Origin of the sequence: Microbulbifer epialgicus, from assembly GCF_041447265.1 — a bacterium.
Taxonomy (GTDB): Bacteria; Pseudomonadota; Gammaproteobacteria; order Pseudomonadales; family Cellvibrionaceae; genus Microbulbifer; species Microbulbifer epialgicus.
In genome coordinates, this window is sequence record NZ_JBGMEK010000022.1 from 1 (window position 1) to 57,671 (window position 57,671).

The 57,671-nt window shown below is 50.2% G+C and carries 47 protein-coding genes (1 of these 47 running past the window's edge); 24 read left to right on the top strand and 23 right to left on the bottom strand.

From position 1 onward, the window contains the following. Positions 1 to 306: transposase (locus ACCI49_RS11355; RefSeq protein WP_371839078.1), on the bottom strand; the 306-nt coding region annotated here is incomplete at its 3' end. A 249-nt stretch (positions 307 to 555) separates the two neighbouring features. Between ACCI49_RS11355 and ACCI49_RS11360 the strand changes: the two genes are divergently transcribed. Next, the gene (locus ACCI49_RS11360; protein WP_371839079.1) at positions 556 to 2,406 is read left to right on the top strand and encodes an SLC13 family permease; all 1,851 of its coding nucleotides are present in this window, start codon (positions 556 to 558) and stop codon (positions 2,404 to 2,406) included. Positions 2,407 to 2,429: 23 nt separating this feature from the next. On the opposite strand, the gene ACCI49_RS11365 is transcribed toward ACCI49_RS11360, so the two are convergent. Next, on the bottom strand, positions 2,430 to 2,876 hold the full coding sequence (locus ACCI49_RS11365; RefSeq protein ID WP_371839080.1) for a CBS domain-containing protein: 447 nt from the start codon (positions 2,874 to 2,876) through the stop codon (positions 2,430 to 2,432). Between the two features lie 546 nt (positions 2,877 to 3,422). Here ACCI49_RS11365 and ACCI49_RS11370 point away from each other — a divergent pair. Both ACCI49_RS11370 and ACCI49_RS11375 read left to right on the top strand, forming a co-directional pair. Beyond that, complete coding sequence (locus ACCI49_RS11370; RefSeq protein ID WP_371839081.1) at positions 3,423 to 3,899, top strand: hypothetical protein; 477 nt, start codon at positions 3,423 to 3,425, stop codon at positions 3,897 to 3,899. A gap of 186 nt (positions 3,900 to 4,085) precedes the next feature. Continuing rightward, positions 4,086 to 4,670, top strand: coding sequence for a SixA phosphatase family protein (locus tag ACCI49_RS11375; RefSeq protein WP_371839082.1), 585 nt, complete (start codon positions 4,086 to 4,088; stop codon positions 4,668 to 4,670). Between the two features lie 4 nt (positions 4,671 to 4,674). Here the strand turns inward: ACCI49_RS11375 and cobB are convergent, their stop codons facing one another. The 3 genes from cobB to selD all read right to left on the bottom strand — a co-directional run bounded on the left by cobB (position 4,675) and on the right by selD (position 9,255). Beyond that, positions 4,675 to 5,379, bottom strand: a complete 705-nt coding sequence (gene cobB, locus ACCI49_RS11380) for a Sir2 family NAD+-dependent deacetylase (RefSeq protein ID WP_371839083.1) — start codon at positions 5,377 to 5,379, stop codon at positions 4,675 to 4,677. 155 nt (positions 5,380 to 5,534) lie between these two features. Then, positions 5,535 to 6,842, bottom strand: a complete 1,308-nt coding sequence (locus tag ACCI49_RS11385) for an NAD(P)/FAD-dependent oxidoreductase (RefSeq protein ID WP_371839084.1) — start codon at positions 6,840 to 6,842, stop codon at positions 5,535 to 5,537. Between the two features lie 127 nt (positions 6,843 to 6,969). Further along, positions 6,970 to 9,255: a selenide, water dikinase SelD gene (gene selD / locus ACCI49_RS11390; protein ID WP_371839085.1), complete on the bottom strand. Its 2,286-nt coding sequence runs from the start codon at positions 9,253 to 9,255 to the stop codon at positions 6,970 to 6,972. A 330-nt stretch (positions 9,256 to 9,585) separates the two neighbouring features. Between selD and ACCI49_RS11395 the strand changes: the two genes are divergently transcribed. Next, the gene (locus ACCI49_RS11395) at positions 9,586 to 14,700 is read left to right on the top strand and encodes a DUF748 domain-containing protein (protein ID WP_371839086.1); all 5,115 of its coding nucleotides are present in this window, start codon (positions 9,586 to 9,588) and stop codon (positions 14,698 to 14,700) included. Between the two features lie 16 nt (positions 14,701 to 14,716). Here ACCI49_RS11395 and ACCI49_RS11400 read toward each other — a convergent pair whose 3' ends face one another. Further along, positions 14,717 to 15,250 carry a carboxymuconolactone decarboxylase family protein gene (locus ACCI49_RS11400; protein WP_371839087.1) on the bottom strand — a complete coding sequence of 178 codons (534 nt, stop codon included), beginning with the start codon at positions 15,248 to 15,250 and terminating at the stop codon, positions 14,717 to 14,719. A 232-nt stretch (positions 15,251 to 15,482) separates the two neighbouring features. Between ACCI49_RS11400 and ACCI49_RS11405 the strand changes: the two genes are divergently transcribed. Both ACCI49_RS11405 and ACCI49_RS11410 read left to right on the top strand, forming a co-directional pair. Beyond that, the gene (locus tag ACCI49_RS11405; protein ID WP_371839088.1) at positions 15,483 to 15,848 is read left to right on the top strand and encodes a hypothetical protein; all 366 of its coding nucleotides are present in this window, start codon (positions 15,483 to 15,485) and stop codon (positions 15,846 to 15,848) included. Between the two features lie 235 nt (positions 15,849 to 16,083). Then, positions 16,084 to 16,392 carry a hypothetical protein gene (locus tag ACCI49_RS11410; RefSeq protein WP_371839089.1) on the top strand — a complete coding sequence of 103 codons (309 nt, stop codon included), beginning with the start codon at positions 16,084 to 16,086 and terminating at the stop codon, positions 16,390 to 16,392. A gap of 123 nt (positions 16,393 to 16,515) precedes the next feature. Here ACCI49_RS11410 and ACCI49_RS11415 read toward each other — a convergent pair whose 3' ends face one another. Beyond that, positions 16,516 to 17,322, bottom strand: a complete 807-nt coding sequence (locus ACCI49_RS11415; RefSeq protein ID WP_371839090.1) for an ABC transporter permease — start codon at positions 17,320 to 17,322, stop codon at positions 16,516 to 16,518. Next, on the bottom strand, positions 17,319 to 17,924 hold the full coding sequence (locus ACCI49_RS11420) for an ABC transporter ATP-binding protein (protein WP_371839091.1): 606 nt from the start codon (positions 17,922 to 17,924) through the stop codon (positions 17,319 to 17,321). Before ACCI49_RS11420 ends, ACCI49_RS11415 begins: the two co-directional genes overlap by 4 nt. Before the next feature lie 680 nt (positions 17,925 to 18,604). Between ACCI49_RS11420 and ACCI49_RS11425 the strand changes: the two genes are divergently transcribed. The 5 genes from ACCI49_RS11425 (at position 18,605) to ACCI49_RS11445 (ending at position 24,202) form a co-directional block, all read left to right on the top strand. Next, positions 18,605 to 19,093 (top strand): hypothetical protein, encoded by a 489-nt coding sequence (locus ACCI49_RS11425; protein ID WP_371839092.1) that lies wholly within the window; start codon positions 18,605 to 18,607, stop codon positions 19,091 to 19,093. Further along, a complete protein-coding gene (locus ACCI49_RS11430) occupies positions 19,027 to 19,980 on the top strand; it encodes a hypothetical protein (RefSeq protein WP_371839093.1) in 954 nt (317 codons plus the stop codon). Before ACCI49_RS11425 ends, ACCI49_RS11430 begins: the two co-directional genes overlap by 67 nt. A 302-nt stretch (positions 19,981 to 20,282) precedes the next feature. Beyond that, a complete protein-coding gene (gene parC / locus ACCI49_RS11435) occupies positions 20,283 to 22,532 on the top strand; it encodes a DNA topoisomerase IV subunit A (RefSeq protein ID WP_371839094.1) in 2,250 nt (749 codons plus the stop codon). Between the two features lie 136 nt (positions 22,533 to 22,668). Next, positions 22,669 to 23,130, top strand: a complete 462-nt coding sequence (locus ACCI49_RS11440; protein WP_371839096.1) for a MarR family winged helix-turn-helix transcriptional regulator — start codon at positions 22,669 to 22,671, stop codon at positions 23,128 to 23,130. Continuing rightward, positions 23,123 to 24,202, top strand: coding sequence for an HlyD family secretion protein (locus ACCI49_RS11445; RefSeq protein ID WP_371839097.1), 1,080 nt, complete (start codon positions 23,123 to 23,125; stop codon positions 24,200 to 24,202). The genes ACCI49_RS11440 and ACCI49_RS11445 overlap by 8 nt, the downstream gene beginning before the upstream one ends. Positions 24,203 to 24,529: 327 nt before the next feature. Here the strand turns inward: ACCI49_RS11445 and ACCI49_RS11450 are convergent, their stop codons facing one another. From ACCI49_RS11450 to ACCI49_RS11460, 3 genes are all read right to left on the bottom strand, one after another. Further along, complete coding sequence (locus ACCI49_RS11450; protein WP_371839099.1) at positions 24,530 to 24,949, bottom strand: DUF2147 domain-containing protein; 420 nt, start codon at positions 24,947 to 24,949, stop codon at positions 24,530 to 24,532. Between the two features lie 141 nt (positions 24,950 to 25,090). Continuing rightward, positions 25,091 to 26,557: a protein adenylyltransferase SelO gene (locus ACCI49_RS11455; protein WP_371839100.1), complete on the bottom strand. Its 1,467-nt coding sequence runs from the start codon at positions 26,555 to 26,557 to the stop codon at positions 25,091 to 25,093. A gap of 67 nt (positions 26,558 to 26,624) precedes the next feature. After that, entirely contained in the window at positions 26,625 to 28,097 is a 1,473-nt protein-coding gene (locus ACCI49_RS11460; protein ID WP_371839101.1) for a Ppx/GppA phosphatase family protein, read from the bottom strand. A gap of 257 nt (positions 28,098 to 28,354) precedes the next feature. On the opposite strand from ACCI49_RS11460, the gene ppk1 (ACCI49_RS11465) reads away from it, so the two are divergent. Both ppk1 (ACCI49_RS11465) and ppk1 (ACCI49_RS11470) read left to right on the top strand, forming a co-directional pair. Beyond that, positions 28,355 to 30,418, top strand: coding sequence for a polyphosphate kinase 1 (gene ppk1 / locus ACCI49_RS11465; RefSeq protein WP_371839102.1), 2,064 nt, complete (start codon positions 28,355 to 28,357; stop codon positions 30,416 to 30,418). A 109-nt stretch (positions 30,419 to 30,527) separates the two neighbouring features. Continuing rightward, entirely contained in the window at positions 30,528 to 32,576 is a 2,049-nt protein-coding gene (ppk1, locus tag ACCI49_RS11470; protein ID WP_371839103.1) for a polyphosphate kinase 1, read from the top strand. Between the two features lie 7 nt (positions 32,577 to 32,583). Here the strand turns inward: ppk1 (ACCI49_RS11470) and ACCI49_RS11475 are convergent, their stop codons facing one another. Continuing rightward, entirely contained in the window at positions 32,584 to 33,084 is a 501-nt protein-coding gene (locus tag ACCI49_RS11475) for a hypothetical protein (RefSeq protein WP_371839104.1), read from the bottom strand. Between the two features lie 56 nt (positions 33,085 to 33,140). Beyond that, complete coding sequence (gene aceK / locus ACCI49_RS11480) at positions 33,141 to 34,895, bottom strand: bifunctional isocitrate dehydrogenase kinase/phosphatase (RefSeq protein ID WP_371839105.1); 1,755 nt, start codon at positions 34,893 to 34,895, stop codon at positions 33,141 to 33,143. A gap of 166 nt (positions 34,896 to 35,061) precedes the next feature. Between aceK and ACCI49_RS11485 the strand changes: the two genes are divergently transcribed. Both ACCI49_RS11485 and ACCI49_RS11490 read left to right on the top strand, forming a co-directional pair. After that, on the top strand, positions 35,062 to 35,670 hold the full coding sequence (locus ACCI49_RS11485; protein WP_371839106.1) for a MarC family protein: 609 nt from the start codon (positions 35,062 to 35,064) through the stop codon (positions 35,668 to 35,670). Between the two features lie 369 nt (positions 35,671 to 36,039). Next, entirely contained in the window at positions 36,040 to 36,468 is a 429-nt protein-coding gene (locus ACCI49_RS11490) for a hypothetical protein (RefSeq protein WP_371839139.1), read from the top strand. 270 nt (positions 36,469 to 36,738) lie between these two features. Here ACCI49_RS11490 and ACCI49_RS11495 read toward each other — a convergent pair whose 3' ends face one another. Next, positions 36,739 to 37,266, bottom strand: coding sequence for an enoyl-CoA hydratase/isomerase family protein (locus tag ACCI49_RS11495; protein ID WP_371839107.1), 528 nt, complete (start codon positions 37,264 to 37,266; stop codon positions 36,739 to 36,741). 497 nt (positions 37,267 to 37,763) lie between these two features. Between ACCI49_RS11495 and ACCI49_RS11500 the strand changes: the two genes are divergently transcribed. Next, positions 37,764 to 39,533 carry a sensor domain-containing diguanylate cyclase gene (locus ACCI49_RS11500; RefSeq protein ID WP_371839108.1) on the top strand — a complete coding sequence of 590 codons (1,770 nt, stop codon included), beginning with the start codon at positions 37,764 to 37,766 and terminating at the stop codon, positions 39,531 to 39,533. A 1-nt stretch (position 39,534) separates the two neighbouring features. On the opposite strand, the gene pstS (ACCI49_RS11505) is transcribed toward ACCI49_RS11500, so the two are convergent. The 3 genes from pstS (ACCI49_RS11505) to ACCI49_RS11515 all read right to left on the bottom strand — a co-directional run bounded on the left by pstS (ACCI49_RS11505) (position 39,535) and on the right by ACCI49_RS11515 (position 43,926). Continuing rightward, positions 39,535 to 40,620: a phosphate ABC transporter substrate-binding protein PstS gene (gene pstS, locus ACCI49_RS11505; protein WP_371839109.1), complete on the bottom strand. Its 1,086-nt coding sequence runs from the start codon at positions 40,618 to 40,620 to the stop codon at positions 39,535 to 39,537. A 170-nt stretch (positions 40,621 to 40,790) separates the two neighbouring features. After that, positions 40,791 to 41,921 carry a phosphate ABC transporter substrate-binding protein PstS gene (gene pstS, locus ACCI49_RS11510; RefSeq protein ID WP_371839110.1) on the bottom strand — a complete coding sequence of 377 codons (1,131 nt, stop codon included), beginning with the start codon at positions 41,919 to 41,921 and terminating at the stop codon, positions 40,791 to 40,793. 76 nt (positions 41,922 to 41,997) lie between these two features. Further along, on the bottom strand, positions 41,998 to 43,926 hold the full coding sequence (locus ACCI49_RS11515; RefSeq protein ID WP_371839111.1) for a PhoX family protein: 1,929 nt from the start codon (positions 43,924 to 43,926) through the stop codon (positions 41,998 to 42,000). Positions 43,927 to 44,601: 675 nt separating this feature from the next. Between ACCI49_RS11515 and ACCI49_RS11520 the strand changes: the two genes are divergently transcribed. The 3 genes from ACCI49_RS11520 to ACCI49_RS11530 all read left to right on the top strand — a co-directional run bounded on the left by ACCI49_RS11520 (position 44,602) and on the right by ACCI49_RS11530 (position 45,511). Then, positions 44,602 to 44,868, top strand: a complete 267-nt coding sequence (locus ACCI49_RS11520) for a hypothetical protein (protein ID WP_371839112.1) — start codon at positions 44,602 to 44,604, stop codon at positions 44,866 to 44,868. A gap of 155 nt (positions 44,869 to 45,023) precedes the next feature. Then, positions 45,024 to 45,230: a hypothetical protein gene (locus ACCI49_RS11525; RefSeq protein ID WP_371839113.1), complete on the top strand. Its 207-nt coding sequence runs from the start codon at positions 45,024 to 45,026 to the stop codon at positions 45,228 to 45,230. 53 nt (positions 45,231 to 45,283) lie between these two features. After that, on the top strand, positions 45,284 to 45,511 hold the full coding sequence (locus ACCI49_RS11530; RefSeq protein ID WP_371839114.1) for a hypothetical protein: 228 nt from the start codon (positions 45,284 to 45,286) through the stop codon (positions 45,509 to 45,511). A 116-nt stretch (positions 45,512 to 45,627) separates the two neighbouring features. On the opposite strand, the gene ACCI49_RS11535 is transcribed toward ACCI49_RS11530, so the two are convergent. Together ACCI49_RS11535 and ACCI49_RS11540 are read right to left on the bottom strand one after the other, a co-directional pair. Beyond that, a complete protein-coding gene (locus ACCI49_RS11535) occupies positions 45,628 to 46,293 on the bottom strand; it encodes a replication protein P (RefSeq protein WP_371839115.1) in 666 nt (221 codons plus the stop codon). Next, positions 46,205 to 47,524: a DnaT-like ssDNA-binding domain-containing protein gene (locus ACCI49_RS11540; protein WP_371839116.1), complete on the bottom strand. Its 1,320-nt coding sequence runs from the start codon at positions 47,522 to 47,524 to the stop codon at positions 46,205 to 46,207. The genes ACCI49_RS11535 and ACCI49_RS11540 overlap by 89 nt, the downstream gene beginning before the upstream one ends. 192 nt (positions 47,525 to 47,716) lie before the next feature. On the opposite strand from ACCI49_RS11540, the gene ACCI49_RS11545 reads away from it, so the two are divergent. The 4 genes from ACCI49_RS11545 to gbpA all read left to right on the top strand — a co-directional run bounded on the left by ACCI49_RS11545 (position 47,717) and on the right by gbpA (position 53,411). Further along, a complete protein-coding gene (locus ACCI49_RS11545) occupies positions 47,717 to 49,960 on the top strand; it encodes a heavy metal translocating P-type ATPase (protein WP_371839117.1) in 2,244 nt (747 codons plus the stop codon). Next, positions 49,960 to 50,328, top strand: coding sequence for a cupredoxin domain-containing protein (locus ACCI49_RS11550; RefSeq protein ID WP_371839118.1), 369 nt, complete (start codon positions 49,960 to 49,962; stop codon positions 50,326 to 50,328). Before ACCI49_RS11545 ends, ACCI49_RS11550 begins: the two co-directional genes overlap by 1 nt. A gap of 112 nt (positions 50,329 to 50,440) precedes the next feature. Further along, entirely contained in the window at positions 50,441 to 51,271 is an 831-nt protein-coding gene (locus ACCI49_RS11555) for a DUF417 family protein (RefSeq protein ID WP_371839119.1), read from the top strand. Positions 51,272 to 51,905: 634 nt separating this feature from the next. Then, positions 51,906 to 53,411, top strand: coding sequence for an N-acetylglucosamine-binding protein GbpA (gene gbpA, locus ACCI49_RS11560; protein ID WP_371839120.1), 1,506 nt, complete (start codon positions 51,906 to 51,908; stop codon positions 53,409 to 53,411). Positions 53,412 to 54,188: 777 nt separating this feature from the next. Here the strand turns inward: gbpA and ACCI49_RS11565 are convergent. Next, a complete protein-coding gene (locus ACCI49_RS11565; RefSeq protein WP_371839121.1) occupies positions 54,189 to 54,800 on the bottom strand; it encodes a TetR/AcrR family transcriptional regulator C-terminal domain-containing protein in 612 nt (203 codons plus the stop codon). Between the two features lie 176 nt (positions 54,801 to 54,976). On the opposite strand from ACCI49_RS11565, the gene ACCI49_RS11570 reads away from it, so the two are divergent. Further along, positions 54,977 to 56,014, top strand: coding sequence for an MBL fold metallo-hydrolase (locus ACCI49_RS11570; RefSeq protein ID WP_371839122.1), 1,038 nt, complete (start codon positions 54,977 to 54,979; stop codon positions 56,012 to 56,014). Between the two features lie 348 nt (positions 56,015 to 56,362). Here the strand turns inward: ACCI49_RS11570 and ACCI49_RS11575 are convergent, their stop codons facing one another. The 3 genes from ACCI49_RS11575 to ACCI49_RS11585 all read right to left on the bottom strand — a co-directional run. Then, the gene (locus ACCI49_RS11575; protein WP_371839138.1) at positions 56,363 to 56,596 is read right to left on the bottom strand and encodes a copper resistance protein B; all 234 of its coding nucleotides are present in this window, start codon (positions 56,594 to 56,596) and stop codon (positions 56,363 to 56,365) included. Positions 56,597 to 56,828: 232 nt separating this feature from the next. After that, positions 56,829 to 57,326 carry a DUF411 domain-containing protein gene (locus ACCI49_RS11580; protein ID WP_371839123.1) on the bottom strand — a complete coding sequence of 166 codons (498 nt, stop codon included), beginning with the start codon at positions 57,324 to 57,326 and terminating at the stop codon, positions 56,829 to 56,831. Positions 57,327 to 57,442: 116 nt separating this feature from the next. Then, positions 57,443 to 57,671 carry the 3' portion of a hypothetical protein gene (locus ACCI49_RS11585; RefSeq protein ID WP_371839124.1) on the bottom strand. It continues 122 nt past the right edge of the window, so only the last 229 of its 351 coding nucleotides appear in the window; its start codon lies off the right edge, out of view; the stop codon is at positions 57,443 to 57,445.

The window sequence follows — 57,671 nt, forward strand, 5'->3', positions numbered from 1 at the left end:
GCGCTCCAGTTCGTCGGTAAGCTGGGTCTGATGCTTCTTGACGACTTGTGGCTCGAAGGTGCCGGCGCGGTCCCGCGGCGTCTGCAGCTCGAAACTGCCAGCGGGACTTTTCATGGTTTTCGACGTGGTGCCATTCTTGCGGTTGGGGCTGTCCTCGCTGGCGAGGTGCTCCTCCAGCTCCGCCTTCATGGCAGCTTCGGTGAGTTGTTTGATTAGAGGAGTCAGGATGCCGTCTTTGCCACTAAGGTCCTTGCCTTCACGTAGTGCCTTGACAGCGGCTTCCATGTCGAAAGTTGGTTTGGTCATGGGTCATCTCTTTTTTGTTAATGGTAAAGAAATGACACAGAATTCTGAACACTACCACTATTTATAGCGAAGTACTTCTAATATTGGCCGGCGGCTGTTTCTACCGGGGCGGAAGCCAAGTTGTTCTCCTCTCGATATACGCTTCAAAGATATCCCATACGCGCTTGCCCTACCTTTTTCCTTGTGTACTCTGAATAAGGTCATTACAGAAGATACTTTGCGAATGTCGCGCACAGGACACCTCTATTCATGACTCTCGACCAGTTGCTGATCCTAGTCATCCTCGCGGTGACCATTGCGCTGTTTATATGGGGTCCCTGGCGACACGATATGGTGGCATTGGCATCCTTGCTTACCTGTGTATTTACCGGACTGATTCCTCCCGAGAATGCCTTTAGCGGTTTTGGTCATCCGGCGGTAGTCACTGTTGCCTGTGTGTTGATCCTGAGTCGCGGCCTGCAGAATACCGGCGCGATGGATGCCTTGGCTCAGCGTGTAGTGCCGCGTAGCGGCAATATCACCTTGGCCATGCTATTACTTACTGGCCTTGGCGCATTTCTATCGGGTTTTATGAACAATGTGGGTGCATTGGCACTATTGATGCCGGTGGCTGCTGATATGGCAGAAAAGCAAAACCTGCCACCCGGTAAGATTTTGATGCCACTCTCTTTCGCTACCATTCTCGGTGGTATGACCACCCTGATTGGCACACCACCAAATCTGGTGGTATCCGGTTTTCGTGCCAGTGCCGGCGCTGGTAGTTATGGCATGTTTGACTTTACTCCTGTTGGGCTGGCAGTGACCCTGGTGGGGCTGCTGTTTATCGGCTTGATTGGTTGGCGCCTGGTACCCGGACGCGGCCAGACGGGTGCTGCCAGTTTCGATACAGGCACATATCTGACAGAAGCGGTTGTGGGAGAGAAGAGTGCTGCTGCCGGCAAAAGCTTGCGTGAGATTGGTAAATTACTCAGTACTGAGGATGCTCAGGTTGTGGGGATTGTGCATAACGATGCCCGCGTATCTCCAGCCACGCCCTGGCATCGGGCACATATTGGCGACATCCTGGTTATCGAGGCCGAACCGGAATCCCTTGCTGCCAGCCTGTCCAGCCTCGGTTTGAAGATGGTGGGAGAGCCTGAAGGAGAGAGGAAGAAGAAAGGCAAGCGAGATAACCTGGATAACCCTGCAACAGCAAAGAGTAAGGAGAAAGGAGCGGACAAAGAGAGGAACCCTCCTGATCGCGAGGAAGTGCAACTGCGAGAGTTGGTTGTGATGCCCAATTCCATTCTGGTTGGGCGCTCTATCCGGTTTTCACATTTGTCGGCCCGCTATCAGATTCACCTGCTTGCGCTGTCTCGTCGCGGGCGGCGGTCCGTGCGCAGGCTGCGCTCGACCCCACTGTTAGCTGGGGATGCCCTATTGATGATGGGAGCTGATGACAACTTGAACAGTTTTGCCCGTGATCAGGGCTGTGTTCCTTTGGCCCAGCGGCATATCAGTATGCCCAATAAGGAAAAGTCGGCGATCGCATTGATTGGCATGGCTTTGGCTGTGTGCGGTGCTGCGTTTGGGTTGATTCCCGCGGCTATCTCATTTGCGGCCTGTGTATTGGCTTTTATGGCATTGAAAGTGGTGCCACTCCGCAATATCTACGAGGCCCTGGATGGTTCGGTGATAGTGTTGCTGGGCACACTGATCGCTGTGGCAGATGTAATAGAGACCACTGGCGCCGCGGATTTGGTGGCGCAGGTACTATTGGATAACCTGGCTCAGGGAAGTGCGCTTGTGGCGTTGGCGTTGATCCTGATTATTACTATGACATTGTCAGATTTTATGAACAATGTAGCCACCGCAGCAGTGATGTGCTCCATTGCTTTTAGCACCGCCGAGCAATTGGCGGTAAACCCGGACAGTTTCTTGATGGCGGTGGCAATCGGTGCATCCTGTGCCTTTCTGACACCGGTTGGGCACCAGAACAATACCTTGATTCTTGGGCCTGGCGGGTTCGATTTTGGTGATTACTGGCGTATGGGATTGCCCCTGGAGATACTGGTAATCATGGTGAGTATCCCCGTGCTGTTATGGGTCTGGCCCCTCTAAAAGAGGTGTCTTTTGCGGATGCATCAGGCGATGGAATCGTCTACCGGCTGGGCCAGTTCCGCCATAAAGTTACTGCAGAAGCGCAATATGTCGGTCACAGTGACTATGCCTACCAGTTCCCCCTCGCGCATCACTAGGACAGAGCCAATACCTGTGTCGGCCATGGCTAGCAGGATCTTGTCCAGAGGGTCGTGGATATCTGCGATAAAGGGGCGGCGTGCGCACAGGTCGTGTACATAGAGCTGCTGCTCCTCCAGTCGATGCCCCGGGGCGTTGGCACGTTCGATATCCCCCCGGGAGATAACCGTTTCCAGTTCACCCCCGCGTGTCACCGGAAGATGGCGTACAGAGTGTTCCTCCATTACCGCCAGGGCTTCCTCAACGGTGGCATCGATATCGATATGGTAGGGAAAGGGCGTCATCAGTGCCGCCAGGGTGGGCATATGATGGATATTGTGGGGATTGGACATAGCTGGCAATAAGTATCCAATGGTTTTTGGCAATGAACTCCATAGCAATGACCAATATGGTAATTTGCAATTGGTGACTGCAGGTACAATATAGCCAATACGCACGCAGATGAATATCCCTTTGTTGAGGGTAATATCCCCGCCTTTGTTACTTTTTAGTAGCGATATAGACGAAGATTCATATTATATTCAATTGACAGGGTGTAAACAGTTGATATTTGCCGGCGAAAGCTTATTATTCGCGACCTTATCCGAGAAATGTAATCAGTCATTCGGAGATGTTACCGGATTTGGCTGTACTCGGTTGGTTTTTAATAATGTATTTGCCGAATATATCTTGCGTTGGAGTCTACCTGCGTAGCGGTATCTACTTTTGATTTCGGCCAAGTCGTAATATGCCGAATATAACAGTACTTAGCCGCCCCCAATCGGCTAATGCTGTCGACTACAAATTTTTATATTTTGAATACCCGGGATACGACCCTGTGTCGGTTACCGCCACAGTGTTACCTCTGTATTTTTAATAACGTCGTTGAGGTTTATTGAATGTTTCAGGAATACGAACAACTTGAACAACAAATCGCCGAGCACCAGGCGAGAATCGAAGAGCTGCAGGAGCAAATGGCCCAGGCAGAACGCAAAAAGGATGGCGTAATCGCTTTCGATAAGGCGCTGGTTAATCTGGCCGCCGAATATCAGATGGAAGAAGAGGAGTTCTTCGTCGCTCGTGGTCAGCAGGTTGTCGAGTGGCTGATTTCCCAGCTGAATGACGAAGACGCTCCAGACTACGTCCAGACTCTTAAGTCTCGCGTTGCCCGTCATCTGAAGAGGGAAGGGGATTCTCCCCGTCGTGGTCGTCGCGCTGCTACCGTGAGTAAATCTGCGGAACCCAAGCTGGAAACCGGCCACTACCGCAACCCTTACACTGGCGCCACAGTAGAAAAGAAAAAACGCAACCCTAAAGCGCTGAGCCAGTGGATTGATGAGTATGGACTGGATACTGTAAAAGAGTGGAAAATTTAAACTCCTTTTGATCGCCAGTTCGGTGCCGGTTATTCCGGCACCAGATATTTTCCCGCTTCTCCCTCTATTTAGTTTTATTATTTACTGAGCGCATATTCCTGTGTTGTATCGCATACAGGTCAGGTTTACTTGCTCTACCATCTTCTCATAGCGCGATGTCGATTATTTGACAGGGAGTATCTATCCGTGTTTTCCCATAGTAGCGCCCGTATAGCCGGTTTCCTAATTGCATTGCTTGGGATCAGCGCCTGGGCTGATAGTGAAACCACAGCCTCTGAAAGTCAGGTGATTTACTTAGTACGTCACGCGGAAAAGCAGGGTGGTGCAGGGGGTGGTTTGGACCCGCAGCTGAGCCAGGAGGGGCAGCTGCGTGCCAAGCAGCTGGCCCATGTACTCGGCCAAGTTGGCATTGAGGCTGTGTATAGCACTGATTATGCGCGCACCAAAGAAACCGCGACACCTCTGGCCGAGCAACTGAATTTACCGGTACAAACTTATAATCCGCACAAGCTCAAGGAGTTTGCGCAGCAGCTTCATGAAGCAAGTCAGCGCGTACTGGTAGTCGGGCACAGCAATACCACGCCAAAGTTGGTAGCGCTGCTCGGCGGTGATCAGGGTAAGCCGATCAGGGAATCGGATGAATACGACCGCCTGTATATTTTGATTCGCGATCGTGGCGAAGTGACCACTTTATTGCAGCGTTATGGCGCCGACAGCAGGGTAAAAAAAGCTGGGGATTCTGGTCGGGGAAAAGCTATTCATAAAAACTGATTATTCACCCTAACAGTTCCTGCACATAACCGCTGACGACTTCTGAAGCGGGTCCAAAGCGGTGTTCGGCAAAGGCGTCGCCGACACTGCTAGGCTCCAGGTTCAGTTCCACACTATGGGCGCCGGCTTGGTTGGCGCATTCCACAAATCCCGCCGCTGGATAGACATTACCGGAGGTGCCGATGCTGATAAACATGGCGCACTGGCTCAGGGCTTCGTAGATGGTGTCCATTTGCAGGGGCATTTCTCCAAACCAGACCACATGAGGGCGCAAGGTGCCGGCCAGATTACAGCAGTGGCAACGGTCGTTTACCTCCAAGTTAGAATCGATAGAAAACAGCTGGCCACTGGCACTACAGCGCGCTTTCAATAGTTCACCATGCATATGAATCAGCTTGTGGCTGCCGGCGCGTTCATGCAGATCATCAATATTTTGCGTCACCAGCAAAAAGTCTCCGGAGAATTCCCGCTCCAGTGTTGCTAGCGCTCTGTGGGCCGCGTTGGGAATGATGTCTCCCGAAAGTAACTGCCTGCGCCGTTCGTTGTAAAAACGCTGTACCAATTGTGGGTTGTGCACAAAAGCTTCGGGTGTGGCCACCTCCTCAATGCGGTGGTTTTCCCATAGGCCATCGGCACCGCGAAAGGTGCGAATACCGGACTCTGCCGAGATTCCGGCACCGGTCAGTACCACGATACTTTTATATTGCATAGTTACCCAGCTTGACTCGCCAGTGGGCCCTTAATTAAAAGCTCCCTGAATGAGTTGAGAATTTTAGGGGCAATCACCTATAGGTAAAATGCCATTTTATACTCTGGAGGGCACCTCCCTGTGCCGCTCTTGCAGATCGTCCTGGCATCTCTCAATCAGTGCAGTTTAAGCCGGGGACTTATGGCGCGATTGGCCCTGCCGACCAGATATAGCAGCATTGCCTTGGGCCAGCCGTGGACAGCCACCATATGCATGAAGTAGAGGGAGCGGTATGCAATGCCGGCAATACGTCCCTCAATGGTGAGACTGCCCTTTACCAGGGTGCCCATCAGGCTGCCTACCGCAGTGTATTTACTCAGGGACACCAAAGAGCCGCGGTCACGGTAATGGAAGTGATACAGAGACTTGTCTTCTATCAGAGCAATCAAGTTATTCGCTGAAAGAGTGGCCATTTGTTGCGCCGCCTGGGCGCGTGGCGGCACTCGTTGCTCTTGGCTGTCGATACAACTGGCGCAGTCTCCTAAAGCAAAAATATGGGGGTCGCTCTGAGTTTGCAGAGTGGTTGTTACTTCTATCTGGTTTAGGTGATTGGTGGTGAGTCCATCCAGCGTAGAGAGAAAATCCGGGGCCTTTACCCCGGCAGCCCATACGCGAATATTGGCGGGAATTTCTTCGCCGCTACCGGTTGTGAGTCCCGTGGCAGTAGCGCTGGCAATAGGGCAATCGGTAAGCACCCGCACTCCCATTTTGCGCAGTTCACGTTCGGCGTTATTACCGAGCCGTGCTGGCAGTGCCGGTAACAGGTGTGGGCCTGCTTCAATCACTGTAATTTCGATAGCGTCAGATCGAATACGGCCATAATTCCCCATAAATTGACCGGCACCGACTAACTCTGCGGAAAGCTCCACGCCTGTGGCACCGCCACCAACAATGGCAACCTGCATCTTTTTTTCAACTTGGGTTTCAAGGCGCAAGAAGTGGTTGAGTAATTGCTGGTGGAACTTTTGTGCCTGTTCACTGCTATCAAGGAAGACACAGTGTTCACGTATTCCGGGGGTGCGGAAGTCGTTACTCTGGCTGCCTATAGCGAGCACCAAGTAGTCGTACTCCAATTCGCGCGATGGCACTAACTCGTTGTCATTATCATCCAATACGGCGCCGAGTTGCAGTATGCGGCGTTTGCGGTCGATGGATTGCAGTGGGCCCAACTGGAATTCGTAGCCGTTGGCACGCGCGTGAACCTGGTAGTTGAGCGCATCCATGTTGGCGTCGAGTGCTCCCGCCGCGACTTGGTGGAGAAGCGGTTTCCAAATACTGGTGCGATTTTTATCGACCAGAGTGACTTGAACTGAGGGAGATTGACGTCGTTGCCGCAGTCCGCGGGTGAAGCTGAAATAGTGCCCGAGACGCGTTGCCAATTGCAAGCCGCTGGCGCCACCGCCGACAATCACAATTTTTTTCATGGTGAGTGGTCTTCCTGTCGATTGCTAAAAGCCGACTCCCCACTCTGTGAAGACCTAGTTGCCGGAATTCTTGAGTACCGACATTTATTTTGACGTCAGTATCCCCCGCATTGATGGTGATGGCAATTTAAATCTGGCTCTGTGCCATCTCACTGTCGCGACTTATCAGTTGACGCCAGTCCCCCTCCCGGCATAGTTGAACACAGGATTTTGATGTATCTGTTTGGGTAATAGTGCCAATAATCGCGGCTTGACTATAACCGCTTTGCAATAATGCACGCACACAGGCCTCTGCGCGTTCCTCAGGCACTGCGGCGAGTAGTCCTCCACTGGTCTGTGGATCCGTGAGCAGTGCCCATTGTGGTAGGGACTGCCACTCTCGAGGGTTTTCCACTGAGGCGTAAGCGTTGGCGTTCTGAGGGTGCAGGCTGGAAAGCCAGCCTCGCTCGATGCATTTGACGGCTCCCGGGATTAACGGCAACTGCTCGGCGATCAGGGTGGCACCAAGTCTGTCGGCATCAAGCATTTCCAGGAGGTGCCCGAGCAGACCAAAACCTGTGATATCTGTGAGGGCGTGGGCGCCATGTAGTGCGAATACATCTGCCGCATTGGCGTTGCTGAGCAGCATGCTATCCAAGGCCTTCTGTAGCCAGCGGCCCTCGGCCTCACCCATGCCCTCAGCCGCGAGTATGGTCCCTACACCGAGGGGCTTGCTCAGGATTAAGCAGTCACCCACGCGGGCGCCACTTTTTTCCAACAGTTGCTCGTGCTCGGCTAGGCCATTCACGGTGAGCCCCAGCTGCATTTCCGAACCCTCGGAGGTGTGTCCCCCGGATAGTGCACAGCTGTGGCGGTTGAGTTCGTGAATGGCTCCAGCCAGCAGTTGCTCCAAATCGCGTTGGGTGAGCTCCGCTGCTGCGGTGGGCAGGGTTGCCAATATTTGTGCACTCACCGGGCGGGCGTGCATGGCAAACAAGTCAGAGAGTGCGTGCAGGGCGGCGATTCGTCCGAACAGCCATGGATCGGCCACTGGAGAGCGTAGTTGGTCCGAACTCTGTACCAGTAACTGGGGCGCGGGCAGGTTTATCACAGCGGCATCGTCGCCCACTCCGCGCAGCAGATACTCTGATTTTTGTTCAGGCAGCTTATGCAGGGCGCGGCGTAATACCTCTGCACCTACCTTCGCACCACAGCCATTGCAACGCATACCTGATAGTGAGATACCGTCGCGCTGAGTCAATATATCACGGGGCTGAGCTTTGGACATTTCCCCCATGGTTATCGGCAAGTCACTGAAGCGCTGCATAAAGGTGCGATCGATATGATCCTTCCAGCGCCAAAACAGATTTCCCACCAAAGCAGTGCCATTGCGTACTGCGATGGCCCGCTTGCTACCGCAAGAGAGCAGGCTGAGAAAGCTCTTTTGTGGATGGTAACTTCTCAGGGGGTGTCCGCTAAGGGATGCGCGCAGGTTGTGGAAAAGGATTGGTCCCTGGCGCACGGCGTATACACCGGCTTTCGGCAGTGACTCTGTGGAAAAACTGGCGACATCGCCTGTAGCGAAGATCTCCTGCCGACCTTGAGCGCGCAGCTTCCGGTCTACTAGCACAAAACCCTTTTCATCCAGTGCCAGGCGTGAATCTGCCAGCCAGGGTGGTGCGCAGGCATTCGTAGTGAGGAGTACCTGATCGAGCTCCAGCAAGTTGCCGTGTTTGTTATGTACGCCCTGCTCAGTGATTTCTGCAACAGGCCAGTTGCGGTGTAGCTGCACACCGAGCCTGTCCAGTTCGCGCTCTACCAGCTTGCGGGCGAGCAGCGGATAACCCTGGGGTATCTGGTCGGCGGCGTGAATTAAATGTACCTGCACACGCCCGGAATAAATTTGCTCTTCCAACGCATGGGCCATAGCCATGGCCAGTTCACAACCTCCGGCACCACCGCCGACGATACCTAGTTTGAGCGGAGCGCGGGTTTGTTGCACATGTTTCTGCAGTTTCTGCCAGAAACGGTAAAAGTGGCCGATAGGTTTGACTGGAACAGCTAATTCGGATCCTGGCAACTCCCGCGCTGGGGTTGCGCCGACATCCAGTGACAGCAGATCGTACTCCAGCGGAGGGCGCCCCAGTAGTGAAACCTTGCGCGTATCGGGGTCGATATGATGGGCGCAGGCCTGTATAAAGCGCGCTCCAGCTGCGCGACATAGGCGAGTTAAATCGATATGGGTGTCTTCCAGCGAATAGTGGCCCGCTACCATGCCCGGCAGCATACCCGAATAGGCCGTTTGCACTTGCGGGGAAACCAGGGTCAGGCGCGCGCCAGGCAGGGGATTCATGGCCCACATTTGTAGCACAATAGCGTGGGCGTGGCCGCCGCCGATCAGAACAATATCCTGGTAATTAGGGTGCTCCTGCATGTTCTCTCACTGATCACTTGATGGAATGGTCGCTGTGACAATATTAATCTTCGTTAGCCAAAATCTTCCGCCGCGCAAATTCACCTCTGGATAAATAGTAGACAGCGTGGATTGGGGTGAGTCCTATAGCACGACGCCAAGCGCCATTATTGCGAATTGTGGCGCCAGGGTAAAAAAATATATAGGGACTGGTCTTTACTTTATGGGCTTGGCTGTCGTTGCAGCTTGCGCATTATTTATTTTGCGGCGCCATTATTCACAATGCCACCAGAGCCTGCCCGTCATAGAGCCCAATTTAGCCATTTTCTGTGGTGGCTAATCGGCGGGTTTTTGCTATTGGAGGCTTTTTCTCTCGTTGCCTCGGGCTTTGTACGTGACAAAACTGATCAGTGGCTGGCAGAGCGGGGGTTGGATTTTCATGCCGACTACTTTCGGGTGTCTCTGCTGGACTTGCGTGTGGTTATCGTGGGTGCGCGCGCATTTAATCGTGAAGGACGGGGCTTTTCCGCACGCGAAGTGATGCTCGATTACAGTTGGTGGCAACTGCTACGCAGGCGTGCACAAATACCGCGCGCGATGGTAAGCGGCGCCTATATGGATTTGCAATCCACCCCTGGCGAGAGGCACAGAGATTGGGAAGTCGGTGGCTGGGATCTTGGGCAGGGCGAGCGTAAGGATCGCGATTTCCACCTGGGGATTGATTGGGCGCGGATACGAGATAGCGAACTCTGTTATCGCCACCGCCCTATCTGGCAGACCGCAACCTGTGCCTATGTTGGCGACGTACAGGCACAGAATTTTCTTCTGGGGTTATGGCGCAAGGGTGATGTACCCCTCAAGGTGAATATTGCCGCCGCAGAAATTCAATTGCAGGAATTGTTGGCGGGGGGAAAAAACTCAGAGAAATACAATACGACTCTCGCGCGTTTCCACTTGAATGCAGGAGATTTTCACTGGCCCAGCCTGCGTACCGGGGCAGAGTCATTTCAGGCGGAATTTTTTTCCAGTTGTCCGCCTCAGCGGTGGGCCGATGCCATTCACGGATTGCAGATTCTTATCGGGCATTGTGCGGCTGCGCGTCGTCTCCATGCTAAGGGAGATCTGAAGTTTGGCTTTGGCCATGCCGGACTGGCGCAGTGGCACAGTGCTAGTGGTGAAGGAGTATTATTGCGACGTAGCGATCAACGTTGGCAGGATTGGCGTGCGGAAACCATCGCAATTCGCGACTTTGATTTTATCCGCCCGATCAAGCGAATACAGTGGCATCGCGCAGGTGCTACGGTATTCGACTGGTGTCCCAGACATCTGCGTGATGCCAATCACCACTTTTGTGTTCGTGCCACCACCCTGAAACTTCCCGGCCCCACCACTTTCGACTGGAGCCAGCGCCTCAAGATCACTACCGGGTCGAGCCGCGCACATCAGTTGCGTTATTTGGATGTGGCACAACCACATCGACAGCCTTTGACAGCGCAACAGGCGACGCTCGGTCCCCTTGAATTTGATATCACGACACGGATTCTGTCGGTGGGCAGTCTGGCGGTTGGGACCGCCAATGGCTGTGTTCCCGGTGATATGTGGCAGAAGCCGGATCACTGCGTGCGTCTGACAGGTTTGCGTGGTAAAGAAGAAGTCTCCCTGCGCTTTGGTTCTTCAAGGCTGAATATTCCCTGGGGCATTGCTACTGGGTCATTGAACCTTGAGCAGATGCGGCTTGCGGGGCTTGGGGAGGAAGCGTTGCAATTACGAAAATTGAAGTGGGCCAATGTTAATACCCTAGGCTCCGGTACACCACTTTCCATCCAGGACGTCTTCCTGCAGTCGCTTTCCGGTTGCCTGTCTCGTGGGTTGCTGCCCGCTGGATGGCAGCCACTATGTGCGCAGCTGAATAACCTTGAAGGGCGCGGCAATTTTGCCTGGCAGCGAGGCGATAATGGTTATGCCATTTTCGGCAAACTGGGGGTACAGCGACTGATGCTGGGAGAATCAAGTCGGGACAACAAGAAGCTCTTGTTGCAAAAATTAAAAATGGGGGAGGGCTATTTCCGACGAAAACCGGTTGAAGATCCCTGGGCTAGTAGCGTCCTGTCAGCGCATAAGGAAAGGGGGCAGGAAGATTACGGCAAAGAGAAGGGGCGCCTGGAGGACCGTGACTCTGCGGAGGGGCAACAGGGCATGGTAGCCACAATTAATGCCCCTAATTTCAAGTTGCAGAGCAGCACCCTGATGCGCCTGGATGGCTGCCTGCCGCAAAGTTGGGCGAGATTGATTTATCAATCGTCCTCAACGCCACAGGAAATGCCAGCTTGCTTTGACCTGTCCAACCTGCAGCAGGAGCGTCCGCTTGTAATTGCTTGGCAGGGAGGGTTGGATTTCGCCACCGCAGAGCTTTCCATTGGCCGTGCTTCGGCAAAAACCGCACAGGAAAGATCACTATTGGAGCTGAACAGCCTGAATATACCTCTCGCAAGAATACGACATGTACACGCTACCGAATTCCGTACCTATATTGCTTTGCCCAATAGCACACTCAACCGCCTGCATGCCTGTTTGCCAAATACTGAGCAGATGTCTCGTATAAAACTTCAGTGTGTAGATCTGCAAAATTTACAGCTCGGAGGGTATTTTAATCTGGAAGCGAGCCGTGAGCACATGTCGGCCAACCTGGACGACTCTGCTGCTGACAAGGTGCAGTTACTTGGGGCAGGTGATTCTCCATTGGTGGATATACAGGGACTTTCTATACCAGTACTGGAGTTCCGCTGGTCTCAAAGAGATGTCGACGCATCCTCGGTAAAAATGCAAGACTTATCAGCGGAGACATTCTACGCCTGCTTGCCCCAGGGAGGTGATCCGTTCCAAAAATTGCCACGCTGTATCTATAGTCGGGATTTACACTCTGTCGGCGCGAGTGGCTTATCTATTGGGGAAACGGAGTTTACAACTTCTGTGTCCCCGGAGCCATTATGGCAGTTTGCAAATCTCTCTATTGAGCGAATCTCCTTTTCCGCTAGTACGCTCGATCTTTACCACTTGTCTATCGACAATATTCTTGTCTGCGGTTTGAACCGCCTGTTACCACCAGAGGAGGGCCGGATACTGCTGGCAGATTGTATTGAAACTCCTCAGGTAGATTTCAGAGGAAAACCCATTCGAATTGGTTTGAATGGAAGGACGCCTCGTCTGAGTTTGGGTCCGGTACAAACTATGCCTATCGCTTTCTGGCAGAAAGGTAATGACTACTTACAGGCAGGGTTACAGCAAATGAGCTGGCAGCGCCTGAACTGGAATGGGGACGACGAATTTTCTGTTAAGAATTTACGAGTGGAAAACACACGGGTCTGCTTGCCGAACTCAGGCAAAAATGTCACTGTACGGCTACTTGAGAGAGCAAAGCCTGGGGATACACGGCGTTGTTATGGGCTTGACCAGTTATTTATGCCTGGAGCACAGAAAATCTCTCTGGCTAAGCCATTTGCCCTTGAAGGCTCTGTGGAATTAACAGGGCTGTCAATAGTCCGGAAAAATGTTGCTCCTATTAGAATTCCCAGTTTCCAGCTGAATAATATATCCCTGAAGGGCAACTCGCTGATGCAAGTGGGTGAAGTCAGCGGCTGCCTGCCAGCTGGATTGCTAAAAGATCAAGGTATATCGCCTTGCTACCAACTAGGTCAACTCAGCCTGGATAAAGTGACCAGCTTTGAGGCGCCACATGGGCGAGTAGTACAAATTAATAATCTAAGCATCGTGAATATACAAATGCATGAAGCTGGATTTCCACAATCCTTGCCGATCCCGCTATTAAAGACTGCAAGCTTGAATTTACAGGAGATGCATTTTGGAGCGGGCTTTGTAGAGGTAAAGAAATTACACTTGCTGAATATCGCCAGCTGTATACCCAGTGGTTATTTCGATAAAGGTAATCATTGTTTCAAGCTTGGAGAGCTTGACCTGAGTGGAGATTTTACTGGTGGTCATGGTTTGATGCTTTCGTCTTTGAGGGCAAAAAAAATTGACTTACTATCTCCTCGAGGAGAGTTGCTGGTAGAGGGAGAAAGCATTTCCATTTCTCAGTTTTCTATAAGTGAAAGGGAATGGCGTTTTAATTGGGGGGAAGCGGTACACTTTCATTTTTTTAATAGAGACCAGAGTGCTATAGAATACGATCGTCACAGTACTATAGGAGATTTTAGGCTGCTGCATATAGAAGAGCTAAGTTTTAATCGGCGGAGAGATTTACTGGATATCAACTTTATCGACTTCTTGAGGCCGCGATTTATCCTGGTGCGAAATCAACAAGGTAAATTTCCTCTAGCGCAGGAAATTGCCAAGTTGCAGGGGCTTGGAAAGCAAGATCGGATTCGCTTAAAGAGTAAAAGTGGCCCTCCATTTTACTATCACATCAGAGATATTTACTTGCGTCACGGTACCTTTACCTGGGTGGATTACCAGGATGAGTTTCGGGCGCGTTTACCGGTGCGAGATATCAATCTGAATCTCAGTGATATCAGTAATTTGGGTGAGCATCCGCCTGCTGTGATCGTGGCAAGTGGAAGGCCCGGCGGGTTTGGTGAAATTCAGCTGGGGGGAAGCATTGATTACCTGGGCGGACGCCGGTGGAATGCCGACTTAACCGGCTACCTGGAGAACGTAAATCTGATCCCAGCGACACCTTATATGGCCAAACTCCTTGGTTACAAAATCCTACAGGGACAGATGGATGCGGTTTTGAATATCCAAGTGTATGAAAACCAGTTAAATGCTTTTGCAGATGTAAAACTGGAGAAAATAAAAGTTCGTCGTGTGCGCAAAGATGATCAGCTTCCAGTAAAATCCAGAATTATCCCCCTGAATTTGGCTCTGTGGTTGCTAAAAGATGGCCAGGGCAATGTAAAATTTGAAATGCCAGTAACGGGTAATATTCATGATCCCAAATTTTCCCTGGCATTTGTTTTCAGTGAGCTGCTACAAAAAGCAATTATGGACGCGCTTCTCAGCTATTTAACACCCTATGGTATTTATCTGTTGGCGAAGTTAGCCTGGGGCCGTTTTAGGGCCAAAACCTTTGACTCCATTGAATTTGCACCAGGAAGTTCTGAATTAGATTATGTGGCCTTGGGACAGCTACAGCAAATGGTCACCGCACTGCATAAGCACCCGGATGCCCGGCCCGGCGTTTGTGGTATAGCGAATGCCAGGGACTGGAATGCGATGTACCCTAGCTCCACAGTGGGTCTGCGTGGCAGCCGTCGCCTGCTTGCAGATTTCTACCGTCAGCCACCGGTTATGTTGCGAGAGGAATTTGAAAAGCTCGCTCAAGAGCGCAGTAGGAAAGTGGAGCGGTATTTGATCGATGCCGGTATCCCTGCGGCAGAATTGATTCCCTGTGCTCCGGATTATAATGGGCGAGACTTCGGCCAGCCTAGGGTTGAGTTTTCTAACTAATATGAGTTACCCATTTCTACTGTCTTTCCTGGTAATAGCCATTCTGTGCTAAAAATTGACCAGCCTCTACATTACCTTGGTGGGAAAGTGGTTCGATTCCGGCGGCGGATACCAAGCAGTTAATTAGAGAAAAACAGGATACGACAAAGATAACATCTAAAGCGGTCTGCTCTTTCCACCCGCCAACAACAAAACTCTCAATATCGTTTCTTGAAATTGAATGAGCATTGAGAGTAACCTTTTTTGCCAGGCTAAAAATAACTTGCAGCTTTTTTGGAAACTGACTAATTACACCTGATAGTGCCGCCTCTATTAAATCATCCGCCTCTCCGTATGCGCGTGCTACTTCTGCATGGGACAAATAACAGTATCGACATCGATTGATAGATGAGATAAAAACGGCAATTAACTCCCGTTCTCCAGGAGACAGTTCAGAGGGGCCCCTCATCGCAGATTCAAAAGTTCTCAGGATGGATGGTCCAGAGTCATGCAAGTGACCGAATATTTCCTGAGGAGAGGCCTCTGGTCTTAGGAAGGAAAAGTTACTCATATAGCAAGATTTGACTAAGTGTGATTTATCAAAACATTGATAACGATAAGAAGTGATTAATCGGTCAGGTAGGGATTTTCCTGTTTTATATTTAAGATATCGTAATCTTGAAGAAAACTTGTGATTACGACATAGTTAGATCGTAGTTCATACTCACCATTTTCAGGTGGCTTTTTAGCTCAGACGGGCTTGGCTTTCATCAATTTGGGGTACAGATATTCACGGAGTAAACATGAGAACAATAATATTTCTTTCACTGATATTCTCTGGTGCAGTATTTGCGGAGGACCAAAATCAACCCCTTAAGACTATGTCCACTTGTTTGATTATGAATAAATGGGGTTCTTGGGGCATGTGGGAGTTTGAGGTTTATGCCCTGGCCAGGGAGCGGATTTTGATAGGGGATAAGGAGAATCATTTCCTTGTGACCGCCAATGAACCGGGCTATCGTCATGTGATATCCGATGAGATTTTTGCGACTTATCCACAGGCAGTCACTTTGCAAGATCTAGGACGTCATTGTAAAGAGAACTGCCCCGTAAACCATACCAAACGGATAAATTGGTTTAAGCGACGCTGCAAGGGCTATGAAGCTTAGATGGGTGTTAGTGGAGAGCGTATGGCTAGAGTTTATATGAAGATGGTGATGTTACCATTGAAGCGTAATTGAGGTTACTATAAGCACTTCTAAAAGTGCCGTCCTAGTAAGGGGGCACTGGCTTGGCCGCAAAGTTACTGCTCGTATACTCTCAAGGAGTTTACTGAACAAAGTAACAGTTTGCTGATGCTAAGTAGCTTTATAATCAAGTGGTAACAAGGAGCGGCAGGTCGCCATGACAGAAACACAAATCGTAGAAATTTTTCTGGCCAATCAATGGTGGTCTATCATAGCGCTGGTAGTGTGTGTGATCGGCGTTACTCTATGCTGGTTTGGAGGACTTATGGCCGCTCTCACGGCCCTGGGGAATAAGCGCTGGATCTGGGGGGTAGTGACAATATTTCTCGGCCCGATTACCGGCATTCCCTATGCGTTGCGTTACAAAGAGGCAGAATATGCGCGCTCTCTGATGCTGCGGGGTGTTTGGGTATTAATAGTTGGCCTTATTATTGCTGCACTGATTTTATTTTTAGGCCGTCCGTAAAAAAATTAGCGATGGCCTTGAAAGCGCTGGCTGTAGGCCGGCGTTATTCAGATAGCTATTCTATTATTGCGTCTTTATGAACCATTAATATTCTCGGTTTCAGGTTGGATAGATCCTTTTAAATCAGGGAGATTTACTTTCCAGCAGCCTATCAACACATAACCGTTCACGCTGATCAAACAATTGTTTTGAACACTGTGCAACAGCCAAGAAAGTGCCAAATCCCGTGCCCGCAGTAATCGTAAACATAATTAAAATCTGATATTTAACCGCGACTGTAGGGGATGTCCCTGCAAGTATTTGTCCTGTCATCATACCAGGTAGAAATACAATCCCAGCTGCGGCCATCGAATTGATCGTTGGCATTAAACCCGCGCGCATTGCATCCCGACGAAATTCGATACTGGCTTGTCGCCAGGTTTCGCCGAGCATCAAGCGGTTTTCAATAATATCCCGCGAACGCCGCATGCTTTCCGTCAGGCGGTCAAGGCCCAGGGCAACGCCGGTCATGGTATTTCCTAGGAGCATTCCCAGTAGCGGGATAGAGTATTGAGGCTGGTACCAGGGTTGTGGGCCAATTAGCACCACCAGGCTCAATATTGTGATACTAAACGCGGAAACCAGCATGGATAAAGTGCCGATCGCAAAACTCCAGCCACCGCGTAGACGATATTTTTGTCGGGATACCACTTGCTGCCCAGCAAACAACAGCATTGCCAGGGCCAGTAGGCTAACCCAGAGCAGTGTGCCAACTGCGAACAGGGTTTCCAGTACAAGCCCTACCAGCGTTAGCTGAATAGTTGTACGCATGGCGGCAATAATTAGCGACTTGCTCAGTTGTAACCGGGCAATATGGGTGCAGACAGCCAGGGCCAACACCAGCCCCGCCGCCAATGATAATTGCCACCAGGATAGGTCGATCACACTCATAGATGGATCTCTTGTTCTTCCAATTGGCTGTCAACAATGGCTAGGTGCAGGTGTGCAACCCGTTGAATTTGCATGTAGCTGTGAGCTACCCAAATAGTTGGGAGCTGATACTTTTTAATAAGCCCGGTCAACCACAGCTCTACCATTTGAGTGGAATCGGCATCTAAATTGGCCGTAGGTTCGTCCAGAAGAAGTACCTGAGGTTTGTAGGACACTGCTCGAATAAGGGCTAACCGCTGCTTTTCCCCGGAGGAGAGCCGATTTACCTGCCACCTTGCTGCGTCTTCAGGAAAGCCGAGTGCTTTAAGGGCAGCGGGCATAGGTGTAAGGAAGTGCTCACCGACAGTATCTTCCCACCAGGCACTCTGCGCAGGAATCATCATTACTTGGCGTCGCCACTTATGTGCTGGATAAGTGCCTTGGGGTTTATTACCCAAGAATATATCACCTGTGTGAGATTCCAGGTCCGCTATGGCTCTAAGTAAGCGGCTTTTACCTGAGCCAGATGGACCGGATATGCAGGTAATCCGGCCTGATTGCAGGGTAAAATTCGTTTTCCTCAAGGTGCCTATGGAAAGATCTTTGATTTTGAGAGCTGGCATGAATGGCCCTGCATTTATAAAGTGCCGTTAATTATCCTCGGAACGGTTAGCTACGTGAAGTGCACGTAATTCTAGCGAAAATTTATTATCGTTACGTAGAGAGTTAATCGTTGGTATCCACTTGGTTCTATCGTTCATAGCATACTGCTGGGTCAGAAGGAAAGAATACACTGCACTCGAGACTCGCTGTGAATACATCCCTGTAAGCTCGTAATCGGCATCCATGCCTCTTACGGTCCCGAGCACAATGTATTCTTTTCCTCCCTCTTTTTAGTATTAATTTAAGAAACTATATTTTTTACATGTTACAAGATGGCGAGATGAGGTGTGATTCATTCCAGGTGCCGATTTTTATTTTTACCATATTTCAAAGTCTCTACTGGTAGGTGGTTTCTAAATTTCTGTGTATGGAAATATAAATGTTAAAATGTAGAGAGTATTCAAACCGTTTTAGGCCTAAGTCTTCAGCGACTCGATGATCGTCTGCAAACAATCGAGTTGGAAGTGGAGAGTTTAGCACTGGATGCTGGCGTTACTGATGGTTTTGAGCAAATTGTTCTGGACAATCGCTCGCAAAAGAACTCACTTGACCAACAGATTAATCGCATTCGCCAGAAGTAAGAAGCATTTAATTCCCGTAAATTTTATTCGAGTTTCTAACTACAGCTGCACAGGATTATATGAATGGCAGCTGGGATGCTATTGATGAACTCTCTGGTCGTTTGGCTGCAATTAACAGCAGCATTGATGAGCTGGGTGACTTCATCCAGCTGGATGCTGTGAATATTGTAATTGTAGCTGAACACCGCGCGTACCTATACGACAGCAGTAGTAAAATTTTAGAGGCAGGCAGTCGTCATCGTCTGGAAAGCTTATGGCTTGAAGTAAGTGCCCTTATTTTGGAGCTAGCCCAGGGTGAAGCGGCACTGGTGCAGGAAGCTAGACGCCAGCTTATTATTTTGAACCAGGCTAATCACTTGCTCGCTGTTGCAACCAGTGATACTCCTGCTGTGGCTCAGCGTTATTTTGCAGATCTGATTTATTCACGTCGAATCATGGGGTCGGCCCTGAGGGCGAGCAATTTCTTCGGTTTGGCGAAAAAATGGCTTTCTATACAGTTGAGGCTTTGGAATACAAATGGCAAAGCCCTTTTGTTATCCGTGAATTGAACATCAGTAAAGAGTCTGTATTCCATCTGCGCAATGCTGGGGATATGTGGGTCCTTTACGGAAAAATGATGGATTTTGATTGGCCTGGTGTAGCCACTTCTCATCAAGGGACTGATATCTTTTCAATCAAGGAAGACGTATTCGGATACAAGGATAATATTTACGGCATTAAACAAACCTACTTGCACCCAGATCCTAATCAACAAAATGGCCCCCGCTTAAGTGCCCAGGAAGCCCTCCAAGAGAAATTGAAATTACTGGCAAGGACTTTCGGCTATGAAACCTGGTTAACGATTGAGTTTAGTACGGTTAAGGAGACAGTTAGAAGCGATCTCTTTACTGGGCCGATTATTAGTGAAGCGGGCGGACCGAGCTGTATAGCCGCTGGTGGTGCCTACGGTGATAAGATTGAAACAGTAGGACTTAATATCCCTATCCTCTACAGCACCAGTGGCGAAGTTCAAACCCCGGCTTATCTTACCTATGGCGGTGCCAGTGTTGTGCGGGATTCTCTCCCGGGCAATGAAATCATCACTGATGAAGGCACTGCTGGGGTTGAGGGAGAGTTTAACACTTATAGCGCGTTGTTCTGGGATGCTGCGGGACTTTCCCAGCTGGCCGCTGTCAGCAATAGTTATCGCGTGCCTATGAGTGCAGCTTTGGATTTATTTGGTACGGGTCAAGGTTCTATAAATTCGGTTACCCAGAGTTTCAAAGAACGCAGCGTTGCCGCAACAGGTTGGCGTTTGTCTTTCTTATTGGAGGATTACCTGGGGCCGGTAGTGGATGTTGAAGCAATTAGGGATGTGGAGCTGATTTTTGGGCATCGCTTTAAGTCCAGCAATTACTCCACTTGTACTGGCGGTGGCCCCTCTGGCCCTCTGTAAAAATTGTATTGTTTGAGTTAATACAAGGATACGAAAAGGGATTGCGCAATTGCCGCAATCTCTTTTTTACTTAAATCGCTGGGCTCCCAACAGAGAATCGGGGCCAGCAAAGAGCCTTTCACTAACTTATATCAATAAGTGGAACAGCTGAGAAGTGTCATTTTGCACTGATCTAAAGCACCCTAACTGTGCAGTGTGCACCAATCACCTTTGTCAGATAGCGCTTCATTATCAGCTCCCTTTGAACCTCCCGCCCCAGTCCGCCATAATCCGCTCCTTCCGAATCGAATAACGAGTGCTGTATGACCGACACCTCTGTCTATGAGGCCACAGAGCGCCTGCCGTTAAAGGAGTACACCGAAAAGGCGTACCTGGATTACTCCATGTATGTGATCCTGGATCGCGCCCTGCCGAATATCGGTGACGGCCTGAAGCCGGTGCAGCGGCGTATCGTCTACGCCATGAGCGAGCTGGGCCTGAAGAATACTGCCAAGTACAAGAAGTCCGCGCGCACCGTCGGTGATGTGATCGGTAAATATCACCCCCATGGGGACAGCGCCGTGTATGAGGCGATGGTATTGATGGCACAGCCATTCAGCTATCGCTACCCGCTGATTGATGGCCAGGGTAACTGGGGCTCGCCGGATGATCCCAAGTCTTTCGCTGCCATGCGTTACACCGAGTCGCGCATGGGTAAATATTCGGAAGTACTACTGTCGGAACTGGGCCAGGGCACTGTCGATTGGCAGCCGAACTTTGACGGCACCATGGATGAACCCTGCGTACTGCCGGCGCGGGTGCCCAATATCCTTTTGAACGGTACCACCGGTATTGCGGTGGGAATGGCCACGGATATTCCGCCGCACAATTTGTGCGAAGTGGTTAACGCCACAGTGGCCCTGCTGGAGAACCCCAAGGCCACTGTGGAAGACCTGTGTGAACATATCCTCGGCCCGGATATGCCCACGGAAGCAGAGATTATTACACCGCGGGAGGATATCCGTAAGATCTATACCACTGGCCGTGGCTCTATCAAAATGCGTGCCCTGTGGGGTAAAGAAGACGGTGATATCGTGATTACCGCACTGCCACATCAGGTGAGTGGCGCCAAGGTACTGGAGCAGATTGCCCAGCAAATGCAGGCCAAGAAGCTGCCGATGATTGCCGATCTGCGCGATGAATCGGATCACGAAAACCCCACGCGCTTGGTAGTTGTGCCCAAATCCAACCGGGTTGAAGTGGAGGCGGTGATGAATCACCTGTTCGCCACTACCGACCTGGAGCGTAATTATCGCGTCAATATGAATATGATCGGTATCGATGGCCGCCCCCAGGTGAAGGCCCTCGATAAGATCCTGCGGGAGTGGCTGACGTTCCGCGCCACCACCACCCGCCGCCGTTTGCAGTTCCAGCTGGATAAAGTAGAGAAACGCCTTCACTTACTTGCTGGCCAGTTGATCGCTTTTCTCAATATTGATGAAGTGATTGAGATTATCCGCACCAGCGACGAGCCCAAGCAGGAGCTGATGGAGAGCTTTGAACTCACTGAGGTGCAGGCGGATTATATTCTCGATACCAAGTTGCGCCAGTTGGCGCGCCTGGAAGAGATGAAGATTCGTAGTGAGTTGGAAGAAAAGGAGAAGGAGCGCGACACCCTTACCAAGATTCTTGGGAGTGAGCGTCGCCTCAAGACCCTGATCAAAAAAGAGCTGCTGGCCGCCGCCAAGGAATTTGGTGATGAGCGCCGCTCTCCGATTGTGGCCCGCGAGGAAGCCAAGGCCTTTAGCGAATCCGAGCTGCTGTCTTCCGACCCCATTACCGTGGTGGTATCGCAGAAAGGCTGGATACGTTCGGCCAAGGGGCATGAGATCGACCCCGCCGCACTTAGCTTTAAGGCCGGCGATGGCCTTGGACTTTTTGCGCGGGGTAAGAGTAACCAGCCCGCCCTGTTAATGGATAGCACCGGTCGCAGCTACTCGATTCCCACTCATACACTGCCTTCGGCGCGGGGGCAGGGCGAGCCGCTCAGTGGTCGTATTAATCCGCCCTCCGGTGCCACTTTTGAAGGGTTGCTGATGGGCCCGGATGACCAGCGCATACTGTTGGCTTCTGATGCGGGTTATGGCTTTATCGCCAAGCTCTCGGATTTACAGTCCCGTAACAAGGCGGGTAAAGCAATGTTGAACCTGCCCAAGGGAGCCCAGGTATTATCGCCTCAGGTGCTGGAAAATCCCGAGGAGGCGTTGTTGGCGGCCGTAACTTCGGAAGGGCGCATGCTGGTGTTCCCGGTTACTGAATTGCCGGAACTGTCCAAGGGCAAGGGCAACAAGATCATCAATATTACCTCAGCACGCGCTGCCAGCCGCGAGGAGGTGGTGGTGGGTATTGCGGTACTTGAGGGCAAGAACCAATTGGTTGTCCACGCCGGCAAGCGTCATACCAAGATCAAGATCTCGGAAATGGAACACTACCGTGGAGAGCGTGGTCGCCGCGGAAACAAGCTGCCACGAGGCTTCCAAAAGGTCGACCGGATTGAAATTCTGGAAAAATAAACCGTAATTCGAGGCTATGGCAAAAGGCGGTCACTGCGACCGCCTTTTTATCTTGTGGCTTTCTGCATTGATCAGTGGCGCATTGATGAAATAATAAGCAGGCTTATAATAAGTGCCCTCAAAAAGGGGGGGACCCATGTCAGGGAAAGGTATGCAGGGTGATGCTGGAACCGAGATGAGCCTGGAGCTGCACAGCGTGGCACGTCTGCTGAGGCGTAATTTTGACCGCCGCGCCAGGGACCATGGCCTCAGCGGCTCCCGCTGGCAGGTGCTTTGGTATTTGTTGCGGCAACAGGGGCAGAAACAGTCGGAACTGGCGGAACGCCTGGATATGGCACCGATCAGCCTGGCGCGTCAGCTCGATAACTTGCAGCGGGAGGGGTTGGTGGAGCGGCGTCCGGACCCGCAGGATAGACGCTGCTTCCGTATCTACCTGACCGGACAGGCAGAACCGGCCCTAGCGCTGCTGGGAAACCTGGCGGAGGAGACTCGCTCCCAAGCACTGGATGGCTTCTCCCCGAGGGAGATAAGACAACTGCAGATGCTACTAGAGCGGCTGCGCAAAAACCTGACACGTGAAGAGATTGAATGTGACTGACAAGCTGCAGATAAAGCTAGACCGCATCGTAATGCGCAGGCTGGGCCTTGCCATTGGCTTGGTGCTTGCCACGCTAGCGGTTGGCTGGAACCTGCTTGGTAGTAGCGATGTTGTCGAGACAGAGAACGCCTTCGTAAAGGCGGATAAAGTCTCGCTGGCACCAGAGGTAAACGGAGTGGTCACCAAGGTACTGGTGAATGCTAACCAGGTGGTACACAAGGGCCAACTGTTGATCCAGATTGACCGTACCGCCTTTGAGCTGGCTGTGAATGAAGCAGAGGCGCGCTTGGCCCAGGTGCGCAATGACCTGTTGGCGCGCCGCGCGGAATATGCGGAAGCCGATGCCGCGCTGCAACAGGCGCGCAAAGATGCAGAGTTTTACCGGCGCCAGCTGGAGCGCAATGAAAAGTTGGCTAAGGTGGCCTTTTCTGAGTCGGAACTGGACAGTGCGCGCCAGCAGTTGGATCGGGCTAGGGCACAGATCACCATTAACGCAGAGAAGCTGTCCAGCTTGCGTGCTGAGCTGGGGGGCGATCCGAGTGTAGCCCTGGAGGAGCAGGCGGATCTGAAGGTGGCTCAGGCGCAGCTCGATAAGGCCAGCTACCAGCTGTCGCGCACCCGTATAATCGCACCAGTGGATGGCATCATAGCCAACACCGTGCCTCAAGTGGGAGAGATGGCGACTGCCGGCAGCAACCTGCTGAATATGATTGATTCCAGCGGCCTCTGGGTGGAGGCAAATCTTAAAGAAACCGAGTTGGCTCAGGTACGCACTGGTCAGCAGGCCGAAGTTACCCTGGATGCCTACCCGGATTTCGAGTGGCAGGCGCAGGTGGACAGTATGAGTCCTGCCAGTGGTAGCGAATTTGCGCCGACACCACCGCAGAATGCCAATGGTAACTGGAAGAAAGTGGTGCAGCGTGTGCCGGTGCGGCTGCGTCTCTATCCCCTTAAGGATTCGCCGCCCTTGCGAGCGGGTATGAGCGCCAAGGTGCGTATCGATACCAGCGAGGATGCCAAAGTGGTCTCGGCCCGCGCTTCTACTGAAGAGAGTGGCCGGGTGGTTCTGTAAGTATCTCTAGGCTCTGGTACTGACAGAGAGTGGCATGGAGATTCAGCCGTCACCGATAAGCCGGTTTCGAAGTCCAGCTGTGTGAAATTAGCATAGAGCGCTGAAGATCCTCGCATCGCCAAACTAGTGGATTCACGCTTGCCAGGCGAGACAATACAAGACACCAGCAAAGGTGTTTATCTACCCAGGAAAAGGGCTATACCCCTGTGACTGATCCGTGTTTGACAGATATGAGGAAGGCAGGGCAAGTAAAAGCGCTGAAAATTAACTGGGGCAATAAAAAAGCCCGCCTATCAAGGAGGGCCCTTTTGAACCGGGTGGGCTAGCTTACTGCACACGTTCCCAGGTTTGGGTACGGTAGAAGAAACCGAGGTAACCGCGCACTTTTAGGGTATTGTCACCTTCCGGCCAGAGCTTGCAGTCATATACTTTGCCTGTGACCGGATCCATAATTTCCCCGCCCTCGTATTTGTCCCCTTTCTTCACCATGCCGGTGATGACATCCATACCAACGAGCGGTTTGCCTTTCAGGTCACCGGGGCACTTCTCGCAGACGGTGTCGTTGGGTCTCAGCAGTAGCTGGTCGATCTTTCCGTAATATTTGCCGTTTTTTTCATAGATTTCGACCATGGATTTTGACTGTCCGGTTTCATCGTCGACGGTGCGCCACTTGCCTACAATATCCGCGGCACTGGCCTGCAGGGCGAACATCAGGCCGAAAGCGGCCAGGAGCAGGTTTCTGATCATCGGTAGGTGTTCCTCTATTAGGGGGTGACCCAGATCTTACAATAAGTCACCCTCGGCGACAGGGAGTTTATCGCCTTCGGCAAAATTCACCGTATTTATCGGTTTTTTGTTTAATTCCTGTACCAACTTTACTTTGCCGCTTTATGAGGAGCAACTGAGAGGAATACGCTTACCTGTTTCCGGTGGCTCGGCAGCCCAGGCCTCGTGTTCCGGGTGTTCCTCAAATGGCGATTGCAATAATTGGCGCAAGGTACGCAGAGGATAATAATCCCCTTGCCCGGCAGCCTCGATGACCTTCTGTGCCAAATAGTTACGCAGAATATATTTGGGGTTTACCGCCAGCATGGTGCGATCGCGGATACAGGAATCACTGTTTTCTCTCGCCAGGCGACGATCGTAGTGTTTCAGCCATTGTTCCAGCGCACTATGCTGGGCGTCTGCAACACATGCGCGCAGACCTGTTGCTGGCCGCTCTCCTCGGTAGTGGGCCAGGGCACGAAAAAAACGTGCGTAGTCCGCCTCTCCCAGTTGCAGTATTTGCAATAGGTCTGCACAGAGTGCCTGGTCGCCATCCTCCTCAGCGGTGAGTCCCAGTTTGGCACGCATACGCGTGGCATAGGCGTGGGAGACCTGGGGTTGGAATTGCTCCAGACAATCGCGCAGCACTTCCACACTGACAAAGGCTGAGAGAGCGTGGGCCAGGGCGTTTAGGTTCCACAATACCACACCCGGTTGCTGCTCGAATGCGTAGCGGCCGGTGTGATCCGAGTGATTGCAGATAAAAGTGGGATCGTAATCGTCGAGAAAGGCGTAGGGGCCATAGTCAAAGGTGTCGCCGATAATCGACATATTGTCGGTATTGAGTACTCCGTGGGCGAACCCCTCCGCTTGCCAGCCCGCCGCTAGTTCCGCGCTGCGTCTGGTTGTGAAACGCAGCAAGGCTTCTGCCTGTTCGCCAACAGAACGTCCTTGGGTATCCGGCACAAAACGCTGGCAGATCTCGGCGACCAGCTGCTGCAGGGCTTGCAGCTGCTTGGTATAGAAAAGGTACTCGAAGTGGCCGAAGCGTACATGACTTTCGGCTACACGGATCAACATAGCGCCACTTTCAATTTGTTCGCGAGTTACCGGCTCATCACTGCCGACAATACACAATGCGCGAGTACTGCGTATACCCAGGCCATTGAGTGCCTCGCCCGCGAGGTATTCTCGAATGGTGGAGCGCAGTACTGCACGCCCATCACCAAAACGTGAGTAGGGCGTTTTGCCGGCCCCCTTCAGGTGCAGCTCCCAGCGCCGTCCGGCACTGTCGATTTCCCCCAAAAGAAGTGCGCGACCATCGCCCAGGTCCGGGTTGTAGACGCCGAACTGGTGTCCGGTGTACTTCATTGCGAAAGGGCGGCTGCCTTGAAAGAGTTTGGCGCCACTGCCCAGCTTTGCCCAGGCGGGGTTTGTCACTTCATCGCTGTCTATACCCAGTAGCTGCATAACCTCCGGATTAGTGTCGATAAGATGGGGGTGCTTAAAAGGCGTGGGGTCGACGAGGGTACCAAAGGCATCGCCTAGATTGGCGTAATGGTGGCTGAGGGTAACTTCGTTGAGCTTCATAATACTTGGCTTTTAGAAATAAAAGTTGGTGCTTTTGTGGACGCTGTGCTCCTGTAGTGCGAGCGGCTTAAACTGCCAGCAAGCGTAGCGGACACGTCTGGGACTGCCAGTGCAGCTCCTCCTGGTAGAGCAACTCTTCGATGGCAGGGTTACTATCCAGCCATTCCCGCTCAATCTGCAGGCGATAGGCATCACCCTGGTCAGCCAGGTTGATGCCCCGCAGGGTGCGCTCGGTGCGGTCGCGATGAATGATACATCCAAGGCGCAGGCACAGTAGCAGGTCGGGGCTGGGGTGGAAGCCGTAATGTTCTTTGGGGTGTTTGATGCGCCCACGTTGGTTACGAACAAGGTAGGACAAATATTCCTGCTCCCCTCTGGAGAATCCCGCCAGGTCGGCATGTTTGATCATAAAGGCTCCGAGCTTGCGGAAGCTGCTGTGAGTGAGCGCCAGGCCCACTTCGTGCAGTTGAATGGCCCAGCGCAACCGCTGGCGACCTTCCGGCGGGTATTCTGGGCGCAATTGCTGCAGTAGCTTGAGGGCGGTATCACTGACACGGCGGGCTTGGTTGGTATCTATTTGCCAGCGCTGCATAACAGCCGTCACAGTATCTGCGCGCCTGTCGCCGCCATGCAGTCGCCCGGCCAGGTCGTGCACTATGCCCTCGCGAATGGCGTAGGGGGAGACTTCCATGCGTTGTATATCCAACTCGCAGAAAATCGCGTGCAGTATGGCTAGGCCGGCGGCAAAAACCGGGAGGCGCTTCTCATGGAGATTGGGCAGGTTCAGGTCGGCGATATGCTCAGCGCCTGCGACCTCCTGCGCCAGCCGATCAATATCCTCGCGCTTGATATCCTTCGCCTCACTGCCGTTCAGTACGCGTGCAACCGCCTTGATGGAGCCGGAGCAGCCCACTACTTCCGCCTCGGCAGCCATATGCTGGAGCCCCTGCAATTCCGCCCGCGCTGCACGCTGGGCCCGTTTGAAATGATTGACGGAGTGTCTGCTGATAATACCGTCGGCAAAATAGCGTTTACTGTAGGAAACACAACCCATATATTGGCTCTGTAATCGCTCCGGGGTTTCACAGCCACGCACTATTTCGGTGGAGCCGCCGCCGATATCGATGATACAGCGCAGCCGCGGCGCGCCGCCGGCGGCTGCCATTACCCCGGAGTAAATCAGGCGCGCTTCCTCAATGCCGCTGATAATTTCTACCGGTACGCCGAGGATGGACTCCGCTTCCTCCAGAAAACCATCCGCATTGGCCGCGGCGGTACGGAGGGTATTGGTGCCCACCACGCGGATATGATCTTTTGGCAACTTTGCGAGTACCGGCTGGAAGCGGTTGAGCGCTGCCAGTGCCCGTTCGGAAATAGCCGGGTCCAGGTTGCGCTCCGCGTCCAGGCCTTCCGCAAGGCGTACCATAGCATGGTCGGTATGCAGGCGCACCATGCGCTGGCCACGAAATTCTGCTAGCAGCAAGTGAAAACTGTTGGAACCCAGATCGAGCGCCGCGTAGCGCTCAGTTTGTGTTTGCATCGACATCCCGATACCCACGTTAATTGTGACGGCAAACTGCTCTACTATTAACTGTATAACCTTGTGTCCAAATAGATTGCTGCAATCTGGCGGAACTTGGTTCCTGGTATTGGCCAACAAGCGCGTAAATCTTTGTCTGAGTTGTATCGCACCAACACTACCTAAGGATACATGGTACCAGTGGCGGATTTTGACACGCGCTAGTCAGGCCTTTTTCCTGTCTCCTATATTGGGGAGCTTCGCCGGCAGAGGAATCTATGTTGCGATTGCCCATGTTTAACGATATGCCCTTATACCCCAAAGAATTGAGCTGGCTGTCGTTTAACGAGCGGGTTTTACAGGAAGTGGAAGATGAAACTGTCCCCATCATTGAGCGGATGCGATTTCTGGGAATTTTCTCTAATAACCTCGATGAATTTTTCCGTGTTCGTGTGGCCGATGTGCGGCGGCTGGCTGCTTTTGCGAGGGGGGAGCAGCAAAAAAAGGATTTTGCCAAATTACTCAGTCAGATAAACGAGCGAGTGCTGCGTTTGCAGAGGCGTTACGCGCGTGCCTATGCCAAAGTATTGAAGGACCTCGATAAACACAATATCCATGTGGTGAGGGAATCCAGGTTAAGCGTGCGTCAGCGTAGTTTTGTAGAGGACTACTTTCACCGTGAGGTATTGCCAGAACTGGAGCCTTTTTTTATTGATGATCGCGAAACCATGCCGTTGCTGAATGAGGCGAGTATTTATTTCGCTATTTTCCTGCGTCTCAAAAATGGTACTCAACGCTATGCGGCCATGGAGATTCCCACCAATACACTCCCACGCTTTGTGGTAATTCCGCCCCGTGAGGGCAAGCGGGAGAAAGTGTATATTGTTCTCGATAATATTATCCGTGCCTGTTTGGTGGAGGTGTTTCGCCAGGTATTACAGATCCATTCGGCGCAAGCGTATATGTTCAAAATCAGCCGTGATGCGGAGCTGGAGTTGGGTGAGCAGATTACGCAAAATTTGGTGGATCGCATGGAGAAGTCCCTGAAGCGGCGTAAGCGCGCTGACCCGGTACGCCTCGCCTACGATGCAGAGATGCCGCAAGTGCTCCTGAACATTGTAAAGAAAAAACTGAAGATGGGGCGCTACGATACCTACACACCTGGTGGCCGCTACCATAACTCCAAAGACCTTATGAAATTTCCGGCAGATTCGGCACGCTATACCTATAAACCCCTAGTACCGCTTTCCACACTACCCAGTAATGGTGGTGCCTTTGCTCAAATTCGCAGTGCTGATCGCCTATTTTACTACCCTTATCACGACTTCCGCGTAATTACTAATTTACTCGCCTCTGCAGCGATTGATTCCCAGGTGCGTGAAATTCGCATCAACCTCTATCGGGTGGCCAAAAATTCCCGTGTGGTGGCAGCCTTGATCAATGCAGTGCGCAACAACAAAAAAGTTGTCGCCGTGGTAGAACTTCGTGCACGCTTCGATGAGTTAGCCAATATCCATTGGTCGAAGGAGCTTTCTGATGCTGGAGTGCAGGTAATTTACGGTGTGCCTAGATTAAAGGTCCACTGTAAATTAATATCCATTATTCGTCGGGAAGAGGGAAAGGACCGGTTTTACAGTCACCTTGGTACCGGCAACTTTAACGAGAATACTGCGAAAATATATTGTGATTTCAGCCTGCTCACCAACAATCAGGAGTTGGGACTGGACGTTTACAATGTTTTTGAATTTATCCAGTTTACACGTAGGCGTCCTGTATTTCAGCATATTGCGGTCTCGCCACTGACCAACCGTGCCGCACTATTGGGTGCAATAGATCGTGAGATTGAGGCTGCAAAACAGGGGCATGACGCTGCGCTATTTTTTAAATGTAACAACCTAGTAGATGGCCAAATGATAAGTCGCCTGTATTGTGCCAGTGCTGCGGGTGTGAAAGTCAGAATTATTGTGCGCAGTATGTGCTCGTTAGTGTGTGAAACTCCAGGGCTGTCCGACAACATTCAGGTTATCAGCCTGGTGGATAAATATCTGGAACATGCACGAGTTTATATCTTTCATAATGCTGGTGAGGAGCTGATGTGGCTGTCGTCGGCGGATCTGATGACGCGCAACCTTGATTACCGGATTGAGGTAACTTTCCCGCTAACTAATAGTGAGCATCGTAGGACTATAAGAAAAATTTTGGAATTCCAATGGAGTGATAATCAGAAAGCGCGAATTATGGATGCGAAGCAGAGTAATAGACGGATTGCAAACAATAGCCTGAGGGGGTGTCGTGCCCAGGATGCAATTTATCGCTACCTGAAGCAGAGCTCTGTTAATTGAGCTCAGGCTTTACAACCAAGAGGCATTGGCTAGGTTGGTATCAATTGTGCATTTACAGGAAAATACTACGTCCGGCTAAGTATTTAGATTTTCAAATAGGTGTATTTCAATGCGGAAGGATTTACCCCTTTACCCAAAAGAGCTGAGTTGGCTGTCTTTCAATGAGCGGGTTTTGCAAGAGGCAGAAGATGAGAATGTGCCGATCATTGACCGGGTACACTTTCTTGGCATTTTTTCCAATAATCTGGATGAGTTCTTTCGTGTTCATGTAGGAGAAGTGCGCAGACTTACTGCTTTTGCTACCGGTACTGATCAAAAAAAACACTTTTCAAAGCTGCTTGGGCAGATTAATCGACGGATTACTCACCTCCAAAGACGTTATACCACTGCTTATTTACAGGTGTTAAAGACCCTTGATCGGCATAATATTCATATTGTTCCGGAAACAAGTCTGAATCAGCAGCAGTATGCTTTTATAAATGATTATTTCCATAGTAGGGTTTTGCCTGAGTTGGAGCCCTTCTTTATCGATGGCAGAAATCCAATGCCATTACTTAGCGATAAGAAAATATACTTTGTCATTGATTTGAAGCTAAATGGCGAGCCGAGACGATATGCGGTTATGGACGTTCCCACTTCTATTCTTCCCCGCTTCATAGAGATCCCTGCGAGAAAAGATAAGAAGGAAAAGGTCTATATAGTTCTGGATAATATTATCCGTGCCTTTCTGATAGATATATTTAGAAATTTATTGCCTATAACTTCGGCGCAGGCTTATATGTTTAAAATAGGCAGGGATGCGGAAATTAAATTAAATGAGCAGGTTTCTCAGAGCGTTCTTAACCGAGTTGAACGATCATTGAAGCAAAGAAAGCGTGCAGATCCGGTAAGGCTAGTCTATGATTCGGAAATGCCAAAACCTCTATTGGAGCTGCTAAAAAGAAAGTTAAAAATGGGGCGTTATGATACTTATACACCCGGCGGGCGCTACCATAATTCCAAGGATTTCATGAGCTTTGCTAGAAATTCAAAAAAGTACCAATATAAAAAAATGACGCCACTACCTGCAGTGCCAGTCAATGAAAGTATTTTTAGTCAGTTGCAAAAAGGTGGTAGGCTGTTCTACTACCCATACCACGATTTTAGAGCTACCACGAACTTTCTTGCTTCTGCCGCGATTGATCCACAAGTAAAGGAGATACGTATAACTTTGTATCGGATTGCGAAGAATTCCAGGGTTATTACCGCACTTATCAATGCCGTAAGAAATAATAAAAAAGTAATTGCGATAGTTGAGTTGAGGGCCAGGTTTAGTGAGAAGGCCAATATTCATTGGGCTCATAAGCTGAGTGAAGCCGGGGTGCAAGTGGTATATGGGGTTCCGGAGATGGAAGTACACGCGAAGTTAATTTCCGTTGTTCGGCGGGAGCAGGGAAAAAACAAATTTTATACGGAACTCGGAACGGGAAATTTCAATGAGATGACAGCGCGTATTTATTGTGATTTTAGCTACTTGATAGGAGATCAGAATATAGGGCGAGACATATATAATTTATTTGAATTTATGCGCTTTCCCAATGTACGTAAAAGTTACAAGCATATTATTGCTTCTCCCTTCTCGTTTCGTCGTGTGCTTGAAGCTTCTATTGAGCGAGAAATTGAAGCGGCTCGTGCTGGACGAGAGGCAAGCTTGTTTTTTAAATGTAATGGTCTGGTAGATAGTGAAGTTATTGCACAACTTTATAGAGCTAGTGCGGCTGGAGTTAAAATTAAGCTAATAATACGGGGTGAATGTTCTTTGGTTTGTGAAACACCGGGTTTATCTGACAATATTCAGACTATAAGTTTGGTGGATAAGTTTCTGGAACATTCGAGAGTGTATATTTTCCACAATGGTGGTGAGGAAGTAATATGGATTTCCTCTGCAAATCTGAAGAAACGCTGCCTGGACGAGCGGGTTGAGGTAACATTGCCTGTTGTTGATTTGGAGCATCGCAAGCTCATCAGGAAAATTATGGACCTGCAGTGGAATGATAACCAGAAAGCGCGGGTGCTGGATGTGAAACAGACGAATACCCGATTGGCAAACCGGGGAGGGAGAGATTGTCGTGCTCAGGATGCCATTTATCGCTACCTGAAAGAGCTTCCGCAGCAGTAACTGGGATTTATTTTCGGCTAAATCCTACTAGTTTTCCCCGGCTAAAAGAGAATCGATAGCGCTGTCCTACCCGAAGCCACTCGTAGCATGGGGATTGAATAATCATGCGCGGGTACTGAGGTGTGACTACCCAGGTATCGAAGTCATTTCCCGGTCCACGACCAATTAACAAGTAGTAGTTGCCTTTTTTGCAAAAGGCACGTGGGGCGCATTGCTCACTGCCCCACACATAGGCTTCCACGTCAAATTGTGCTGGTAGGTCGGTTTTCTCATGGAAAGGTTGGGGTGCATCGCCGGTAAAGATATAGAGCTCGTTAAAGGCAATAGGTCTAAAGCCCCTGGCGGGAGTGGCACAACTTACAACTTGGGGTTTACCGGTAATACGAGCATGGGGAGGGGGCGCCTTTTTTTTGCCAGCGATCGTCATCTCACTGGGAAGATAACCGCAGCCACTGGCTAATAATAGAGCCAGGACCACGAGAGTTACAACCCGTGCAAATAAGCGCACTTATCACCTGTTTGAATAGTGAAGACCTTCTACCAATATAGCTATAGATTGCTTGCTTATTTTTTCTGTGTGACGACTGATCCTCGACGGCGGAAACGCCACCTACGTCGATAAGGGAAGGCACTTTCCACATGTCCCGCGCGGATGCGGTCTTGCAACCGTTTCCAATAGTGGTAGTCGTACAAATCACTGTGCTGTTTTTCAAAGGCTGCACGGGCGGTGGGATTGCCAGAGAAGAAGAGGCGAAACTCTTCAGGGAAAACATCTGCCTCATCCACTGTGTACCAGGGCTTGTCGGCAAGCTCCTGCTCTGCGGTCTGCGCTTCGGGAATCTTGCGGAATTTGCACTCGGTCAGTGGGCAGAGTTCATCGTAGTCGTAGAAAACCACTCGACCGTGACGGGTTACCCCGAAATTTTTCAACAGCATATCCCCCGGGAAGATATTTGCAGCCGCCAGTTGTTTAATGGCGTTACCGTACTCTTCCATGGCCTCACGGGTCTCCGCTTCATTGGCATTCTGTAAGTAGAGGTTAAGTGGCTCCATACGCCGTTCAACGTAGAGGTGTTTGATGATTACCCATTTATCATCAATCAGCAGTTTGGAGGGGGCAAGCTCTTGTAATTCCTGAAGTAGCTCATCGCTAAATCGATTGCGGTAAAAGATAAAATTAGTGTATTCCTGGGTATCCGCCATACGCCCCACACGGTCGGAGCGGGAAACAAACTTGTATTTTTCCCGTACGATTTTTTCCGTAACGGTTTTTGGGCGATCAAAACGATCCTTGATCACTTTGAATACCACTGGATAGGAGGGCAGTGTGAATACACTCATCACCATCCCTTTAATCCCCGGAGCGATAACGAACTTATCGTTGCTCACTTTCATATGAGCGAGGATATGGCGATAGAATTCCGTCTTACCGTGTTTATGGAAGCCGATGGAGTTGTAGAGTTCCGACTTTTCCTTTAATGGCATTATGGTGGAAAGGAAGCGTACAAATCGGGAAGGTATGGGGGCGTCCACCATGAAGTAGGAGCGGGTAAAACTGAAAATAATACTGGCGGAATCATTGCTGTGTAGCAAGGTATCCACAAAGATACTACCGCGGCCATTGTTCAGGCAAGGCAGAATAATAGGGACTACCTCGCCATGAAAAATCATACGCCCCACCAGATAGGCGGCCTTGTTGCGATAGAACACTGACTCCAGCATATCCACTCGCAGGTGCTTTTCATTTTCCAATTCTGTCAGGGGAGCTCCACGCAGCGCCGTGCAGATATTGTGTATATCGCGCTGGATGTTTTCCCAGGGCGCTGAAAAACTGAAATCCTTGAGGATATCCTCGATCATATACTCAAGCCCATCGCGCCCGCTATAGCTGATGTAAATGCTGTAGTCCCGCAGTGGTTTATCGTCCGGTGGGCGGGAGGGCTTTACAAAAATATTGCTGTCGTGAATATTGGCGTGCTGAAACTGGCTACAAAAAACCGAGTTAAAGAATGTCTCAGCAATTTCATAATTGCTGTGGCTGGCAATTAATTGGGCGTAGGTGGCACGGGCATCCCGCCAGAGTTCCAATTGACTGGTGTCCTTGCTGGTAACGGAATGCACCAGTTTGAGAACCTGATTAACCTTGGTTTTATATAGGTCGATCCGCTCTTTATTGGCGTGATGCACTGCCTGCCAGGAGGCGGTTTCAAAGCGCGCCTTGGCGCCCAGAGTAATGTTCTGATAGTCTGCAAAATACGCATCAAAACCATTCAGGATGGTCTTCGCGATGCGGCGAGCGGTCGGTGAGTGATTGGTCATGCACTAGACTTTGTTACTGAGTTACAGGTTTAGTTTTCGGCAGTAAAAGTATGTTGTGACGGCTTGCAAATCCAAACCGAGCCGTGTCTCACAGCTGTTGCGGTGCTTGCCGGTCTCCCCACAGCAGGAAATAAGCGGATAGTAGCACGGCACGCCGGAGTACCAGTTGAACGATTGGATCAGTAGTTTTGTCTTTTTCTTTGCTGTAATCGATCCGGTGGGAACTCTTCCGGTTTTCATTGCAGTGACTTCCCGCCATGCAGAGTGGCAAAAGCGTAAGATTGCCTGGATCGCGGTACTGGTAGCCGCCGGCATACTGCTGTTCTTTCTGATGGCAGGACAGTATCTACTGGAGGCTATTGGAGTGCCCCTATCTGCATTCCAGGTTGCTGGAGGTGTAGTGCTGTTCTTGTTCGCCCTTACCATGATCTTTGGTGAGAGCAAGCCCGAGCGGGAGATAGAAATTGTGCGAGATGGGCATGAGACCGCTATATTCCCCTTGGCAGTGCCATCTATTGCTTCCCCTGGGGCCATGCTTGCTGCAGTAGTACTCACCGACAATCATCGCTTTGACCTGCTTCATCAATTTACCACTGCTTCGGCCATGCTGGCGGTACTGGCTGTTGTGATCGCTTTACTACTGACGGCCAATTGGATTTACCGCTTTATCGGCGATGCTGGTGCTAGCATTGTCAGTCGGGTGATGGGGCTTATCCTTGCTTCAGTAGCTACCACGAGTGTGCTGGTGGGAATCCAGCAGTTCTTCTCCATTTAATGTTCTCTGTTTCTTAGCTGGCCCTCGATAACTGTATCCTAGGGTAACTGGGTACGTATTTGGCCTACAAACTCATCTGCAATATTTCTGAGCTGGACCAGCCAGCTTCGAACCGGAATGAATTGATGTATGTCGGAGGGCACTTTGAGTGTATGAGAGCAAGAACTGGCGATTGTCGCGATTCTCTTGGTATTTGGCGCTCTTTCCTGGTATATCTGCACCCTGGCTGCCGGTGTCGGGGCCATGTTGCTCATCCCCTTGGTTGGATTCCTGATAGGTTCGCACTGTCACCGTCGGTAGTTTGATCGCCGCCCCCTTTAGGACTTTTTTGATCTTACGTCAAATGGGATGTGATTCGCTGGGTTATGTGTGGCAGTATTCTGGGGACTGGGCTCGGAGCTTATGTCTACCCTCAAATGCATCCAGTATGGATTCAATTCTTTGTTAGCATCTTTCTTATGTCCAGCATATTTCCAATATCGGCTGGGCAAAAAGAAATACTCTTTCCCCATACGGCTTCACTGCTTCTTTCCATTGGGGTTGGTTGCCGCTTTTTTATCTGGGATCATCGGTGCAATTGGGTCTATTAAGAATCCGTTTTTCCTGAACTATGTCATCGATAAGGAAAACCTGATTACCACCAAGGCCTTGAATACGTTGGTTTTGCCGGGTACGAAAATAGCGGAGTTATTGTCAATTCTGGTATTCAATAAGTCTGATCAAGCAGCGCTCCGGTCAGTTGTTGGTACCTCCTATCCATCTTTGAATTTCACCTCGGTGATGACCGTAGCGAGGTAGTCAAAGCCATGGAGTTTTCTCCATTTTCCTTCTGCGCATAATCAACTTAGTTTTAGTTTCTTGTAGCCTTTTCTCGTTGTGTCTATGTCTATGTCTATGCCTATGCCTATGTCTATGTCTATGTAGTATCAGGCTGTGCTCCATTGGGGAGAGCATTTTTACAGTTTCAACCCAATGCCATCCGTTGATCCAGTAATTAAAATTTTTTTGACATTTATAATCAGCCAGTTTTGTTGAAAACAGTAGTGTCCTTAAGGTGTTTGGAGACTACTAGGTACTACTGGGTCGAAAGAAAAGAATACACTGTACTCGAGACGCGCTGTGAATACATCCTTGTAAGCTCGTAATCGGCATCCATGCCTCATTCGGTCCCGAGCGCAGTGTATTCTTTCCTTCCCTCTTTTTAGTAACTGATCTTCTACTGTGGCAAGCCAGGGAAAATTCGTGGCCACCATCGCGAGCGAAACCCTCGACTTTGGCGATGGTTGCGTGGGCGAGAGCGCTGATACGCTCCAAAGTCGTTTGCAAGTACAATAGTTGGGCCTCCTCGTGGAAGGCTGCTTCTGATGACATATCTTTGAGTGAGCTGGTATCTGCATGGGCGATAAAAATATCGGGCTTGGCAGACTGGAATACCACCACCTTGATTTCACGATCTCGCTCGAACTTTTGCGCCAACATGTTTAGATCCCCCATCATCAACAAACCCTGAATATTCACTGGCGGGTAGTCAAAGGTAATGGTCAGAACCCCGTCATCTTTTACGGTATTGAAGGTTGTGTAGCCTTGATATTCCATCGCAATATCCTTGCGTGGTTTAGCTATTGGTGTTGAGCTCAGAAACTAAGGTCGTCCAGGAATGTCAGGTATTACCGTTGAATGGCCGCAGACAGGCAATATCTTCTAGGTGGGTTTGATAACCCCAAGCTAGTGGCGAAACCCCAAAGTGATCAGGAGTCTCAGCTGCCTACACCAGTAGGCGTGTTCACAGGCTCGATAACTACTGGTTTGGAAGGGAGTTTGTATTCATGGCTGGGCAGGCTGATGGATCTGGGTACAAGTTTCCTATTTCTAGTGAAAAGAAGGCCGACATAGCTCGGCGTCAGAGCTTGTTATTTACTGGACGTGATGAAGACTTTATAAAAGTGAGAACTTTTCTGCCACGCGCCTCGAGTATGAAGAAAAGAATAATAAGTAAGCGATGTACTCGCCCTTGGTTTTCTAGAAAGATTAAATGGAACTATAGTACAGTTATTGCCTCAATTTTTCTCTGTATTATTAGCACTTCGATTTCGTTGAAAGCCCCGGCCTGGGCCCACGCACCCCTTGAAGTTTCAGGTAATGAGGCGGGGGGAAAACTCACCGGACTTTATGAGATCTGGCATGACAAAAGTGGGGACAGTGTCCTTGCCGATGCGCAACAAGTGTACACAAACGGAGGTTTTCACCCGCTGGAGAGCGCGGGGTCTACAGGACTACGCCCCGGGGCATTTTGGTCACACTTTACTTTGCGTAATAATGAAAGTCAGTCGGTTAAGTTACATATTGAGTATGTAGACCACCAGTTAGTCGGCTTGCAAGCCTTTGCTCGGGAATTTGCCAGTAGTAAGCCCTATCGACAAGTAGGCAATCTTTCTATCTACTCCCCATTTAAAAGCCGGCAGATTGAGCATAATCGATTTGTTTTTGAAATAATCGTGCCGGCACTTTCTACCCAGGAGTTAATGGTGAAATTTGACTCAGGTGAATTGGGAGTGGTTTTCCCCAGTATGCGAATTTGGAAACCAGAGACCCTGCAGCGAAATAGCAAGGGAGAAATCAGTGTACTCGCTTTTCTCTTTGGCGGTTACTTTCTGATGGCAATCTTTGCCTTTGTTGGCGCTATCACTGTTAAGGAGAAAATCCTCTATTTTTATTCCCTCTACTGTGCCAGCAAGATTTTCGTGTGGGGCACTGTACTTGGTTATACTCACCAATATTTGATGACCGATCACTTTCACTGGAGTTACGCTTCTCTTAGTAGCGCAGTAGCTATCCTGACTGGACTTATATTCGCGCGCACTTTTCTCGATACTCGCTGTTATACCCCAAAACTCGACTATTTACTGCAGCTGATGATGGTCAATGGAGGCTTCCTACTCCTATGCGCACTGCTGGAATTGAAGGCGCTCTCACAGGTTTCCATGATCATTGCGCTACTGAGTTACCCTCTGATTGTGCCGATTGCGCTGGTTCGCTGGCGGCAGGGTGATAATGCTGCTGCAGTATTTGCTCTAGGTTGGACCACCTTGGTGTTAGGACTTTTATTGCAGGCCATGCGCGATTTGGGTTACGTGGTGCATAGCCCGCTGAATTATTATTGGCCACCGCTTGCGTCATATGTAGAAATGCTTGCGATTATGGTGGCGGTAGGGCTGATGGTTAAGCGCTTGCGTCTACAAAAGGATCGGGCGGAAAAAAAGTATCTACAACAGCTCGAAGTCTCTAAAGTAGATTTAGAGCACCTGGTACAGTTGCGCACACGTGAATTGGAAGCCGCCAAAGCTCGGGCTGAACATGAGGCGCGTACAGACCCCCTCACTGGCATATACAACCGACGTAGTTTTTTCGAGGAATCCAGGCCGCTAATAAAGCTAGCTCTGCGCAAGCATATCCCACTGGGTGTGTTGATGTTGGATATTGATCACTTCAAATCCATCAATGATATTTACGGGCACAGTATTGGCGATCAGGCACTCCGCGCTACAGCGAGGGTTATTGCCCAACATGTGCGGGATATGGATGTCTTTGGCCGTATCGGAGGGGAGGAGTTTGCGCTTCTGGTTAGTGCCGATGAGCTTGGCGCAATCACTATTGCGAAACGGGTGCATGGGGACATCGCCAAGATCATTATCAACTCCTCTCAGGGACCTGTGCAGTTTACTGCGAGTATTGGCGTGGCTTGCCTGCAGGGGGAAAGTGATATTCTGGAGTTGCTACAGCGTGCTGATAGTGCACTCTACATGGCGAAAAGATCCGGGCGTAACCGTGTCATTGAATACTCTGCGGAGGGCGTTGGCGCCTGAATTATCGTATAAATGTGACCGCATTAAGCACCTTGAGACGCATACTCTCAGGCAGGGGCACCAACCCCAGGTTGCCCGCCTCAGCCTGGGATTTCCTACTCAGCATAAACACCAGCATCTGTCGCAGCGCCTGGGCTTTGTCATCTTCCTGATCTGAATAAAGGAGTAGCCAGGATAAGCTGGTAATTGGGTATGCATCTTCCCCCTTGGGGTCCCAAACCCAAGCGATCAGGTTGGGAGCACCACTTATTGGGAGTTTGGTATTGGGAAACGCCACTTCAGCCAAAGCCGCTTTGCCACTCGCTGCATTGGCTTCAATGTAGTTACCCGCATGATTTTGCAAAATAGCAACTGGTAAATTGACGATTTCCGCAAAACCATGTTCCACGTAGCCGATGGAGCCACGCAGCTTTCTTACTTTGGCCGCCACACCTTGGTTACCTGGGGCTCGCTTGAAGCTGGGTAGCTTTGGCCAGTTAGGAGTCCTGTCTAGCCCAATCGTATTGCGGAAAGCTTCGTCGATACTGCTCAAGTGACCGGTAAAAATATAAGAAGTCCCTGAGCTCTCAGAGCGTGTTACCACACTGATTTCCGTGCGGGGTAGCTTTAGGTCGGGATTGGCTGCGGCAATAATGGGATCATCCCAGTAGCGGATTTTTCCCATGAAAATACCCGTATAGGCTTCCCTGGAGAGCTTTAACTTATCTATTTCCGGTAAGTTATATATCAGCACCACTTCTCCGGCAGTGACAGGAAGCACCACGGCGCCTTGTTGCAGACGTTCTAATTCATCAATATCAATTGCAGCATCAGAAGCGGCAAAATCTACCGTATGCCCAAGAAAATCCCGGATGCCATCGCCACTGTTGCTCATCTCGTAAAAAATAAAGATATTGTTTTCCCGGTGAGTGAACTGACGAAACCATTCCACGTAGATAGGGTAGGGAAAACTGGCACCACTGCCACGCAGGGTTATGGGGTTTTCTGGTACTTGGGCCTGAGAATAAACGGCTATAAACAGACTCAAACCGGCAGCAGGTAAAGCCGCGGCAAGGCACCATAAAACAGCGGCACACCTCGACAGCATGGAAAACCTCAACTAAAGGGCCGCCAGCATCTCGAACAGATCGCTGATAGCGAGCCGGGTAAAATTTGGCTTCAAATCCAATTTTAGCAGGGTGACCCGCGGACATAAGATGCTGCCTACAACATGAGGGGCGGTTTCAAGGCCATTAATAGTGCCAATCTGGGCCTCATTTACTGAACGAAATCCACGGCACCGAGCACTTTTTGGCGAATATTTTCAGGCAGGGGTACCAGTCCCAGCTGTCCTGCCCTGGCCTGGGAGTTACTGTGCAGGATAAATGACAACATTTCACGAAGCGCCTGGGCCTTTTTGTTCTCCTGCTCTGCGTACAGAAGTAGCCAGGAAAAGCTGGTAATAGGGTAGGCATTACCCGCCTTGGGGTCCCAAATCCAGGCGATCAGGTTGGGTGCATTACTGCCTGGTAGATTTTCGTCAGGAAATTCAACTTCAGCCAGTGCCGCTGCTCCACTCTGTACATCGGCTTTGACAAAGTTACCAGCGTGGTTTTCCAATAATGCTTCTGGCAGGTTTGTAACTTCGGCAAAGCAGTGGTCTATGTAACCAATGGCCCCCGGAATTTTTCTCACCTTTGCTGCTACACCCTGGCTTCCAGCGGCACGCACGAAACCGGGTTGCCTGGGCCAATTAGGAGCTTGGCTCATTCCGATGCTCTCACGAAAATCATCATTAATGCTGCTTAAATGTCCGGACAAAAGATAAGAGGCGCCAGAGTTTTCAGTATGGGTCACTACGGTTATTCGGGTGCTAGGCAGTTTTTTCTCTGGATTGCTGGCGGTAATACTGGGATGGTTCCAGGTTTGGATTTTTCCCATAAAAATGGCTGCATAGGCCTCCCTGGATAGCTTCAACGTTTCAATACCTGGTAAATTGAATATCAGAACCAATTGAATAGCGGTGACAGGTAATACCACTGCACCACCTTTTAGTCCCTCGAGTTTTTCTGTCTCAATAGCGATATCGGAAGCTGCAAAATCAACGGTATTTCCAAGAAAATCCCTGATGCCATCCGTACTCGCACTCAAGCCATAGTGTACAAAGATATCATTATCCTGATGGGTAAACTGGCGAAACCAATCAACATATACAGGGTGAGGAAAACGGGCACCACTGCCGCGGAGATTAATGGTGGAGTCTGGAGTTTGTGCCTTGATGTGCGTGGTAGATACAAGGAAGCCGGTGACAACGGCGATCATTAAGGTAATGCTAAGACGTAAAGCAGCGGTGTACATGGATAGCATGGCTAACCTCGACTGTATCACCGCAGATAGCCTGTAAGACATCAGACGGTAAGCCGGTTAAAAATTAGCTTCAAATGAATTTTAGCAAGACAGCCGTTATCTGTATCAAGAATTGAATTTAGCTACCAACCGCTCCACCATCGTTCCTGTAAATAGCTAATACGGATGGGCGAGGAGGTAATTGAGGGTCATTGTCTGGCCAGCGGTGCAGAGGGTTATCGTATGTCGAGTTTCGTGATTCTGCGGGATGCTGTACCGATACAAACAGGGTTGTGCCATCGGGAGTAAATTCTGGGCCGCATGCTTCCGCACCTCGTGGGCAACCAAAGAAATGTTTTGGCGCCGCGCGCAACGGCCCTTCCGTCGCCATCGCCCAGAGTCCATCATGGAAACCAAATCTCTCGCAACCATCAGTGGCAATCCACATATTGCCTCTGTGGTCGAAAGTGACATTATCGGGGTTGGCGAACCAACCGTAGATGGAGATGTTGTCGCTTGATTGCTGACCATAGGCGCCTCTCTCTTCTGGGTGTTCCGCATTTGGGTTTCCGCCCAGTAGGAATTGCTGCCACTGAAAGTTATCACTGGTGTGGTCGCGATTTCCATAGGTTCCCGGCGGCACAATTTCCAACACATGCCCCATGATATTTTTAGCGCGGGGATTGGCGGCGTCTATCTCACTTTTTTGGCGTTTTTTATTTTTGGTCAGCATGACATAGGTGCAGTCATTGTGTGGGTTGGTCTCCACGTCTTCCGGGCGATCCATGGGGGTAGCGCCGAGTAAGGCGGCGGCGCGGCGTGCGTCGATTAGTACATCCGCTTGGTTATGAAAGCCATTTTCTTCGGTAAGGGGCTCCTGGCCGTGAACCAATGGTAGCCAATGCCCTGTGCCGTCTTCGTCAAACCTGGCGGCATAGAGGGTGCCCTCGATCAAAAGCTCCCTGTTGACCCGGTGATCTTCCGGTTTGTAAATTCCTTTGGAGACAAAGCGATAGACAAACTGATGTTCGTCGTCATCGCCACCATAGGCGACCACTGCTTTTCCGGGCTTACATACTAAAGTGAACCCTTCATGCTCAAATCGGCCAAGAGCAGTGAGTTTGCGGGGCCTGGATTTTGGATCATAGGGGTCGTATTCCAGCATCCAACCAAAGCGATTGGGTTCGTTAGGTTCCACCTGGATATCGAAACGTCGATCATAGTTACCAAGATTGCGGTTTGTTGCCCTAATTCCAAAGGTGCGATGATTGCGCGCTTCCCGTGGATCATCCAAATGCTGTGGATCTCCCTGGAAAGCACTGCCAAATCCCTCTTCAGCGATCAATACCGTGCCCCAAGGGGTTTTGCCACCGGCACAATTTCCTACAGTGCCCAGGACTTGGGTACCGCTGGGATCGGCTGTGGTTTGCAGGCGTTCATTTCCCGCTGCCGGACCAGTGATATCCATTGCGGTGCTCATAGTTATTCGGCGATTGTAGGGGCTCCCCAGTAAGGTGCGCCATCCATCTGGGCCCCTTTCAACTTCAACCACGGAGTGGCCACAGGCAGCTTGCTCTATCGCTACATGTTGGGCACTGACCCCACGGGTGGCACTGTATTTGTCGTTGTAGCCAGAAAACATCAGATGAGGCTGGGTATATTCGTGATTAACACACAATAAACCACGAGAACTGTTACCACTCCGTATATGGAGATCCCCACGATCAGGCTGAATATCTGCCGCCAGGGGCATAAAGGCGATAAAGTCATTGTTATACCCGAAGCGCTGGCGCTGGTCTGCAGCATCCAGCTTCTCCGGGTGAAAGGGGTTATTTGTCTCCTGAATAGGGTCGCCCCAGCGTAGGAGGATGTCGGCGCTGTAATGTTCGGGCAGATGGTGCTGAAAATCCAGGCAGTGGGGGATCTCTGTAAAAGTGAGATTACCCTTTACCATATTCTCTTCCGAAGTACAGCCGGGTAAAATTTTACCGGCCGCGCCAGCGGCTGTAACAGTACCCAGGGTTTTCAGTAGGCTTCGTCGTGCTGGGTTGATTAGTTGATCGCTCATGTTCTGTTCCAATTAGGGCGCTTGCAAAGCCAAGATACTTTTTCGCCCGATGAATTTTGGGATAATTTTTGGCACCAATTTGTTTCCAGTTCAGTACACTAATATCTATTGACGTTGATATTCACAATCTATTTTTAAAAATTGACGACAGTTTAAGAAAAACATTGCGCTAGAGTTACGTTCACTAATTAGTCTGCGCCGCATTCATTACACCACAGACAAAATGGGAGTTTGGACTTTACAGAATATAAGACCATCGGGATTGGAGTGCTCGGCAAATCCATTACGGTACTGACTGCAGTTACTAAAAAGAGGAAAAAAAAGAATACACTGCGCTCAGGGCCGTATGAGGCATGAATGCCGATTACGAGCTTACAGGGATGTATTCACAGCGCGTCTCGAGTGCAGTGTATTCTTTCCTTCTGACCCAGTAGTATTATGAGTGCAAACACAAGCGCACAGCATCAAGAATTCCAAGCGATGTAGACAGTCACGGTTACTGCCCAGGCCAGCAACGCGTACAGAGACCTTGATCGGTAACGGGATGCTAATAAACTGATTCTAGTGAACACTTCTGATGCCATTGATGAGCTTCCAGATGTCAATGTCATTGAAGTTTTACAGAGAATGCCCGATGTATTCATTGCCCGCGATTAGCACAGGGCGCTTTTTTGTGTGCGCGGAATTGATTCTAACTGGGATGCCGCGACGATTAATGGTGTAAGCCTGTCAGTTCCAGAACCCGATAGCCGTGCCATGGCCCTGAATCTTGTTCCCACCGACCTGCTCGCCACTTTCACTTTAGAGGTTTTTAAAACTCTGACTCTGGATATGTATTCAGACTCTACTGGCAGAGCTATTGAAATTGAAAGCCTCAGTTCACACGATTACGATGGCAGTCATTATAAATTCAGTGTCGAAAACAATTGCTGTGAGCTGTAGGAAAAGAACAGCTCGATGCTTCCCACGAGCATAACAGCTGTCTTTGATCTCAGTGGTGAACGGCACTTAGTAGAAGATCGACTGGTAGTACAGGAAATGCTGTCCGTGATCTTTAGTTGAGTACACGATGTTGATCGATCGGGTATTTGTATGTAGTGGGATACGCCCATGCAGAAGAGTCAGAACCTCACAGATGCGATACGGATTTTGTTCTGGAATCCTTGCGTCTTGGTTATTTGGAAACGGATAAAAATCCGCGTATGGCTATGGATGTTGGAGATGTGAAAACTTTTATTGCCCCATCCAATGATCAATTGAATGAGCTGGTTATTGAAGATAACTATACCGTGGATGAGGAGTAGAACTTACGGTTTGATTCCAGTTGGGGCATCCAGTGGGGGAGAATCCTTCAACCGTGCAGTTTGGTTTGCATGAGCGTCGGTGTGAGAAGAGTGATAAATTAATTGTTACGATATATAGCGATCTTGTCCTCAAAAGTATTGACTGGGTGCTGGAAGTTTTTATACCAGGCATCAGTAGCGATTACCGGAATACTTTTATTAATAACAATATTTCATATTTTGAAGTGAATGAAACCGAAACCATATTATTCTCTGCCAGTGACTACAATATGTGGGAATAAATTAGTGCCCTTAATATTATCGGCGCAAATGAGCAGGGAAAAAATCTGATTCAAGAATTTGTGCAATGTTTCCGATTTTATAGAGGTGCTCTTAAATAGTAATTTTGAGTACGGCCTCAGATCCCCAATTCTGCACGTAATTCCGCCATCTTCTGTGCGTTCTCTTCCTTAGAGAGTGGCGTGCCGAGTTTTTCTTCCAGCTTCAATTGCTCCGGGGCTGCGAGCTTTTCTCCTTCCAGCACACGTGTGCAGAGCTTGCGATAATGTTCTGCAAAGACCGGGTAGGCGATGGATTCCGGGTTGTTGGCGAGGAAGAACCAATTGGATTCCCGCCCGGCATGGTACACCGCTGGATGGCTCCACTTGTGATTGGTCTTGGGGCTGGGTGCATTGCAGGCTTCGCGGTAGGCGGCACGGGCTTCCGGAAGGCCGTTCTCCCCGGCGGCGCAGAGCTGCAACATCTTGTGTACTGTGGGTAGATATTCGCTCTGCAGGATAGCCCGCTTGGCGCCCTGCATTATATCCTGTGCGGCAAAAGAGAGCAGGGCTTCCAGCCACAGTCTCTTGGCGTGGTGCAGAGTTTCAGTATCGGGAAAGGCGGCACTGAACTGATTGTGGTAATTCAGTTTGAATAGCGCAAATACTTCGTTGATCGCGCGCTTCTTCTCGTTTAGCTGTTTCTGGCTTTGCTCACTACCAGTTTGTGTCTGTGAGTATGTCGCCGATGGATCGGTCGCGGGTACGCTGGTTTGCGCTGTTGTTGGAGTCTTGCGGATTGCCATAAGAGTTTCCTATTGCCAATTTGTTGCGCTCCGCCCATTGGTGGCGAGCGTGACGCACAAACACGGCGTCCCAGCTTTTACGCGCGGCGTTCTGGCCGCGCCAGTAGATGATAAATTCCGCTACCAGTGATAGAGCAAAGTCCCGCTCAATTTCGCACTGGTTAACCAGATGACTTAGGCAGTCTCCGCCGGGTTGCCAGTTGCGTGGAATTGGCTTCGCCACCGGGTTTTTTTCGATGCCCTGGCAATAGTAGGCCCACTCTTCACGGGCATATTCAATAAACAGCTCTCCCCAGCGCGCGCTGTGACCACCGCGTTCGGTCCATTTATAGATAAATTCCGGCAGTAGCTCTGCGGCAAAGCGCGGATTGATTGCCAGTCGCTGTAGCTGCTCCCAGGTGTGTTCGCTGGGCTGCCAGTCTCGGGTCATGGCGGTGGGCTTGCGCTTCTCGATAAAGGGAGTTTCCTGCTTCTCCCAGTCTTCCATAATCCAGTCATTGAATTCCAGGTCCCAGGAAATGGATTGCTTGCCGCTGGAGTGGTGGTAGTCCAGGAAGCGCTGCAACCCACGGCCGACAAATGTACTGGGCACACCTTCATCGGCCAGCTTGCGCAGAGTGTCGTCATTTGGTTGCCAGCTTTCAGGCAGGGCTTGCTTACGCTGGGCGGTGGCGCGAAAAGCTTCCCATTTGCTTTTTACCTGACGCAGGAAAAGGGAGCCAAAGGAGTGTCGCGGCTCCGCGCGCTCGCGCCAGTAAGTTACAAACTCCGGCAATTGTTCCCGCACAAAGTGCTCGGGGATGCCCAGCTGGCTGATACGCGCCATGGTCTCGCTATCTGGCTGCCATCCTGGTGCGATGGTGTTAGCGCTGCGGTTAGGCGGCATCTGAGGCTGGGCAGGTGGTCTAGCTATAGGGTGTTTGTACTCGCCTGGCAGAGCGAATTTCAGGAGTTCGCTGCTGCCGAAGGGAGCTGCACCCAGCAATAGAGCGCCCTGGTTGCGCAGGCTGGTGGCTACTCGCTGGATATCTGCCGCCTGCCAGAAGGGCAGCAACAGGTATAGCTGTTCACCTTCGGCGGTGTGCCAGTCTCGCCCACCGTAGGACTCCAAGGGCAGAAAGGGCGTCAAGTCGCCGAGCGCTGTGAGTAATACCGCTTCCTCCAGACCAACGGTTGCGGCCAGAGTCGGCGAGATGCTCAGGGGTCTTTCAGGGAGCAGGGGGTGTTTCATGGCGCGATAATAACATTCCGGTGAAAGGCTTGCCCGGCCTTTACGCGGGGATTCGGCACGCCAGTCCAGCCGCTAAGCTGAAAATTGGCGAACCGGCAATGTCAGAGCAAGGATTGCTGGCACAATCTATTGCCTTGCCCCCACGGTAAGGTTGTAACTTTGTCGCCAGAAACGGTATCGCGGGAGAGCATCATGACGAAAGAGGAACCATCAGTGCGAACAGTATTCCGCCTGAGTGGTGTTAACTGTGCTGGCTGTGTGAACAAAATCGAGAGCGCTGTGCGGCAAGTGCCGGGGGTAAATGACGCCCGTGTAAATCTCGCGGATAAAACCCTGGCAGTGCATGGTGGGGCCGGAGCCCAGGCCTGTATAGAGGCTGTGCGTAGGGCGGGTTATGGCGCTGAGGTGGCACAGAGTAGCGAGCGTGAACAGCGTGCGGAGCAGCGGGCACAAGATAGGCGTCACTATGAGCAGTTACTTTGGCGATCCGCTTTTGCCCTGGGTGTTGGTGTACCGCTAATGATCTGGGGGCTGATCACCAACAGGATGTCAGTGAATGCTTTCGTTGACCAGATAATCTGGGGCGTGATGGGGCTGATTACCTTGGCTGTACTGGTTTTCTGTGGTGGTCACTTTTTTAGCGGTGCCTGGAAGGCCCTGCGCCATCACAGCGCGACCATGGACACCCTGGTGGCACTTGGCACAGGCACGGCCTGGCTCTACTCAATATCGGTTGTCCTGGTTCCTCATTTGTTACCTGAATCGGCGCGCCATGTGTACTTCGAGGCCAGCGCAATGATTATCGGCTTGATCAGCCTCGGGCAAGCACTGGAAGTGCGTGCCCGAGGGCGCACCAGTGCCGCGGTGGAAAAGCTGCTGGAGCTACAGGATACCTCGGCGCGAGTTCTACAGGATGGCAAAGAAGTGGATCTGCCTATTGAGCAAGTGCAGGTAGGAGATCAATTGCGCGTGCGCCCCGGTGAAAAAATTCCGGTGGATGGGCAGGTACTGGAAGGCAGCAGCCTCGTGGATGAATCCATGCTCACCGGCGAACCGGTCCCGGTGAAAAAAGGTGAGGGGAACAATCTAGCTGCGGGTACTTTAAATAAAAATGGCAGTCTGCTGTTTCGTGCGGAAAAGGTTGGTGCCGATACACGCCTCGCGCAAATTATTGAGATGGTCAAAAATGCTCAGGGTTCTCGCGTGCCTATCGCGCGCCTGGCCGATAAAATCTCTGCGATCTTTGTGCCGGTGGTGATGATTATCGCCATATTGGCGGCGCTGGCTTGGTTCAATGTGGGCCCTGCCCCCCGTGCAGCCCACATGTTGGTGGTGCTTACCTCGGTACTGATTATTGCCTGCCCCTGCGCCTTGGGCCTGGCCACGCCCATGTCGGTGATGGTGGGTGTGGGCAAGGGGGCCGAGTACGGTGTACTAGTGCGCAATGGAAAAGCCCTGCAGCAGTCCTGCAATCTGGATGTACTGGTTGTGGATAAAACTGGCACCCTCACAGAAGGTTCGCCCCGCCTTACAAATATCGACTGTGATGGCGATAGTGAGGAATTGCTGCAATTACTCGCGAGCCTGGAGCAGGGATCGGAGCACCCATTGGCTGAGGCCATAGTGAGTGCAGCCCATGAAAAAAAGCTGAAATTGCAAGCGCCGAGTGACTTTGAAGCCATCACCGCCCATGGTGTGACTGGAACAATTAGCGGCAGGAAAGTTCTGCTTGGTAATTCCAAATTAATGCAACGGGGGCGCATTCCACTGGGTTCCTGGCAGGCACGTGCCGATAAACTGGCAGAAGCCGGACACACCGTGATGTATGGTGCTATAGATGGAGAGTTAAAGGGCATTATTGCCGTTGCCGATCCTATCCGCGATGATGCGGGAGCAGCGATTGAACGCCTGCGTAAATTGGGGTTACGCATCGAAATGCTCACCGGTGATAACAGAGCTAGCGCTGAGGCAGTGGCCAAGCGGCTGGAAATCGACAAAGTACACGCGGAACTTTTACCGGAAGATAAGGAACGTATTGTCACGGAGCTACAAAATGGTGGTGAGCGTGTGGGAATGGTGGGTGATGGCATTAACGATGCGCCCGCCCTGGCCCGGGCTGATGTGGGGTTCGCTATAGGAGCCGGTACAGATGTTGCGATTGAAAGCGCCGACATCACTCTTATGCGATCCTCCCTCAATGGCGTTGCCAATGCAGTGGAGCTGTCACGCGCAACCCTGCGTAATATCAAGCAGAACCTGTTTGGTGCCTTTATCTATAACACCTGCGGTATCCCAATTGCCGCAGGGATTTTATATCCAATTACCGGTTTGCTATTGAGCCCAATTGTGGCAGGTGGTGCCATGGCTCTCTCTTCCCTTACCGTGGTGAGTAATGCTAATCGTCTTCGCTTGTTCAAGCCTTCGGAGCTGCGCTGATGGGAGTGATATTGGTAAATTTAATCGGTGTACTTTTAATGATTGCCATAGTCTGGTGGTTCTGGCTGGGCCCTGCGCGCGGCGCCAGCAAAGCGGTTTCCGCAGAGGATAAATTACAGATTTTGGTAAAGGATGGAGTCTATGAGCCAGACTACATTCGTTTGCCTGCAGGCCGTGCCACAACGCTGCATTTTCTCAGGGAGGACCCCAGCCCTTGTTCTGAATGGGTGCTATTTCCAGACCTCGAAATCAGTGCAGAGCTGGCCCTACATCAGGATACCAAGGTAACTATACCGGCAGCTAAACCGGGGGAATACCCGTTTTCCTGTCAAATGCAGATGTATCGCGGAATTTTGATTTTGGAGTGACCAGGTATTTGGCTGCATAGAAATAACTGGATAATGACCTGGTCAATTAGGTAAATGTAATAATTTCTTGGGTAGCAACGACAAACGTCAATTACATGCAGGTTATTGGGCAATGAATATTTGTTTGCGGAAACTACCATCTATCTTATTGGCTATCTCATTTGTGTTGCTAGCTATAGCTATGTACGCGGGCCAGACAGGAGGCTTGAGCACTGTCTCCGGATTTTATGGCATTAGCGGTGAGGTTGCACTTTCCTATGCAGGGCTAATTACTGGATTAATATTTACTGCCGCTGCCCTTCTGGCGATACTTTCACTTTTCGTGGAAAGGTTTATTACCCCCCTTGCAATTCTTATTATTGCTATCGCTGTAGTACCTTTGCTGAGTCTTTTCGATAGCACTCATTGGATCTCGACATTGGGGGGCTTTCCAGCAATCGGTTCAGGGCAGGGCATTATCAAATACTTTGCCCTTATTGCGATTGGGCTTACCTGGTTGAACGGTAAATCTTCACCGTCCCGCAAGTATATATGGCTAAACTATTTACCCGTTGGCTTAGTCCTGCTCTGGATTGGGGGGATGAAGTTCACGTCTATTGAAGCTCAGGGTATTGAAGGCCTGGTCAGTAGCTCCCCCCTGATGTCATGGTTATACACTGTTTTTAGTGTACAGCAAGCCTCTAATATTATTGGAATTTATGACCTTATAGCCTTGATAGTATTAGCGGCTGGAGTTCATATAAGAGTTTTATTTTGGCCTGGAGTGTTGCTGTGTGCTGCAGTGTTTATCACAACACAGACCTTTCTATTTAGCTATCCGGGAAGCTGGGCTAAACCTGGGGTATTGGCATCTAGTGGAATATTTATTGTCAAGGATCTTTGGTTTATTGCAAACTTACTGATGATGATCGATATTCGCGGGCATTTGGCGAGCTTGCAATGATCCCATTTGAATAGATCAGCTTGAATCTATTCATAAATCCAGGGCTTTTTAAGCTCTGGATTTGCTCAAAAAGATCAGTCTCTATGCGGCTACTGAATTGTAACTTTTTATAGTTATTGGTTTTCCTGATAGCATCTACCCAGTTCGACTTCCCTCCTCGAGCATGCATATTTTCAGTTAGCCGCTCGATCCAGAAACATCATTTTTTAGCACGAAATTGAGTCTTCATTGCGAGTGTATGAAGAGCTTCAATATAGCGTAAATAGGCGCTATTTGGGCCCTGACAAACTACTTTATGATGGGGTTCTCAATAATTCGTCATCATATGCCAATCTGACAATATATGGTTATTTTGCTGAGTGAGGGATGGCTAAGATTCTAATAAATCCTGTAATGAGCATCAATCTCTCGCCAATTTGAAATTCCATATTTATCTTTTTATGACACCCGAACAATCCAGTGGGCCAGCGAGAAAATTATCTGGAACCGAAAAAATATGAAGTGGTCCTAACTGTGTCATTGACGTCATGTGAGTTATTTTTTCTCACCAAAGTATTTTTTCTTTGTTTGACGAAATATGGAAGTGACTTGAACGGGGAAGGGTGTCAGCCGTGAATAAATAATGGTTAGCAATATGATTTTACGACAGAAAAAAGCTGCTTCAGCAATCAAATTCTCAGCGGTAAACAGTGCTTTAATAGCCGTATTTTTGGCTGGTACCAGTTCAAATGTATTAAGTCATGGTTATGTTGAGGAGTATGGTGGAGGTGTAGCATCTGCTCGAGGTACTTTGTGTAAGTATCCATTATCCACAACGGGTCAAAAAAATGTGAGTTGTGGCGCTGTTCAATGGGAACCGCAGAGTGTTGAAGGCCCGGAAGGGTTTCCACAAAGTGGCCCTGCCGATGGTCAGATTGCCAGTGCTGGTAGCAATGCATGGTCACCGTTAAATGAACAAACCGCCGACCGCTGGATTAAAAACCCGATCACAGCAGGCAAACAAACCTTTAAGTGGCATTTTACAGCTAATCATTTGGCCCGTGATTGGAAATACTACATAACCAAGCCAAATTGGAACCCCAATCGCCCACTAACTCGCGAATCTTTTGATCTTAATCCCTTCTGTGTAATTGATGGAAATAATCAAAAGCCACCAATTGATATGCATCATGAATGTGTGGTACCTGAGCGAGAGGGTTACCAGGTCATTCTTGCCGTGTGGGATGTAGCAGATACAGCCGCCGCTTTTTACAACGTTATCGACGTAGAGTTTGGTGGTGATGGCATACCTGTATCGGACTGGAGCCAAGGCGGAACCATCAATCCTACACAAAATTTGAAAGTTGGCGATAAAGTTTCCACTCGCGTTTATAGTAGCAGTAGTGAAGAGCCAACGTATTCCACTACATTGGAAATTTCTACTGACGAGCAGGGAATGGCTAATAATTGGGCGTACGAACTTGCGACCAAAATCAACCAGGAGCAGACCCGTATTCGTGCAGGTCAGTTTGATGGCGAAAATGGATTTAACCCAGTCTATGGTTCTAACCCAATATATTTACAGGATGGAAGTGGCCTTGAACGTGTCGAAATTAATTATGAAATTAATAGCCCGGCGCCAGACTACGATTTAAGTGTGTCAGGGCTTGAAAATATGTACTCCATAACCAGTGAACCACTTTCGCTGCAACTTGCACTTACCGCGAAAGGTGACATTAGGGCAGAGTTGAAAGTGCTGAATCATGCACGAGAAACGCTGGCCAACTATGCGGTCAATATGAGTGATGGCCAAAGTTTAGAGAGGACGCTGACGCTTTCAAAATCTGAGCCTGGGCATCATATGTTGGTAGTCATAATTAAAGATCTTGATGGAAACCTGATTGGCCAAAATACACAGGATTTCCACCTGATGGAAGATCAAACATCACCGCCACCAGCAGGTGACTACGATCATGTTTTCCCGGATGGTCTGAAATCTTACAGTGCGGGTACCAAGGTAAAAGGTAGTGACGGTAATATTTACCAATGTAAGCCTTTCCCTTATTCAGGTTACTGCGTGCAGTGGAGCCAAAGCGCTACACAGTTCGAACCGGGCACGGGTTCAGATTGGCAGCTGGCCTGGGATAGACTTTCATATTGAATTTTGAAGGCTCCCTTAGGGAGCCTTTTTTCTTAAAGCCCATCTGGTTGGGACCGCTGCATTAAAAAGTGGTCGACAAAATATTAGAAAATATAGAGTGGATGGAAAACGAAGATTCCAATAACTGCAGCCGATGGCCGAACGGCGGTAACGTTTTCTTTGTTTTCAGGGTAGATACTAAAAAGGGGGAAGGAAAGAATACACTGTGCTCGGGACCGTATGAGGTATGGATGCCGATTACTAGCTTACAGGGAAGTATTCACAGCGCGTCACGAGTGCAGTGTATTCTTTCCTTCTGATCCAGTAGTAGATGACACTCCGAAAGGTCGTAACTCTCTAATAACATTAAGAAACTATAGTGGAGCAGGTGCCACTGTTAATATGAAAAGGTATATGAAAACAATGATACCCCACATACTGTACTTTATTTAAGGCTGATTTCAGCCGTCCCTCCAAAGATCAACCCTCTAAACCCCTGAAAAGTTAACTAAGAGATATATAGAAAGAGGAGCGAAGTGGATCGTCAATCTCGTAGCTTGAAGAGGCTGGAAAATTTTTAGCCGCCTCGAAAAACGTGATGTCATTTTTCGGTTTTTCATTACTTTTCACTGGTTGCTGACCGACTGGTGGATGTTAAGAGAATCTAGGGAGTCTTTAATAATTCCGTAATATCTCTGCGAGACTTGAAAGTTACAGAAGTTAGGCGCAGTTCGTCGCGAATGACCTGAGTCCTTTGCAAGAGCCTCCCCAGGACTATCTGGACTTCGGTTAAACCACTCAAACTTGGTACCGGCTCAAAAACATAGCGGCAGTCCGCTCGGCTAGGGCCTCTTGTTCGGCCGGGGTGGGTGGGTCGGAGAGTTGTAGCAATTGTGGCCAGAAGCAGCTTCCCTTGATCAGATTATGAATCTGTCCGCTGGCGATCTCTAGATCCAACTGATTCAGGCGGCCGTCGGCCACGGCAGATTTTATCCAGCACTGAACGCCAGTTTCATTGGCTTTAAATTTTTCCACTTCTTTACGCAGGGCTTCCGGCTGATGAAAGAAGTGGTCGAAGGCCATGCGGTTTAGTTCAATATACTGTGGGTTACAGATAATTTTAATTTCCTGCTCCAGCAATAGGCGGAGTTGTGAGTGGAGGTCGCTGTCGGGGTTGTAGTTGCAGTCGGGAGACTGGATAGCCTGCTGCCACAGCTCGCCAATCAGGTACATGACCAGTGCTTCCTTACTGGCAAAGTGGTTGTACACGGTGCGCTTGGAAACTTGAGCGCGGGCCGCTAGTTCGTCCATGCTGGTACCCTGGACACCGAGTTCCTGGAAGGCCTGCTTGGCGGCTTCAATAATGGCCTGACGTTTAAGCTCACTTCTGGTTGGCTTCTTTTCGCTCATGTGACTCTCAGTATCTCTGCTTGGCCAAGACGCCTGTCTGGCGGGAAATCTCATTTAATGGTTGATTTTACACTAATTAGTTTACTTTTTTCTCGCCCGGTAATAAACTGCACTGTATAGTTTACTTGGTGGCGCCCATGAAGAAGCACTGGTGGTTATTAGTAGGAGTGATAAGTATGTCCGCTGGTCTGTTTAGTAGCTGTGTTATGCAGTCGGAGAAGTTCCAAAATACGGAAATCAACTATGAGACTGGGATGGGTAAGATTGTCGATATACTTAATGCCTATATGCGCGCTGAAAGGGCTGCACCGGTGCCGGAAGCGCCACTTCCCTTACGGCCGATCACAAGGGAATTACTCGCCAGCAACGAGAGTCAGCCCACGGTATATCGCCTTGGGCACTCTTCGATTTTGATTCAACTTGATGGCGAGTATGTGCTTACTGATCCGGTATTCAGTGAGCGCGCTTCGCCAGTCCAGTGGATGGGGCCAAGACGTTTCCATCCGGTGCCTCTGTCCTTGGAAGAGTTGCCTCCATTGAAGGCGGTAATTATCAGTCACGACCATTACGATCACCTGGATAAAGCCAGCGTACGCATCTTGGATGAGAAAGTGGAACACTTTATTGTGCCGACCGGTGTTGGTAGATACCTACGGGATTGGGGGGTTGCCACGGACAAAGTGAATGAGCTTGCCTGGTGGCAGTCAATCTCTATTGGTAGCTTGCAATTTACGGCCACCCCAGCCCAACATTTCTCTGGGCGTGGTCTTACTGACCGGGACAAGACCCTTTGGGCGAGTTGGGTAATTGTCGGACACGATGCGCGGATTTTCTTTAGTGGCGACAGCGGTTATTTTGCTGGCTTCCAGAAAATTGGTGAGCGCTTCGGTCCTTTCGATTTGACCTTGATCGAAACTGGAGCTTACAACGACCTGTGGAGCGAGGTGCATATGAAGCCGGAGGAGAGTGTGCAGGCTCACCTGGATCTGCGCGGCCGCGCTATGATACCCATCCATAACAGTACTTTTGATCTTGCCCTGCACGACTGGTTTGAGCCTCTGGAGCGGGCACAGGTTGCTGCAGAAGTTCAGGGGGTGACACTGCTCACGCCAGTTATCGGTGCCCCGGTGAATGTGCGTGCACCTGTCCCTACTCAGGCATGGTGGCGAGAGATTATTGAAGAAGGTCAGGGTGAGTTGGCTGCCGGGTTGTGATTGCGATATAGCTATTAACCCGGCAGGTGTAGTGATGACAGAGCGGGAGACATTTTAGTTACTAAAAAGGGGGAAGGAAAGAATACACTGCGCTCGGGATCGTATGAGGCATGGATGCCGATTACGAGCTTACAGGGATGTATTCACTGCGCGTCTCGAGTGCAATGTATTCTTTTCTTCCGACCCAGTAGTACTTGCAAGGCATTTAACACATAAAAAGACAGTTTCTCGATAAAGTAATTCACCTTAGATTCCCGCCGGGTTAATAATCCCGGTACGAGTGATTTCCTTATAACGGTTTTGAGAAAAATTTTCCTGGAGTGCCTTTCTAATAAAAAACGCAACGGTTTAATACCAAGCGCGAAACCCGATAATCCATAGGGTACTGTATACGTCTTCACCTTCCTCGCGGGCAAAGTCCGCGGTATTGCCCACTTCTTGCTCGTAATGGACACCTATATAGGGGAGAAATTTGGGGTGGATTTTGGGGTGGATTTTGGAGAGGAGGCGCAGTCCCAGTTCAGCTTCAAAAAACCCGTACCACTGCCCGCTACTATTTAACCCCGTTAATAGACCAGATATGCGGGTTGGGTTACCAGTGAGATGTAACTGTAGTTCTCTCTGGGGCTGGGGCCTGTCGACTACTGGTGTGAGTCTGCTTAGGTCAGTACTCGGCGATTGTCGTGTTGCAGGTGTTCGCGCAGGCCCAAGCCGGGATCATCTAGTCCATTGTTTGGAGTCACTGTGCGCGCAGCTACTCTCGAAGGTACGGCGCGAAACCGCGCCAAACCACGGGACTTGTCATTGATAGTCCTCAGAACTGTTCTTCAGCTGAGGTGATTTCCGCGTAAACCACGCTGCTGCCATCCTTGTTTAATTGCATCACTTGGTAGGGGGTAAAGCGATTGCCCACTTCCATGCCGGGGCTGCCCAGTGGCATACCGGGAACGGCCAAGCCTAGGGCACCTTCCGGTGGATTTTCCAGAAAACGGTGAATCAGTTTGGCTGGCAGATGCCCTTCGAAAACATAGCCTTCCTTGGACACACTGGTGTGGCAAGACTGGTAACGTGGCTTGACTCCATACTGCTTTTTGACGCCGTTGAGATCATCGACATCCTTTGCCACTATATCAAAGCCGGTTTTCTGGGCGTAATCCACCCAGAGTTTGCAGCAGCCACAGGTGGTAGATTTATAGGTGGTCAGGCTGGGGTTGTATGCTAGCGGCTCTGCCGGCTCTGCCGGCTCGGCGCAGGCGCTCAAGGCCAGAGCAGTAGAGAAAATGGCAATAGCGGCGAGAAAAGTACGGTACATTGAATTACTCCTTTTTCTTTAAATGGGGTTTATACCCAGCATGAAAATACGGTGGGTGAACTGCGTACCAATGGATATGTAGACGCGAAATAATTGTTTGCGGTGGAGTGATTTAGTCAGGAGACAATGGGAGGGCGCAGTTCAGTATCTAGCTCGGGAGGGGATTTAAACCGGGAGTAGGTCGTCGCCCTGAGGCTCTGGCGGGTGAAAGTAGGTTTGCTGTCGGATAGAGTTGCGAGGCTATTGCTGAGCCCTGGGCAGCAGCTGCACTCAGTACCACAATTGCCGGAGTGTTCGTTGCTGCAGGCGCTGGATATATCTGAGGAGCAGTGCTTCTGTTTGGCG

Bases quoted from the DNA above. Each gene is read 5' to 3' on its own strand.
- ACCI49_RS11450 (WP_371839099.1), bottom strand. From the start codon at position 24,949: ATGATCAGAAACCTGCTCCTGGCCGCTTTCGGCCTGATGTTCGCCCTG.
- ACCI49_RS11400 (WP_371839087.1), bottom strand. From the start codon at position 15,250: ATGAGTAACTTTTCCTTCCTAAGACCAGAGGCCTCTCCTCAGGAAATA.
- aceK (WP_371839105.1), bottom strand. From the start codon at position 34,895: ATGACCAATCACTCACCGACCGCTCGCCGCATCGCGAAGACCATCCTG.
- ACCI49_RS11535 (WP_371839115.1), bottom strand. From the start codon at position 46,293: ATGGCAATCCGCAAGACTCCAACAACAGCGCAAACCAGCGTACCCGCG.
- ACCI49_RS11495 (WP_371839107.1), bottom strand. From the start codon at position 37,266: ATGGAATATCAAGGCTACACAACCTTCAATACCGTAAAAGATGACGGG.
- gbpA (WP_371839120.1), top strand. From the start codon at position 51,906: ATGATTTTACGACAGAAAAAAGCTGCTTCAGCAATCAAATTCTCAGCG.
- ACCI49_RS11550 (WP_371839118.1), top strand. From the start codon at position 49,960: ATGGGAGTGATATTGGTAAATTTAATCGGTGTACTTTTAATGATTGCC.
- ACCI49_RS11555 (WP_371839119.1), top strand. From the start codon at position 50,441: ATGAATATTTGTTTGCGGAAACTACCATCTATCTTATTGGCTATCTCA.
- ACCI49_RS11370 (WP_371839081.1), top strand. From the start codon at position 3,423: ATGTTTCAGGAATACGAACAACTTGAACAACAAATCGCCGAGCACCAG.
- ppk1 (WP_371839103.1), top strand. From the start codon at position 30,528: ATGCGGAAGGATTTACCCCTTTACCCAAAAGAGCTGAGTTGGCTGTCT.
- ACCI49_RS11540 (WP_371839116.1), bottom strand. From the start codon at position 47,524: ATGAAACACCCCCTGCTCCCTGAAAGACCCCTGAGCATCTCGCCGACT.
- pstS (WP_371839110.1), bottom strand. From the start codon at position 41,921: ATGTCTTACAGGCTATCTGCGGTGATACAGTCGAGGTTAGCCATGCTA.
- ACCI49_RS11360 (WP_371839079.1), top strand. From the start codon at position 556: ATGACTCTCGACCAGTTGCTGATCCTAGTCATCCTCGCGGTGACCATT.
- ACCI49_RS11570 (WP_371839122.1), top strand. From the start codon at position 54,977: ATGTCCGCTGGTCTGTTTAGTAGCTGTGTTATGCAGTCGGAGAAGTTC.
- ACCI49_RS11440 (WP_371839096.1), top strand. From the start codon at position 22,669: ATGTCAGGGAAAGGTATGCAGGGTGATGCTGGAACCGAGATGAGCCTG.
- ACCI49_RS11385 (WP_371839084.1), bottom strand. From the start codon at position 6,842: ATGAAAAAAATTGTGATTGTCGGCGGTGGCGCCAGCGGCTTGCAATTG.
- parC (WP_371839094.1), top strand. From the start codon at position 20,283: ATGACCGACACCTCTGTCTATGAGGCCACAGAGCGCCTGCCGTTAAAG.
- ACCI49_RS11515 (WP_371839111.1), bottom strand. From the start codon at position 43,926: ATGAGCGATCAACTAATCAACCCAGCACGACGAAGCCTACTGAAAACC.
- ACCI49_RS11455 (WP_371839100.1), bottom strand. From the start codon at position 26,557: ATGAAGCTCAACGAAGTTACCCTCAGCCACCATTACGCCAATCTAGGC.
- cobB (WP_371839083.1), bottom strand. From the start codon at position 5,379: ATGCAATATAAAAGTATCGTGGTACTGACCGGTGCCGGAATCTCGGCA.
- ACCI49_RS11415 (WP_371839090.1), bottom strand. From the start codon at position 17,322: ATGAGTGTGATCGACCTATCCTGGTGGCAATTATCATTGGCGGCGGGG.
- ACCI49_RS11365 (WP_371839080.1), bottom strand. From the start codon at position 2,876: ATGTCCAATCCCCACAATATCCATCATATGCCCACCCTGGCGGCACTG.
- ACCI49_RS11405 (WP_371839088.1), top strand. From the start codon at position 15,483: ATGAGAACAATAATATTTCTTTCACTGATATTCTCTGGTGCAGTATTT.
- ppk1 (WP_371839102.1), top strand. From the start codon at position 28,355: ATGTTGCGATTGCCCATGTTTAACGATATGCCCTTATACCCCAAAGAA.
- ACCI49_RS11430 (WP_371839093.1), top strand. From the start codon at position 19,027: ATGGCTTTCTATACAGTTGAGGCTTTGGAATACAAATGGCAAAGCCCT.
- ACCI49_RS11580 (WP_371839123.1), bottom strand. From the start codon at position 57,326: ATGTACCGTACTTTTCTCGCCGCTATTGCCATTTTCTCTACTGCTCTG.
- ACCI49_RS11425 (WP_371839092.1), top strand. From the start codon at position 18,605: ATGAATGGCAGCTGGGATGCTATTGATGAACTCTCTGGTCGTTTGGCT.
- ACCI49_RS11565 (WP_371839121.1), bottom strand. From the start codon at position 54,800: ATGAGCGAAAAGAAGCCAACCAGAAGTGAGCTTAAACGTCAGGCCATT.
- pstS (WP_371839109.1), bottom strand. From the start codon at position 40,620: ATGCTGTCGAGGTGTGCCGCTGTTTTATGGTGCCTTGCCGCGGCTTTA.
- ACCI49_RS11460 (WP_371839101.1), bottom strand. From the start codon at position 28,097: ATGCAAACACAAACTGAGCGCTACGCGGCGCTCGATCTGGGTTCCAAC.
- ACCI49_RS11420 (WP_371839091.1), bottom strand. From the start codon at position 17,924: ATGCCAGCTCTCAAAATCAAAGATCTTTCCATAGGCACCTTGAGGAAA.
- selD (WP_371839085.1), bottom strand. From the start codon at position 9,255: ATGCAGGAGCACCCTAATTACCAGGATATTGTTCTGATCGGCGGCGGC.
- ACCI49_RS11410 (WP_371839089.1), top strand. From the start codon at position 16,084: ATGACAGAAACACAAATCGTAGAAATTTTTCTGGCCAATCAATGGTGG.
- ACCI49_RS11545 (WP_371839117.1), top strand. From the start codon at position 47,717: ATGACGAAAGAGGAACCATCAGTGCGAACAGTATTCCGCCTGAGTGGT.